Annotated in this window: 54 protein-coding genes (2 of these 54 cut by a window edge); 31 read left to right on the top strand and 23 right to left on the bottom strand. The window is 69.7% G+C overall.

Features of this window, described 5'->3' with window-relative positions; translation table 11 throughout:
* The 16 genes from QTI51_RS08420 to QTI51_RS08495 form a co-directional block, all read left to right on the top strand.
* A protein-coding gene (locus tag QTI51_RS08420) for a serine aminopeptidase domain-containing protein (protein WP_116907731.1) crosses the window boundary here: on the top strand, positions 1–639 show its 3' portion. It extends 189 nt beyond the left edge of the window; only the last 639 of its 828 coding nucleotides appear in the window; its start codon lies off the left edge, out of view; the stop codon is at positions 637–639.
* The gene (locus tag QTI51_RS08425) at positions 632–1,606 is read left to right on the top strand and encodes an alpha/beta hydrolase family protein (RefSeq protein WP_116907730.1); all 975 of its coding nucleotides are present in this window, start codon (positions 632–634) and stop codon (positions 1,604–1,606) included. The genes QTI51_RS08420 and QTI51_RS08425 overlap by 8 nt, the downstream gene beginning before the upstream one ends.
* Positions 1,607–1,722: 116 nt before the next feature.
* Positions 1,723–2,922, top strand: coding sequence for a polysaccharide biosynthesis/export family protein (locus tag QTI51_RS08430; protein WP_503011487.1), 1,200 nt, complete (start codon positions 1,723–1,725; stop codon positions 2,920–2,922).
* A 43-nt stretch (positions 2,923–2,965) separates the two neighbouring features.
* Complete coding sequence (locus tag QTI51_RS08435) at positions 2,966–5,293, top strand: polysaccharide biosynthesis tyrosine autokinase (RefSeq protein ID WP_286515962.1); 2,328 nt, start codon at positions 2,966–2,968, stop codon at positions 5,291–5,293.
* Positions 5,290–6,027 carry a sugar transferase gene (locus QTI51_RS08440; RefSeq protein WP_116907728.1) on the top strand — a complete coding sequence of 246 codons (738 nt, stop codon included), beginning with the start codon at positions 5,290–5,292 and terminating at the stop codon, positions 6,025–6,027. Before QTI51_RS08435 ends, QTI51_RS08440 begins: the two co-directional genes overlap by 4 nt.
* A gap of 46 nt (positions 6,028–6,073) precedes the next feature.
* On the top strand, positions 6,074–7,099 hold the full coding sequence (locus QTI51_RS08445; RefSeq protein WP_116907727.1) for a GDP-L-fucose synthase family protein: 1,026 nt from the start codon (positions 6,074–6,076) through the stop codon (positions 7,097–7,099).
* A complete protein-coding gene (gene gmd / locus QTI51_RS08450) occupies positions 7,092–8,216 on the top strand; it encodes a GDP-mannose 4,6-dehydratase (protein ID WP_116907726.1) in 1,125 nt (374 codons plus the stop codon). Before QTI51_RS08445 ends, gmd begins: the two co-directional genes overlap by 8 nt.
* A gap of 44 nt (positions 8,217–8,260) precedes the next feature.
* Positions 8,261–9,595 (top strand): hypothetical protein, encoded by a 1,335-nt coding sequence (locus QTI51_RS08455; protein ID WP_116907725.1) that lies wholly within the window; start codon positions 8,261–8,263, stop codon positions 9,593–9,595.
* 10 nt (positions 9,596–9,605) lie between these two features.
* Positions 9,606–10,703: a glycosyltransferase gene (locus QTI51_RS08460; protein ID WP_116907724.1), complete on the top strand. Its 1,098-nt coding sequence runs from the start codon at positions 9,606–9,608 to the stop codon at positions 10,701–10,703.
* The gene (locus QTI51_RS08465) at positions 10,700–11,719 is read left to right on the top strand and encodes a hypothetical protein (protein ID WP_116907723.1); all 1,020 of its coding nucleotides are present in this window, start codon (positions 10,700–10,702) and stop codon (positions 11,717–11,719) included. The genes QTI51_RS08460 and QTI51_RS08465 overlap by 4 nt, the downstream gene beginning before the upstream one ends.
* Before the next feature lie 65 nt (positions 11,720–11,784).
* Positions 11,785–12,717: a hypothetical protein gene (locus tag QTI51_RS08470; RefSeq protein ID WP_116907722.1), complete on the top strand. Its 933-nt coding sequence runs from the start codon at positions 11,785–11,787 to the stop codon at positions 12,715–12,717.
* A gap of 16 nt (positions 12,718–12,733) precedes the next feature.
* A complete protein-coding gene (locus QTI51_RS08475; protein ID WP_116907721.1) occupies positions 12,734–13,993 on the top strand; it encodes a lipopolysaccharide biosynthesis protein in 1,260 nt (419 codons plus the stop codon).
* Positions 13,990–15,225: a glycosyltransferase WbuB gene (locus QTI51_RS08480; protein ID WP_116907720.1), complete on the top strand. Its 1,236-nt coding sequence runs from the start codon at positions 13,990–13,992 to the stop codon at positions 15,223–15,225. Before QTI51_RS08475 ends, QTI51_RS08480 begins: the two co-directional genes overlap by 4 nt.
* Positions 15,226–15,262: 37 nt before the next feature.
* A complete protein-coding gene (gene galE / locus QTI51_RS08485) occupies positions 15,263–16,435 on the top strand; it encodes a UDP-glucose 4-epimerase GalE (RefSeq protein WP_116907719.1) in 1,173 nt (390 codons plus the stop codon).
* Positions 16,428–17,204: a LuxR C-terminal-related transcriptional regulator gene (locus tag QTI51_RS08490; RefSeq protein ID WP_116907718.1), complete on the top strand. Its 777-nt coding sequence runs from the start codon at positions 16,428–16,430 to the stop codon at positions 17,202–17,204. Before galE ends, QTI51_RS08490 begins: the two co-directional genes overlap by 8 nt.
* Positions 17,205–17,269: 65 nt before the next feature.
* On the top strand, positions 17,270–18,850 hold the full coding sequence (locus QTI51_RS08495; protein ID WP_286515961.1) for a mannose-1-phosphate guanylyltransferase/mannose-6-phosphate isomerase: 1,581 nt from the start codon (positions 17,270–17,272) through the stop codon (positions 18,848–18,850).
* Here the strand turns inward: QTI51_RS08495 and QTI51_RS08500 are convergent.
* The 7 genes from QTI51_RS08500 to QTI51_RS08530 form a co-directional block, all read right to left on the bottom strand.
* Complete coding sequence (locus QTI51_RS08500) at positions 18,844–19,398, bottom strand: GrpB family protein (RefSeq protein WP_116907716.1); 555 nt, start codon at positions 19,396–19,398, stop codon at positions 18,844–18,846. The two genes, QTI51_RS08495 and QTI51_RS08500, sit on opposite strands and share 7 nt — an antisense overlap.
* Before the next feature lie 70 nt (positions 19,399–19,468).
* Complete coding sequence (locus QTI51_RS08505; RefSeq protein WP_116907715.1) at positions 19,469–20,878, bottom strand: type II toxin-antitoxin system HipA family toxin; 1,410 nt, start codon at positions 20,876–20,878, stop codon at positions 19,469–19,471.
* Positions 20,875–21,324 carry a helix-turn-helix domain-containing protein gene (locus QTI51_RS08510; RefSeq protein WP_116907714.1) on the bottom strand — a complete coding sequence of 150 codons (450 nt, stop codon included), beginning with the start codon at positions 21,322–21,324 and terminating at the stop codon, positions 20,875–20,877. Before QTI51_RS08510 ends, QTI51_RS08505 begins: the two co-directional genes overlap by 4 nt.
* A gap of 224 nt (positions 21,325–21,548) precedes the next feature.
* A complete protein-coding gene (locus tag QTI51_RS08515) occupies positions 21,549–21,818 on the bottom strand; it encodes a hypothetical protein (RefSeq protein WP_116907713.1) in 270 nt (89 codons plus the stop codon).
* Positions 21,819–22,280: 462 nt separating this feature from the next.
* Positions 22,281–23,621, bottom strand: coding sequence for a metal-dependent hydrolase family protein (locus QTI51_RS08520; protein ID WP_116907712.1), 1,341 nt, complete (start codon positions 23,619–23,621; stop codon positions 22,281–22,283).
* A gap of 69 nt (positions 23,622–23,690) precedes the next feature.
* Positions 23,691–24,473, bottom strand: coding sequence for an alpha/beta fold hydrolase (locus QTI51_RS08525; RefSeq protein WP_116907711.1), 783 nt, complete (start codon positions 24,471–24,473; stop codon positions 23,691–23,693).
* An 8-nt stretch (positions 24,474–24,481) separates the two neighbouring features.
* On the bottom strand, positions 24,482–25,351 hold the full coding sequence (locus QTI51_RS08530) for a fumarylacetoacetate hydrolase family protein (RefSeq protein ID WP_116907710.1): 870 nt from the start codon (positions 25,349–25,351) through the stop codon (positions 24,482–24,484).
* Positions 25,352–25,570: 219 nt separating this feature from the next.
* Here QTI51_RS08530 and QTI51_RS08535 point away from each other — a divergent pair, with 219 nt between their 5' ends.
* The gene (locus QTI51_RS08535; protein WP_116907709.1) at positions 25,571–26,449 is read left to right on the top strand and encodes a helix-turn-helix domain-containing protein; all 879 of its coding nucleotides are present in this window, start codon (positions 25,571–25,573) and stop codon (positions 26,447–26,449) included.
* A gap of 24 nt (positions 26,450–26,473) precedes the next feature.
* Here QTI51_RS08535 and QTI51_RS08540 read toward each other — a convergent pair whose 3' ends face one another.
* Positions 26,474–27,625: a DSD1 family PLP-dependent enzyme gene (locus tag QTI51_RS08540; RefSeq protein WP_116907708.1), complete on the bottom strand. Its 1,152-nt coding sequence runs from the start codon at positions 27,623–27,625 to the stop codon at positions 26,474–26,476.
* Positions 27,626–27,636: 11 nt separating this feature from the next.
* Complete coding sequence (locus QTI51_RS08545; RefSeq protein ID WP_116907707.1) at positions 27,637–28,356, bottom strand: HAD family hydrolase; 720 nt, start codon at positions 28,354–28,356, stop codon at positions 27,637–27,639.
* A gap of 72 nt (positions 28,357–28,428) precedes the next feature.
* Between QTI51_RS08545 and QTI51_RS08550 the strand changes: the two genes are divergently transcribed.
* The 6 genes from QTI51_RS08550 (at position 28,429) to QTI51_RS08575 (ending at position 33,902) form a co-directional block, all read left to right on the top strand.
* Positions 28,429–29,394: a LysR family transcriptional regulator gene (locus QTI51_RS08550; protein ID WP_116907706.1), complete on the top strand. Its 966-nt coding sequence runs from the start codon at positions 28,429–28,431 to the stop codon at positions 29,392–29,394.
* A 95-nt stretch (positions 29,395–29,489) separates the two neighbouring features.
* Positions 29,490–30,506, top strand: coding sequence for an ABC transporter substrate-binding protein (locus tag QTI51_RS08555; RefSeq protein WP_116907705.1), 1,017 nt, complete (start codon positions 29,490–29,492; stop codon positions 30,504–30,506).
* Positions 30,503–31,603, top strand: coding sequence for an ABC transporter permease (locus QTI51_RS08560; RefSeq protein WP_116907704.1), 1,101 nt, complete (start codon positions 30,503–30,505; stop codon positions 31,601–31,603). Before QTI51_RS08555 ends, QTI51_RS08560 begins: the two co-directional genes overlap by 4 nt.
* Positions 31,597–32,448 (top strand): ABC transporter ATP-binding protein, encoded by an 852-nt coding sequence (locus QTI51_RS08565; RefSeq protein ID WP_503011488.1) that lies wholly within the window; start codon positions 31,597–31,599, stop codon positions 32,446–32,448. The genes QTI51_RS08560 and QTI51_RS08565 overlap by 7 nt, the downstream gene beginning before the upstream one ends.
* Position 32,449: 1 nt before the next feature.
* Complete coding sequence (locus QTI51_RS08570) at positions 32,450–33,631, top strand: c-type cytochrome (protein WP_286515960.1); 1,182 nt, start codon at positions 32,450–32,452, stop codon at positions 33,629–33,631.
* Positions 33,632–33,695: 64 nt separating this feature from the next.
* Positions 33,696–33,902 (top strand): dodecin, encoded by a 207-nt coding sequence (locus QTI51_RS08575; RefSeq protein WP_116907701.1) that lies wholly within the window; start codon positions 33,696–33,698, stop codon positions 33,900–33,902.
* Here QTI51_RS08575 and QTI51_RS08580 read toward each other — a convergent pair.
* On the bottom strand, positions 33,889–34,839 hold the full coding sequence (locus QTI51_RS08580) for a LysR family transcriptional regulator (protein WP_116907700.1): 951 nt from the start codon (positions 34,837–34,839) through the stop codon (positions 33,889–33,891). The two genes, QTI51_RS08575 and QTI51_RS08580, sit on opposite strands and share 14 nt — an antisense overlap.
* Before the next feature lie 67 nt (positions 34,840–34,906).
* Between QTI51_RS08580 and QTI51_RS08585 the strand changes: the two genes are divergently transcribed.
* Together QTI51_RS08585 and QTI51_RS08590 are read left to right on the top strand one after the other, a co-directional pair.
* Positions 34,907–35,383, top strand: a complete 477-nt coding sequence (locus tag QTI51_RS08585) for an ester cyclase (RefSeq protein WP_116907699.1) — start codon at positions 34,907–34,909, stop codon at positions 35,381–35,383.
* Complete coding sequence (locus QTI51_RS08590) at positions 35,380–36,015, top strand: flavodoxin family protein (RefSeq protein WP_286515959.1); 636 nt, start codon at positions 35,380–35,382, stop codon at positions 36,013–36,015. Before QTI51_RS08585 ends, QTI51_RS08590 begins: the two co-directional genes overlap by 4 nt.
* Positions 36,016–36,052: 37 nt before the next feature.
* On the opposite strand, the gene QTI51_RS08595 is transcribed toward QTI51_RS08590, so the two are convergent.
* From QTI51_RS08595 to QTI51_RS08650, 12 genes are all read right to left on the bottom strand, one after another.
* Positions 36,053–37,147: an ABC transporter substrate-binding protein gene (locus QTI51_RS08595; protein WP_286515958.1), complete on the bottom strand. Its 1,095-nt coding sequence runs from the start codon at positions 37,145–37,147 to the stop codon at positions 36,053–36,055.
* 63 nt (positions 37,148–37,210) lie between these two features.
* Positions 37,211–38,950, bottom strand: coding sequence for an ABC transporter permease subunit (locus QTI51_RS08600; RefSeq protein WP_207786619.1), 1,740 nt, complete (start codon positions 38,948–38,950; stop codon positions 37,211–37,213).
* 65 nt (positions 38,951–39,015) lie between these two features.
* Positions 39,016–40,173, bottom strand: coding sequence for an ABC transporter ATP-binding protein (locus QTI51_RS08605; protein ID WP_116907697.1), 1,158 nt, complete (start codon positions 40,171–40,173; stop codon positions 39,016–39,018).
* Positions 40,170–41,876 (bottom strand): amidohydrolase, encoded by a 1,707-nt coding sequence (locus QTI51_RS08610; RefSeq protein ID WP_207786618.1) that lies wholly within the window; start codon positions 41,874–41,876, stop codon positions 40,170–40,172. Before QTI51_RS08610 ends, QTI51_RS08605 begins: the two co-directional genes overlap by 4 nt.
* Positions 41,863–42,804 (bottom strand): ABC transporter permease, encoded by a 942-nt coding sequence (locus QTI51_RS08615; RefSeq protein ID WP_116907696.1) that lies wholly within the window; start codon positions 42,802–42,804, stop codon positions 41,863–41,865. The genes QTI51_RS08610 and QTI51_RS08615 overlap by 14 nt, the downstream gene beginning before the upstream one ends.
* Positions 42,801–43,592, bottom strand: coding sequence for an ABC transporter ATP-binding protein (locus tag QTI51_RS08620; protein ID WP_116907695.1), 792 nt, complete (start codon positions 43,590–43,592; stop codon positions 42,801–42,803). Before QTI51_RS08620 ends, QTI51_RS08615 begins: the two co-directional genes overlap by 4 nt.
* An 11-nt stretch (positions 43,593–43,603) precedes the next feature.
* On the bottom strand, positions 43,604–44,623 hold the full coding sequence (locus QTI51_RS08625) for an ABC transporter substrate-binding protein (protein WP_116907694.1): 1,020 nt from the start codon (positions 44,621–44,623) through the stop codon (positions 43,604–43,606).
* A gap of 69 nt (positions 44,624–44,692) precedes the next feature.
* Positions 44,693–45,883 carry an acyl-CoA dehydrogenase family protein gene (locus QTI51_RS08630; RefSeq protein ID WP_116907693.1) on the bottom strand — a complete coding sequence of 397 codons (1,191 nt, stop codon included), beginning with the start codon at positions 45,881–45,883 and terminating at the stop codon, positions 44,693–44,695.
* A 304-nt stretch (positions 45,884–46,187) separates the two neighbouring features.
* Positions 46,188–46,808, bottom strand: coding sequence for an alkylhydroperoxidase domain protein (locus tag QTI51_RS08635; protein ID WP_207786617.1), 621 nt, complete (start codon positions 46,806–46,808; stop codon positions 46,188–46,190).
* A 5-nt stretch (positions 46,809–46,813) separates the two neighbouring features.
* On the bottom strand, positions 46,814–47,449 hold the full coding sequence (locus QTI51_RS08640) for a CMD domain protein (RefSeq protein WP_116907692.1): 636 nt from the start codon (positions 47,447–47,449) through the stop codon (positions 46,814–46,816).
* Positions 47,446–48,534, bottom strand: a complete 1,089-nt coding sequence (locus QTI51_RS08645; RefSeq protein WP_207786616.1) for a putative FMN-dependent luciferase-like monooxygenase — start codon at positions 48,532–48,534, stop codon at positions 47,446–47,448. Before QTI51_RS08645 ends, QTI51_RS08640 begins: the two co-directional genes overlap by 4 nt.
* Positions 48,535–48,661: 127 nt before the next feature.
* The gene (locus QTI51_RS08650; protein WP_207786615.1) at positions 48,662–49,414 is read right to left on the bottom strand and encodes an SDR family oxidoreductase; all 753 of its coding nucleotides are present in this window, start codon (positions 49,412–49,414) and stop codon (positions 48,662–48,664) included.
* Between the two features lie 138 nt (positions 49,415–49,552).
* Here QTI51_RS08650 and QTI51_RS08655 point away from each other — a divergent pair, with 138 nt between their 5' ends.
* The 5 genes from QTI51_RS08655 to QTI51_RS08675 are packed head-to-tail and all read left to right on the top strand — an operon-like array spanning position 49,553 to position 54,493.
* Positions 49,553–50,527, top strand: a complete 975-nt coding sequence (locus QTI51_RS08655; protein ID WP_116907691.1) for a LysR family transcriptional regulator — start codon at positions 49,553–49,555, stop codon at positions 50,525–50,527.
* Positions 50,528–50,568: 41 nt separating this feature from the next.
* Positions 50,569–51,261 (top strand): SGNH/GDSL hydrolase family protein, encoded by a 693-nt coding sequence (locus QTI51_RS08660; RefSeq protein ID WP_165840267.1) that lies wholly within the window; start codon positions 50,569–50,571, stop codon positions 51,259–51,261.
* Positions 51,258–51,965, top strand: a complete 708-nt coding sequence (locus tag QTI51_RS08665) for a cell division protein FtsQ (protein WP_116907690.1) — start codon at positions 51,258–51,260, stop codon at positions 51,963–51,965. Before QTI51_RS08660 ends, QTI51_RS08665 begins: the two co-directional genes overlap by 4 nt.
* A 6-nt stretch (positions 51,966–51,971) precedes the next feature.
* Entirely contained in the window at positions 51,972–53,366 is a 1,395-nt protein-coding gene (locus QTI51_RS08670; RefSeq protein ID WP_116907689.1) for an MBOAT family O-acyltransferase, read from the top strand.
* Between the two features lie 41 nt (positions 53,367–53,407).
* Positions 53,408–54,493: an alginate O-acetyltransferase AlgX-related protein gene (locus QTI51_RS08675; protein ID WP_165840266.1), complete on the top strand. Its 1,086-nt coding sequence runs from the start codon at positions 53,408–53,410 to the stop codon at positions 54,491–54,493.
* A 19-nt stretch (positions 54,494–54,512) separates the two neighbouring features.
* On the opposite strand, the gene QTI51_RS08680 is transcribed toward QTI51_RS08675, so the two are convergent.
* Entirely contained in the window at positions 54,513–55,007 is a 495-nt protein-coding gene (locus QTI51_RS08680) for an arsenate-mycothiol transferase ArsC (protein WP_116907687.1), read from the bottom strand.
* 91 nt (positions 55,008–55,098) lie between these two features.
* On the opposite strand from QTI51_RS08680, the gene QTI51_RS08685 reads away from it, so the two are divergent.
* Positions 55,099–55,787, top strand: partial view of a bifunctional acetate--CoA ligase family protein/GNAT family N-acetyltransferase gene (locus tag QTI51_RS08685; protein ID WP_116907686.1) — the 5' end (the start) only. It continues 2,038 nt past the right edge of the window; only the first 689 of its 2,727 coding nucleotides appear in the window; its start codon is at positions 55,099–55,101; the stop codon falls past the right edge of the window.

Raw genomic sequence — 55,787 nt, forward strand, 5'->3', positions numbered from 1 at the left:
ATCGCCACGCTGCGCTTCGACTTCTACGGCTCGGGCGATTCGCCCGGCGACGAGAGCGAGGGCGAGCTCGACGGCTGGCGCCGCGACCTGTGCTCCGCGCACGAAGAGCTGCGCCGGCGCGCGCCGGGCGCCTCCATCGTGTGGATCGGCGCGCGCCTGGGCGCCACGCTGGCGGTGCTGGCCGCGCGCAGCGGGCGCTGCGACCCGGTGCGGCTGGTGCTGTGGGAGCCGGTGATCGACGGCAAGCGCTACGCCCGGTCGCTGCGCGAACAGCACGTGGCGGCCATCGACACCACCTTCTGCATTCCCGACCTGGCCTGGCGCCGCGGCCTGGCGCAACAGCCCGACGTGCTGCCCGAAGAGGCGCTGGGCACCACGCTGTCGGCCGCGCTGCGCGGCCAGCTCGCGGCGCTGGTGCCCGAGTCGCTGCCGCTCACGGCGCTGCACGACACCCTGGTGCTGGCCGGCCCCGACGACGAACACACCGCGCAGTGGGCCGCCGACCAGCAGTCGCGCCACATGCCGGTGCGCCTCGCGTACTTCAGCCACCAGCTCGACTGGACGTCCGACCCGTACCCCAACAGCGCCATGGTTCCGGCCGATGCGCTCAACCGCCTGCAGGGAGCTCTTCATGAATGACTCGAAACAGACCCCCGTGCGCTTCGGCCCCGGCGATGCGCTGATGGGCATGCTCACGGCACCCGCTGCTCGCCAGACACCCGGCGGCGTCGCCGTGCTGATGTTCAACATGGGCGCCAACCACCGCGTGGGCCCGCGCCGCATCAACGTGAAGCTGGCCCATGCGCTGGCCGCGCGCGGCATTCCCAGCATGCGCTTCGACCTGGGCGGCATCGGCGACAGCGACGCGCTGAACACCGCGCCCGACGTGCAGACCCGCGCCATGCACGCGCTGGAAGCCGCCATGGACATGGCCGAGCGCCAGCTGGGTGCGCGGCAGTTCGTGATCGTGGCGATGTGCTCCGGCGTGGAGCAGGCCATGGGCGTGGCCGCCGACGACGCGCGCGTGGTGGCGGTGTCGCTGTTCGACGGCTTCGCCTTTCCCGAGCGCCGCTCGCGCTGGGAACGCACCGTGCGCCGCGCGCTCGCCGCCCCCGCGCACCCGGCGTTTCCGGGCAAGGCCAAGCGCTGGCTGCAGCGCCACCTGCTCAAGAGCCATTCGACCAAGCCGCTGCCCGGCTTCTTCACCGAGAGCAAGCCGGCGGAAACCAACGCCGCCTGGTTCGGCGCCACGCTCAAGCGGCTGGTCGAACGCAAGGTGGCGGTGCAGCTGCTGTATTCGGGCTCGCTGCATGTGCGCGACCGCGGCCGCGACCAGCTCGGCCCCTTCGCCCGCGAACCCTATGCGCAGGCGCTGCACTACGAGTTCATGCGCGAGGTCGACCACACGGTGTGCACCGAGCGCGGCCAGCAGCTGTTCCTGCAGTGCGTGGGCGACTGGGTGACCGACCGCTGCTTCGGCGCCTCCACGGCGGCTGTCGAGGCGGTGGAACCAAGCGAAGCCGCCGAAACGGCCGAGCGGCGCACCCCCGCGCGCGCCACCACGAGCCCGGACCGCGGCATGCCCACCACCTGGGCGGCGCCATGAACCGCGCCCCGGCCCTGCCCTTCGTGCCCTCTTCCCGCAACCCGCCCCCCCACCGTCAACCGGCCGTCAAGGAGACCACCATGGAACGCCTCGATCGAGCGACGCAGTCACGAGACATGCGCCCCCTCTCCGCCAGCGCACAGGCCCAGGCGCGCATGCAGATGCGTGCCCGGGTGGAAGACAAGTTGCGATGGATGGGGCTGTCCCTGCTGCTGGCGCTGGGCCTGCTCGGGCTGTCGGGCTGCGCGCCGGGCTTCGGCACGCCGGGCGCGCTGGGCTTCACCCCCACCACGGGCGACAGCACGGCCTCGGCCGAGAGCGGCAAGATCATTCCGATCACGCCCGACCTGGTGCGCGCGCAGATGGCGCAGAAGCCCAAGGAAGTGTCCGCGGCCGTCAAGCGGCTGTTCACCGTGTCGCCGGTCTACACCATCGGGCCGGGCGACGTGGTCGGCATCATCGTCTACAACCGGCCCGAGCTGCTGCCCAACGCCGGCGCGGTGATCGCGCAGCAGTCGGACCCGACCGGCGTGAGCGTGGCGCCCGGCTTCATCGTCGGCGCCAACGGCGAGATCAGCTTTCCGTACATCGGCCGCGTCAGGCTGCAGGGGCTCACCGAAAGCGGCGCCTCGGAGCTGATCGAGCGGGCCATCAAGGAGTACGTGAAAGACCCGCAGGTCACGGTGCGCATCCAGTCGTTCCGCAGCCAGCGCGCCTACGTGCAGGGCGAAGTGCGCACGCCGGGGCTGCAGATCTTCACCGACATCCCGATGACGCTGTCGGAAGCCATCAGCCGCGCGGGCAGCTTCACCACCGCGGGCGACCGCTCGCGTGTGTCGCTCACCCGCGGCGGCGTGACCACGGTGGTCGACCTGCCGCTGCTGGAGTCGCAGGGCTTCGACGGCAACGGCATCGCGCTGCGCAACGGCGACATCATCAACGTCGGCTCCCGGGAAGACAGCCGCGTGTACGTGATGGGCGAGATCAGGGCGCCTTCGGCCCTGCAGATGCGCCTGAACGGCCGCCTGAGCCTGAACGAGGCGCTGGGCGATGCCGGCGGGCCCGACCTGCTGTCGTCCGACCCCGGCCAGATCTACGTGGTGCGCAACGCGCCGGGCAACCCCGACGTGCAGCAGATCTTCAACCTGAACGCGAAGAACCCGGTGGCGCTCGCGCTGGCCGACCGCTTCGAGCTGCTGCCGCGCGACGTGGTGTACGTCGACCACGTGCCGCTGGTGACGTGGAACCGCGTCATCAGCCTCATCCTGCCGGCCGCCCAGGTCGCCAACCTCAGCCGCGACACCGCCCGCCGGTGAAGCACCTTCCTGCTCATTTCAGCAACACGAAAAGGTGAACCCCATGAATGCGCGCTGGCAAGCTTCGCTCCCCGCACCCGCGTCCGCGTCCGCACCTGTTGCGGCCATCGAGGCCGGGTGGGTACGGGAATCCCGCTTCCAGGAGTACCTGGACATCCTCATCGACAGCCGCTGGCTCATTGCCTCCATCACGGCGCTGGCGCTGCTGCTGGGCGTGGGCTACGCGCTGTTCGGCCCGCGGGTGTACGAGGCCAACATCCTGATCCAGGTGGAAGACCCCGACCGCTCGGGCGGCAACTTTCCGGGTGATTCCACCGCGGCCGCGGGCATCGGCAACAAGACGCCGGTGTCCGGCGAGACCGAGATCCTGAAGTCGCGCATGGTGCTGGGCCAGGCGATGGAAGACACGCGCATGTTCATCAGCGCCAAGCCCAACTACATCCCGCTGGTGGGCGAGTTCCTGGCGCGCCATTCGAGCCAGCTCTCCACGCCCGGCATCCTGGGCGTGGGCAACTACGTGTCGGGCACCGAGCGCATCGCCGTCGCGCAGATGGACGTGCCGGCGGCCTTCGAGGGCAAGAAGTTCACCCTGGTGGCGGGCGACGGCGGCACCTACACGCTGACCAACCCCGGCCTCGAGGCACCGCTGAAAGGCACCGTGGGAGTGCCTCTGGACGCCGCCGTGCCCGGCGGCACCCTGCACCTGCTGGTGGGCTCGTTCGACGCGCAGCCCGGCGGCGCCTTCGAGCTGGTGCGCCAGTCGAAGCAGCTCACGCTGCTGGGACTGCAGAAAGACCTGCGCGTGGTCGAGAAGGGCAAGCAGTCGGGCGTGATGGACATCAGCCTGCAGGCCGAGAACCGCAACCAGCTGGCCGACGTGCTCAACGAGATCTCGCGCCTGTACGTGCGCCAGAACATCGACCAGAAGACCGTGCAGGCCGAGCGCGCCCTCGCCTTCCTGGGCACCGAGCTGCCCAAGTTCAAGTCGCAGCTGGAGCAGTCGGAAGACAGCTACAACCAGTACCGCAACCAGAACGGCACCATCAGCCTGGACGACGAGGCGCGCAACGCGCTGGCCCAGAGCGTCGACCTGCAGGCCAAGCTGCTGGACGCCAAGCAGAAGCGGCTCGACCTGATGGGCAACTTCACGGCCAAGCACCCGGCCGTGGTCACGCTGGACACGCAGATTTCCTCGCTGAAGAAAGAGCTCGGCGGCGTGGAAGGCCGCATCCGCCGCATGCCCATGATGCAGCAGAACTCGCTGCGCATGCAGCGCGACATCAAGGTCAACACCGACCTGTACGCCACCCTGCTGAACAGCTCGCTGCAGATGCGCCTGGCCAAGGAAGGCAAGGTCGCCAACGTGCGCGTGCTCGACCAGGCGCTGGTCGCGGAGAAGCCCGTGCGGCCCAAGCCGCTGATCGTGGTGGCGCTGTCGCTGGCGGCCGGCCTCTTTTTCGGCGGTGCCGCGGCCATGGCGCGCAAGAACCTGCGCCGCGCCATCGTCAGCCCCGAGCAGATCGAGGCCACCACCGGCCTGAACGTGTACAGCACCATCGCGCTGAGCACCCAGCAGCGCGTGCTCGACCGCGCCGTGCGCGCCGGCAAGCCCGGCGTGAAGGTGCTGGCCGCGCTGCACGTGGAAGACCCGGCGCTGGACGGCCTGCGCCGGCTGCGCACCGCGCTGAAGTACGTGATGCACACGGCGCCCAACAACCGCATCCTCATCGCCAGCGCCACGGCCGGCGCGGGCAAGACCTTCGTGTCGTCGAACTTCGCCACGCTGCTCGCGGCCTCGGGCAAGCGCGTGCTGCTGATCGACGCCGACATGCACCGCGGCAGCCTGAGCCAGGAGTTCGGCCTGCTGCGCAAGGACGGGCTGTCTGACGTGATCGCCGACGGCGTGCCGCTGGAGCAGGCCATTCACCACCACGTGCTGCCGCACCTGGATGTGATGAGTTCGGGCAAGCCGCATGCCGACCCGGCCGGGCTGATTGCCAGCGAGGTGTTCACGCACGCGCTGCAGACGCTGTCGGCCCGCTACGACGTGGTGATCGTCGATGCGCCGCCCACGCTGGTGGCCGCCGAGACCGCCGAGATGGCGCCCATCATGGGCACCCTGCTGCTGGTGGCGCGCGCCGACGCAAGCGAAATGGGCGAGCTGGTGGAAAGCGCCAAGCGGCTGGCCCATGTGGGCGCGGCCTTCCACGGCGTGGTGTTCAACGCCGTGGACACCACGCAGCGCCACTACCGCGGCTACAGCTACGGCTACAGCTATGCGCCCTCCCCCGCGCGCCGCGAGCCTTCCTACGCCATCGACACCGCCGACACCGTGATGCCCAAGCGCATCGAGCCGGAGCACGTGGCATGAACACGCTGCGATCGGACACCACCACGGCGCCGAGCACCGGCACCGGCACGGGCACCGGCAGCGGCGCTGCGCCGGGCGGCGCCGCCAACACGCCCGTGTACGGCCCCATCGGCGGCGCGCCCTGGCTGCGCCACGCCAAGCGCGCCATGGACATCGCCATGGCCGGGTCGTTCTTTTTGTTCTTCGGCTGGGCCTATGCGCTCATCTGGCTGGGCGTGCTGCTGACCTCGGGCGGCCCGGCCATCTACATGCAGCCGCGCTACGGCAAGGACGGCAAGGTCTTCAAGTTCTACAAGTTCCGCTCGATGGTGGCCGAGTCGGACGCCGTGCTCGCGCGCCACCTGCGCGAGAACGAGGCCGCGCGGCGCGAATGGGCCGTGTACCAGAAGCTGCAGAACGACCCGCGCATCACCCGCTTCGGCGCCATCCTGCGCAAGTACAGCATCGACGAGTTCCCGCAGTTCTGGAACGTGCTGAAGGGCGACATGAGCATGGTCGGCCCGCGCCCCTGCATGTTCACGCAGAAGGACCTGTACGGCGACTACTGGGGCCACTACTGCGCCGTGCGCCCGGGCATCACCGGCCTGTGGCAGATCAGCGGACGCAACGAGATCAGCTACCGCCGCCGCGCCGCCATGGACGCGGAGTACGTGGCAAGGCTGTCGCTGTGGGGCGACCTGGCGATCCTGCTGAAGACCTTCGGCGTGGTGACGGGTGCGCGCGGGTCGCGCTAGGCACGCCCCCACACCAGACCACTTCCACTCCTCATCGAAAGAACCTATGCGTATCTTTGTTGCGGGTCACCACGGCATGGTCGGCCAGGCGCTCACCCGGCGCCTGGGCGAGATGGGCCACGACGTGCTCACCCGGCGCCGCGCGGAACTCGACCTGCTCGACCAAGCCGCCGTGGCGCGCTTCTTCGCGAGCGAGGCGGTCGACCAGGTCTACCTGGCCGCGGCGCGCGTCGGCGGCATCCACGCCAACGCGACCTACCCGGCCCAGTTCATCTACGAGAACCTGATGATCGCGGCCAACGTGACGCACCAGGCCTTCCTGGCCGGCGTGAAGCGCATGCTGTTCCTGGGCTCCAGCTGCATCTACCCGCGGCTGGCCGCGCAACCCATGCGCGAAGAGGCCTTGCTCGGCGGCGAACTGGAGCCCACCAACGAGCCCTACGCCATCGCCAAGATCGCCGGGCTCAAGCTGTGCGAAAGCTACAACCGGCAGTACGGCGAGAGCCACGGCATCGACTACCGCAGCGTCATGCCGACCAACCTGTACGGCCCCGGCGACAACTACCACCCCGAAAACAGCCATGTGGTGCCGGCGCTGATCCAGCGCTTTCACCTGGCCCGCCTTGCCGGCGCGTCCAGCGTGTCCATCTGGGGCAGCGGGCAGGCGCGCCGCGAGTTCCTCTATGTCGACGACATGGCCGAAGGCTGCATCGACGTGATGAACCTGCCGCGCGCCGACTACCTGCAGCAGACGCAACCCATGCGCGGGCACATCAACCTGGGCACCGGCGAAGACGTGTCCATCGCCGAGCTGGCGGCGCTGGTGCGCGAGGTGGTCGGCTACGCCGGCGACATCGACTACGACCGTGCCAGGCCCGACGGCGCGCCGCGCAAGTTGCTGGACGTGTCGCGCGCCAACGCCCTCGGATGGCAGGCCCGCGTGTCGCTGGCCGAAGGACTTCGCCGCACCTACGCGGCCTTTCAGGCAACCCATGCCACCCCCGCCGCCGAACAGGCCAATGCGGTCACACCCCACACCACCCCCCATACCCAAGAGGTCGAACATGTCTAAGCGCGCACTCATCACCGGCATCACCGGCCAGGACGGCTCCTACCTGGCCGAACTGCTGATCGAGAAGGGCTACGAGGTGCACGGCATCAAGCGCCGCAGCTCGCAGTTCAACACCGGGCGCATCGACCACCTGTACTCCGACGTGCACTCCAAGGCCGAGCGCCACCTGCACCTGCACCACGGCGACCTGGCCGACGGCAGCGCGCTCACGCGGATCATGCAGGAGGTGCAGCCCGACGAGGTCTACAACCTGGGCGCGCAAAGCCACGTGGCGGTGAGCTTCGACAGCCCCGAGTACACCGCCGACATCAACGCGCTCGGCACGCTGCGCCTGCTCGAGGCCATCCGCCTGCTGGGCCTGCAGACGAAGACGCGCTTCTACCAGGCCAGCACCAGCGAGCTCTACGGGCTGGTGCAGGAGCCGCGCCAGAGCGAGACCACGCCCTTCTACCCGCGCAGCCCCTACGGCGTGGCCAAGCTCTACGCGTACTGGATCACCAAGAACTACCGCGAGGCCTACGGCTTCTACGCGTGCAACGGCATCCTGTTCAACCACGAGAGCCCGCGCCGCGGCGAGACCTTCGTCACGCGCAAGGTCACGCGCGGCCTCGCCAACGTGGCGCAGGGCCTGGAGCAGTGCCTGTTCCTGGGCAACATGAACGCGCTGCGCGACTGGGGCCACGCCCGCGACTACGTGCGCATGCAGTGGCTGATGCTGCAGCAACCTACCGCGGTCGACTACGTGATCGCCACCGGCGTGCAATACAGCATTCGCGATTTCGTCACGCGCGCCGCCGCGCGGCTCGGCATCTCGCTGGTGTTCGAGGGCAGCGGCGTGGACGAGGTGGCGGTGGTGACCGACGTGGTGGGCGACGACGCGCCGGCCGTGTGCCGCGGCGACGTGCTGGTGCGGGTGGACCCGCGCTACTTCCGCCCGTCGGAAGTGGAAACCCTGTGCGGCAACCCGACCAAGGCCTCCGACGACCTGGGCTGGGTGCCCGAGATCTCGCTCGACCAGATGGTTGCAGAGATGGTCGCCGGCGACCTCGAGCTCGCCAAGCGCCGCGCCCTGCTGCAGCGCCACGGCTACCTCACGCCGCAAAGCATCGAAGCCTGAACACGGCTTTGCACCGCACGCAACCCCACCCCTCCAGGCACACCATGAGAACCCTCTCCTTCTGGTCCGGCATCGTTTGCGCGCTGCTGTGCGGCCTGGTCGATCCGGTGTGGGGCTACGCGGCGGTGTTCGCGCTGTCGCTGGTCCAGCTGTCGATGCTCGGCGGCTCGGGCGGCAGCGTGTTCCTGCTGGTGCACTACGCCACGATCCTCACCTACTTCTCGCTGGCCCCGGCGATGCAGATCGCCTACGACGTGAGCTTCTGGGAGGCCGGCGTGCTCACCACGGCCTCGCACACGCAGGCGCTGGTGCTGCTGCTGCTGTACATGGCCGGCGTGGAGGCCGCGCGGCTGGGCGTGGCCGACGGGCCGGTGCACCTGCCCGGGCGCCACGACACCCACCTGGTGGGCGTGGCCCACCCGCTGCTGCTGTTGCTCAGCTGCTCGCTGGCGGCGTTCGCCACGCTGTTCATCCGGCCCGACCTGAACTTCGTGGCGCGCGGCATCGTGAGCGACGAGGAAGGCGTGCCGATCGACTTCATCTTCTATTCCACGCTGCCCAAGATGGTGGTGCTGCTGTGCTTCGTGGCGCTGGCCATCCACGCGGTGCGCAGCAAGACGCTGTGGGCCTGGTGCGCGGCGGGGCTGGCCGGCGTGCTGGCGGCCATCGCGGCCAACCCGGTGAACACGGCCCGCCAGATCCTGCTGATCGGGCTGCTGCCGCTGCTCATCCACGCCTTCGGGCGCGGCCGGCGCTGGGTGCTGGGCGCGGTGATCTTCGGCGCCATCGCCGGGCTGGGCCCGGTGCTGAACCTGATTTCCCGCGGCAGCTTCTGGGGCGAAGAGCTCACGACCTTTCCGTTCAGCCAGGACTTCGACGCGCAGTACGTGGTGGCCGGCATCCTCGAGCGCGCGCCCATTCCCGACCTGGGCTGGGGCCGCTACCTGCTGTCGGCGGTGTCGTTCTTCCTGCCGCGCGACCTGAAGATGTTTCCGGACTTCGACCCGCTGGGCTGGTCGGCCATCCTGGGCAACTTCTCGCAGAGCAACCTGTCGCTGCCGCCCTTCACCACGGCCTACTTCGACTTCGGCCTGGCCGGCCCGGCGCTGCTGGGGCTGGTGCTGTCGGCGGCCTTCCGGTGGGTGGACCGCGCCATCGACCCGAACCGCGCGCTGTCGGGCGGCTACCTGGCGGCGCTGGTGATGCTGGCCGCGTACGTGCCGTTCATGCGCGGGCCCATCCTGGGCTGGGGGCCGTTCGCCACGTCGGGGCTGATCGCCGCGCTGGTGGCCGGGGCGCTGTGCTCGCGCGCCCGCCGTGTCCGCCGCATTCACCTTGCGCAGCTGCAAGTCGTCCCTCGCGACCTGCCCCACGCCTGAGGCACACACCATGGCCACCTACCTGTACTACGACACCATCCGCCTGAACAAGGCCGCCGGCGGCGTGCTGAACGTGTCCGAGGTGCTGCTGCGCAACATGCGGCTGTCGCGCGACGACCGCATCGAGGCCGTCAGCGAGCGCCATCCGCGCGTGTATGCGCTGACGCAGCGCCTGCGCATGAGCCGCTTCGTGCTCGACACGCTGCTCTACAACTTCCATTTGCTGCGCACGCTGTTCACCGGGGAGCGCGTGCTGTCGATGTTCCCGAACTACTTCCTGCCGTTCGCGCTGTTCGGGCGTCACCGCGACTCGATCGTCATCGTGCACGACCTGCAGTACAAGGCCTACCCGCAGTACTTCAGCCGCCCCAAGCGCATGTTCCTGGACTGGAGCCTGTGGCGCGCGGCGCGCAGCGCGGCCGACGTGGTGTTCATCAGCAAGAGCAGCCAGAACGACTTCGAGCGCCACTTCGGCCGCTGCGCGCACGCGGCGGTGATCTTCAATCCGGTGGACGCGCCGCGTGCGGCGGCACCGGCCGAGGCATCGCTTTCCCCCCAAGGCGCACCGCCGCGCGAGCGCTACCTGATCGCCGCCTACCACTACTACCCGCACAAGAACTTCGGCGGCATCCTCGCGCTGTTCGAGCGCATGAAGCGCGCGGGGCTGGTCGATTTCCTGGACATCACCGGCAACGGCGCCGCCGACGTGGAGCGCATGGTGGCCGCGCTGGCCCCCGAGGTGCGCGGCTTCGTGCGGCACCGCGGGCTGGTGTCGCGCGAGGAGCTCATCCGCCTGTACATGGGCGCGACCGCGTTCATCTCGCTGTCGACCTTCGAGGGCTTCAACCTCTCGGCCGCCGAGGCCGCCACGCTGGGCGTGCCGCTGCTGCTGTCGGACATTCCGGTGCACCGCGAGCTGTTCGCGGGCTACGGCTTCTTCGTGGGCAGCGCGTCCAGCGACCCTTACCGCCTGGCCAAATACCTGGCGCGCCACGAGCGCACGCAACCGGCGTGGACGCTGGCCGCCACCTGCGCGCCGGCGGCCGTGGCCGGGCGCTACCTCACGCTGAAGCGCGGCGCGGTGTCGTTCACCAGGGCCCTGCCATGAAAACCGTGGTCGCCGTCGGCGTGCGCGTGGTGGCCGCGGTGCTCTTCGGGGCGGCGCTGGTGGCGGTGATCGCGCAGCCCAAGCCACAGGCCGCAGTACAGGCTGCAACGCAGAAGCCGGCGCAGCAAGCCCAGCAACCGCAGCAAATCCAGGCCGGCGAAAACGCCATGCCCGGCTTCGGCGTGATGGTGCATTACCTGCCCGACAAGCAGAGCATCCGCGAGATCAAGCGCTTCGACGTCGAGGCCTTCGCCAACCAGCTCGCGGACATGCGCGCGTCGCACCTCGTGCTCACGCTGGGGCAGAACAACGGGCAGTACATCGCGCCCAATTCCGCGCTCGAGGTGCTGTGCCCCGAAAGCGCCAAAAACCGCTCGCCGCGCGACCTGCCGCTGGAAATCGGCCAGGCCCTGCGCAGCCGCGGCATCGCGATGATCCTGTACCTGCCGTTTCGCGCGCCGCAGTCCGACCGCTACCTCATGGGCTGCCTGGGCGACGTGAACGAGCAGCAGCCGCCGCCGCAGAAGTTCGTCGCGGCCTGGGCCAGCGTGATCCGCGACTGGTCGGAGCACTACGGCCCGCTGGCCGCCGGCTGGTGGTTCGACGGCACCTACAACACCAAGGGCATCACCAGCGCCGGCTGGGACCAGCTGTGCGACGCCTCGCGCAGCGGCGCCGCCAACCGGCTGCTGGCCTTCAACGCCGGCGAGGGCCCGGAGCGCTTCGCCCTCAAGTCGGCGCCCTGCCAGAACCTGATGGCCGGCGAGTACATGGAGCCGCCAGAACGCCCGGTGGCCGCGCCGTCGGAGCTGATGTTCCACGTGCTCACGCCGCTCACCGCCACCTGGGGCCACGACGGGCCGCCGCGCTTCACGCCCGCGCAGCTGCGCAACTGGATGTCCGAGGCGGCCACCGCGCGCGGCCTGTTCACGCTGGAAATGCCCATCGACGCCACCGGCCGCTTCCTGCCGTCGCAGGTCGCGCTGGTGCGCGGCGTGACGGCGCGCAAGCCCTGAGCACCGAACGCCCACCGAACTCGACTTCCGCTGTCACACCCTTTCATCACTCCTCACCCAACGCCATGAAATCCTCCCTGCCCTTCATCGTCGTGGAAGACCGCCAGAACAAGACGCTCGCGCTGTGCCGCGAATCGGCCGTGCTCGCAGGGGAGCAACTGTTCGTGCTCGCCCAGACCGATGCCGGCGCGAGCTACGAGCGCTTCTGCAAGTCGTACGTGCACCTGTCGAGCAACTCGCCCGAGTTCGAGAAGATCTGCTTTCGCCGCTACTTTCTTCTTGCGCAGTTTCTGGAATCCAACCCCGAAGTGCGCGAGTTCGTGCTCATCGACAGCGACGTGCTGCTGTTCCAGGGCGCCGCGGCGCACATCGCCCACCTGGTCGGTCGGGCCGACTTCTCGGGCTCGGCGACGCAGGCCGGCGACGGCTGGAACCCCTGCCAGATTTCCCCGCACGTGAGCTACTGGAGCGCCAGCGGCCTGCGCCGCTTCGTGGCCTACGTGCTCGACAGCTACGCCACGCCCTCGGGCCGGCGCAAGCTGCGCGAAATCGCGGCGCGCTTCGCCGCGCGCGGCGTGCGCGGCGGCGTGTCTGACATGACGCTGCTGTACCTCTGGGCGCGCACCACGGGCAACGACGCGCCCATCAACCGCCAGCTCGACGCCACCGTCATCGACCACAACATCAACGGCGGCCAGAACCTGGTGCCGCGCGAGTTCAAGGTTCGCGGCGGCGCCAAGCGCGTGGCCTACCGCGACGGCAAGGCCTGGCTCACCACCGAAGGCGGCGAGGCCACGCGCGTGGTGGCGCTGCACTTCCAGGGCAGCGCCAAGATGGCCATGCCCTATGCGCTGCGCGGCCACATGCACACCGTGGCGGCCGTGACCTACGCGCTGCAGATGGCGCGCAGCGCGAAGAACAAGGCCTTCAGGGCCGCCACCTTCGCGCGCCGGCTGCTCGACACGCGCAGCGTGGCGCACGCCCCGTCCGGCAAGTGATGCCTGGAGCCGCGCGATGAAGCCCTTCAGCCCGTCACTCGCCCTGCCAGGCGCACGCATGGCCTGGATCTCCGGCCTGGGTGCGCTGGCCTCGCGGCTGTACGTGTACCTGTCGGGCTTCCTGGCCGTGTTCCTGATGGCGGCGACCATTTCGCCGGCGCGCTTCGGCGAGTACTCCATCTACCAGTCGGTCATCGAGGTGGCGCTGGTGCTGGGCACGCTGGGCAGCTCGCTGCTGTTCTCGCGCAACGCGGCCAGCGTGCCGCCGGGCGTGACGCGCGGCGACGTGGTGCGCACGCTGTGCATCGGGCTGCCGCTGGCCACGGTGCTGGTCACCATCGTGCTCACGGTGCAGCGCCTGCCGGTGGGCGACGCGCCCTTCCTGCTGGTGGTGGCCACGCTGGCGGTGTTCGCCTTCAACAGCCTGCGGCTGTCGTTCAGCCGCGGGCTGGGGCATGCGGGGCTGCTCAACCTGGAGGCGGGCATTCGCTCGACCATCCTGGTGGCGGGCGTGGGCCTGTGCGCAGCGCTGAAGTTCGACCTGGGCGTGGCGCACCTGCTTCTCATCAACCTGTTCGCGCTGGTGGTGGTGTGCGCGGCCATCGGCCTGCCGGGCAACGGCGCGGCGCCGCCGGCCGGCAGGCACGCCATCGGCCTGCTGCAGCAAGGCACGGCCACGCTGTATTCGCTGCTGATGTTCCTGCTGCGCAAGTCCGACCTGCTGGTGGTGGCGTACTTCATGCCGCTGAGCTACGTGGGCGCGTTCAAGCTGGCGTTTCTGCTGGCGGAGGCGCCTTCGCAGTTCGTGCAGGCCTTCCTGTTCACCAAGACCCGCGCGATGCTGGAGGCCGACCCGAAGCATTTCGGCACCGCGCAGCTGGGGCTGGCGCGCCATTCGTTCCTGCTGGGGTGCGCCCTGTTCGTGGGGCTGGGCTGCGTCATGGCGGTGGCCGCGCCGCTGCTGAAGCTGGGCGAAGAGGCCCGCAGCATCTTCCTGTGCATTGCGCCGTACTTCCTGCTGCGCACCTACACGATCCACCACGAAATGGTGCTGTCGCTGAAGACCTCGATGGGCTCGCTCGGGCGCTGGGCGCTGCTGGAGGTGGCTCTGCGCTTTCTTTCCTACGGCGTGGTCATCGTGCTGTTTCCGGGCAAGCCGCACTACGTGTTCCTGCTGGCCTGCGTGTCGGACTTCGTGCTCTACGAGACGCGCATGCGCCTGGTGTTCGGTTTCTTCCCCATTTACCGCCTGCTTCGCATGAGGTCGACACCGTGAAAATCCTTCTCTACTCGATGAATTTCACGCCCGAGCTGGCCGGCATCGGCAAGTACTCGGGGGAAATGGCGCAATGGCTGCACGCGCGCGGCCACGACGTGCGCGTGATTGCCGCGCCGCCCTTCTTTCCGCAGTGGTCGGTGTTCGACGGCTACTCGGCCTGGCGCTACCGCAAGACGGTGTGGAATGGCATCACCGTGTGGCGCGCGCCCACCTGGGTACCGAAGAAGCCGCGCACGCTGGCGCGCATGGCGCACCTGTTCTCCTTCATGCTGTCGAGCATTCCGCTGCTGGTGGCGCAGATGCGCTGGAAGCCCGACGTGGTGTTCGTGGTGGAGCCGCCGCTGTTCTGCGCGCCCTCGGTGCTGTTCTTCTCGAAGCTGGTGGGCATCAAGTCGTGGCTGCACATCCAGGACTACGAGGTGGACGCCGCCTTCGGCCTGGGCCTGCTGAGCGGCCAGCGCGTGCAGCGCTTCGCGCGCTCGGCCGAGCACTGGCTGCTGAGCAAGTTCAGCCGCGTGTCCACCATTTCCAGCGCCATGGTCGACAAGGCCAGGGGCAAGGGCGTGGCCGAAGGCCGCGTGGTGCTGTTCCCCAACTGGGTGGACGTGAAGTCGATCCACCCCGCGCCGCGCAACACCTCGCCCGACGGCTACCGCGCGATGCTGGGCATTCCCGAAGACGCGGTGGTCGTCCTGTATTCGGGCAGCCTGGGCAGCAAGCAGGGCATCGAGCTGCTGGCCGAGGCGGCGGCGCTGCTGGCGTGCTCGCACGACATCCACTTCGTGTTCTGCGGCAACGGCCCGAGCCGCGAGTCGCTGAAAGACGCGTGCGTGCGGCTGGCCAACGTGCACTTTCTGGACCTGCAGCCGTTCGAGCGCCTGAACGAGCTGCTGGGCATGGCCGACATCCACGTGCTGCCGCAGCGCGCCGACGCCGCCGACCTCGTCATGCCCTCGAAGCTGGGCGGCATGCTGGCCAGCGGGCGCGCCGTGATCGTCACTGCGCATGCCGGCACCGAGCTGAGCAACGTGGTCTCCGGCCGCGGCGTGGTGGTGGCGCCCGGCGACGCGGCGGCGCTGGCCGACGCCATCGAGCAGCTCGCCATGTCGCGCCAGACGCGCGAGGAAATGGGCGCGGCCGGCCGGCGTTTCGCCGAGTCCGCGCTCGACCAGGACGCCATCCTGCAGCGGCTGGAGCACGAGCTGCAGCGCTGCGTGGCCGTCGGCTGACCCCGTCACCCCTTCACGTACCCACGGAGCACTGACCATGAGCCTGCCGAACAAGATCCTCGTGACCGGCGGCGCCGGCTTCATCGGCAGCCACACCTGCGTGGCGCTGATCGAGGCCGGCTACCAGCCGGTGGTGCTCGACACCCTGGTCAACAGCGACGCGCGCTCGCTGCACCGGGTGGGCTGCATCACGGGCGTGACGCCGCTGCTGGTTCGCGCCGACGTGCGCGACCCCGCCGCGCTGGACCGCGTGCTGGCCGACCCCGCCATTCGCGCGGTGGTGCACCTGGCGGGCCTGAAGGCCGTCGGCGAATCGGTGGCCGACCCGGTGAGCTACTACGACGTGAACCTGGCCGGCACGCTGGCGCTGGTGCAGGCCATGGCGCGCGCCAGCGTGCGCACCCTGGTGTTCTCCTCTTCGGCCACGGTGTACGGCGACGCGCAGCATTCCCCTATTCCAGAGAGTGCGCCTTGCGCTGCCGTGAACCCCTACGGCCGCACCAAGGCCATGGTGGAAAGCGTGCTGGCCGACCTGGCGCACGCCGACCCGCGCTGGGGCATTGCCTGCCTGCGCTACTTCAACCCCGTGGGCGCGCACGAAAGCGGCCTGCTCGGCGAGCGCCCGCACGGCCCGCCCAACAACCTCATGCCCTACATCTCGCAGGTGGCCGTGGGCGAACGCGAGCACCTGGTGGTGCATGGCACCGACTACGACACCGTCGACGGCACCGGCGTGCGCGACTACGTGCACGTGATGGACGTGGCCGAAGGCCATGTGGCCGCGCTGCGCCATGCCACGCACACGCCCGGCATCCTCATGAGCAACCTGGGCACCGGCCGCGGTGCCTCGGTGCTGGAGGTGGTGGCCGCCTTCGAGCGCGCGAGCGGACGGCGCATTGCCACCCACCTGGGCCCGCGCCGCCCCGGCGACGCGCCGGCCTACTGGGCCGACGCACGCGGCGCGCGCGACGTGCTCGGCTGGCACGCGCAGCGCGACCTCGACCAGATGTGCGCCGACAGCTGGCGCTGGCAGGCGTCGAACCCGCACGGTTTCGACGACCCGGTGCCGACGCACATGCAGCCGCATCTGCAGCCCCATACACAGCCCCACGCGCATCCCGAGTGGGCTCCCGATGCCGGGCTCGTCCCCGTCTTCGCCGCGGACATGCCGCGCTTCCACACCTCCAACCTGGGGCACTCCAATGTCTGACAACGCATCTCCCTCCTTCGGTGAACAGAACGACGGCCGCTCGGGGTATCCGCCGGGCATTCTTCCGCCGGCCGCGCCGCTGTGGCCCGGCTTTCTGACCGGGCAGCAGGACGCCCCCGTGCGCGTGCTGCTGGTCGACGACGACGAGTTCATGCGCCGCGTGATCGCGCAGGAGCTGCTGTCGGACCTGCGCATCCAGCTCGAAGGCCAGGCCGGCAGCCTGCGCGACGGCCGCCGGCTCATTGCCACGCACGCCTTCGACGTGCTCATGGTCGACCTGCGCCTGGGCGACGGCACCGGCTTCGACCTGATCCGTGAGGCCAGCAAGCTCAACAGCGCGGCCGAGATCATCGTCATCACCGCGCTGGAGGACGAGGCCCACGTGCTGCAGGCCTTCGAGCTCGGCGCCACCGGCTACCTGCTGAAAGATGCGTGGCTGCAGAGCTTTGCGCAGGCCGTGCTGCAGGTGGTGAACGGCGGCGCCGCCATCACGCCGCGGCTGGCGCGACGCCTGCTGGCGCGCCTGAGCCACCGGCCCGCCGGCGCGCCGCCCGCGGTGGAGGCGCCGCAGCGCGAGGCCACGCTCACCGCGCGCGAGTGCGAGGTGCTGCGCTTCGTGGCGCGCGGCCATGTCACCGAAGAAATCGGCACCAAGCTGGGCATCTCGGGGCAGACCGTCAACGCCCACATCAAGAACATCTACAAGAAATTGCACGTGCATTCGCGTGCGCAGGCCGTGAGCTACGCGGCGTATTCGGGGCTCATCTGAAGCGCCCGATGCCCTTTTCGTTTCCTTTCACCTGTCACACCCCCCCCCCCTTTTTCCTGGCGATCATGAACAGCACACTCATTCATCCCGTGGTTCTTTGCGGCGGCAGCGGCACCCGCCTGTGGCCCCTTTCGCGCAAGGCGCTGCCCAAGCAGTTCGCGCCGCTGGTGGGCGGCAAGAGCCTGCTGCAGATGACGCTGGAGCGCCTGCGCGTGCTGAACCCCGACATCACCTGCATCGCGTCCGAAGACCACCGCTTCATGGTGAAGGAAACCGTGGAGGCCGCGCAGACCACCGGCCGGCAGATCCTGGAGCCGATGGCGCGCAACACCGCCGCCGCCATGGCCTCGGCCGCGCTGCTGGCCGCGCCCGACGACCTGCTGCTGTTCGCGCCGTCGGACCACCACATTCCCGATGCCGAGCTGTTCGCGCGCACCGTGCGCGCCGGCATCGACGCCGCGCTGGCCGGAAAAATCGTCACCTTCGGCGTGGTGCCCAGCTTTCCGAGCACGGCCTACGGCTACATCGAGGCCGGCCAGCCTTCGGGCGACGGCCACAGCCAGGCCGTGGTGCGCTTTGTTGAAAAGCCCACCGCCGCCGTCGCCGAAACGCTGCTGCTGCACGGCGGCTACAGCTGGAACGCCGGCATCTTCCTGGTGCAGGCGCGCACCCTCGTGGCGGCGCTGCGCGGGCATGCGCCCGACATCCTGCTGGCCTGCGAGCGTGCGACCGACGCCGCGACCACCGACGGCAGCTTTCTGCGGCTGGACCAGGCGGCCTTCCAGGCGTGCCGCAGCGACAGCATCGACTACGCCGTGCTCGAGAAGCACAAGGACATTGCCGTCGTGAAGTTCGAGGGCCTGTGGAGCGACGTGGGCAGCTGGAACGCCGTGGCCACGCTGCACCCGGCCGACGAGACCGGCAACCGCCTGAGCGGCAAGGCCAGCGCGCTGAATTCGCGCAACACCTTCATCCACGCGCCGCACCGCCAGGTGGTGGCGCTGGGCACCGACGGGCTCATCATCGTGGACACCCCCGACGCCGTGCTGGTGGCCGGCGCGGGCTGCGCCGAACAGGTGGCCGAGGTGGTGCGCAAGCTGTCGCTGGACGGCTGCGTCGAGGCCACCGAACACCGCCGCGTGGTGCGGCCCTGGGGCGCTTATGACAGCGTGGACAACGGCGAGCGCTTCCAGGTCAAGCGCCTGACCGTGAAGCCCGGCGCCAAGCTGTCGCTGCAGATGCACCACCACCGCGCCGAGCACTGGATCGTGGTGCAGGGCACGGCCAAGGCCACCTGCGACGGCGTGGTGACGCTGGTGCGCGAGAACGAATCCATCTACCTGCCCTCGGGCGCCATCCACCGGCTGGAGAACCCGGGCAAAACGATGCTGGAGGTGATCGAGGTGCAGACCGGCGGCTACTTGGGCGAAGACGACATCGTGCGTTTCGACGACACGTATGGGCGGTGCGGGCCGGGGCATACGCTGGCGGATGCGGTGAAGGTGCCGGTGCGTGTGCCGGTGCATGTGCCGGGGGTGGCGGCCGCTTCAGTTGAAGCGGCGGCTTCGGAGGTGGAGTCGATGTCGGTGGGGACTTCGGCCGGGTCGGGGGCGAGTGCGGCGCTGCATGCGCCGGTGGCTCACTGAGATGCGGCGCGAATCTGTGCCTGTATTTGTGCCTGAATCTCTTTGATCACACCCTCCTTCGCCCGGTTGTAGACCTCCGGGTTCACCGGGTCGATCTCATGCGCGTGGTCCTTCGCGGCCTCGTACTTCGCGCGCAGGTCTGCGCGCTCGTTCAGGATCTTCATGAACGCCAGCGAGTCCACGTGCACCGGATCGCCTCGGTGGCACACGTGGATGTTGATGTTGAACCTGCGCCCTTCGTGCACGACGCTTGCGCACACATAGGGCTTCTCGTCGGTGTCCACCCACACGGGTCGGCGGTGGAAGCCGAGCCGCTCGAACTCGCGTTGCACGGCACGCAGGTCTTGCGCGCCGGCGATGGCCGCGGCATCGACCATGGGCTTGCCCCTCAAGCCCGCGATGGCGGTGCTGCCGATGTGCACGAGTTCGATGCGCTCGAGCCGGTTTTCCACATGGCGCTGCACGCGTGCGAACACCTCGGCATACGCGGGGCTGTACGGCACGATGTTGCGTTGCTGCAGGCTCTCGTCGAAGGCATCGATCTTCATGGCGTCTCCTTGCGGTGGTGTGGTTGCCGCAGTGCGTTCCGCTGGTTCCGCTGGTTTCGCTGGGCGGGCGTCAGGCCTTGCCCTGCCCCATCGACCGCACGGCCTCGTCCCATTCCTCGAGCAGCTCGGGCCGGCGCAGCCGCCGTGCCGCCTGCCGCAGATGCGGATGGCCCGCCAGGCGCGTGAGCAGCTGCAGCTTCTGCCGGGGCGTGACACCGCTGGCCACGATGGGCGCCAGCCAATGCCGCGCGGCTTCGGCCGCGGTGTCGCGCACCACCTTGGCCGCGCCCGCGACCTGCAGGCCCAGTTCGTTGCAGAAGGCCTGCAGCCGCGTGGGGCTGAGGATGGCGTCGGTGTGCTGCTTGTCGCCGCCCGGCATCAGCCGCAGGGCATGCCCCCTGGCGCCGTTGTAGAGCAAGGTCGCGGTGATGTCGTAGGCCGGCGCCAGCTGCGCATGGTGGCGGTCACGGTAGAGCAGCCCGAGGTTCTTCAGGTGCATGTCGGCATTGCCCAGCAGCTCGTTGACCTCGATGCGCCGCAGCAGCTCGTGCACCGCCGGCTCGCCGCATTCGGGCAGGCCCAGCAGCACGGCGGCAATGGCGAGGTATGACTCGGCGTACTTCTGCTCGGGCGGCACGCCGAAGACCTGCGCGAAGTCTTCGAAGTGCACCTTGCCGCCCTTGAGGTGATTGAGGTGAGCCTCTCGGTCGAAGCGGGTCACGGCGAGGAACTGGCCGTCCACCTCGTCGCCCAGGTCGTAGCGGTGCGGCGCGGCCAGGGCCGACATGGGCGCCAGCTCGAACCGGCACACGGCCACGCCTGCGAGCCCGGCCAGCGTCATGCTGAGGCTTTCGAGCTGCGGCATGCGCGCGTACTCGGACGACGGCAGCTTGGCGATGATGGCCGCGTCGCCCTTCGACGTGCGGCCCACGAAGCGGCCCTCGGCGTTCTTGTTGACGCCGATCTTGGGCTGCACGCCCGAGATCGACAGCGCGTCCTGAAAGGGCTCGGACCACACCGAGGCCTCGAGCGCGTCCTGGTTCTGGGTGACCAGGCGCTGCAGCGTGGCGCGCGAGATGTCTTCCCACTCGGCGGTGACCGCGCCCGGCATGTTCTTGCCGCAGGCGGCGATCATGCCCATGTGGTCCAGCGGATCGATGCGGGCCTCTTCGGCCACGAAGCGGCGGAACACGCCTTCGGGCAACAGGTTCTGGAAGAACGGGGGCAGCTGGTAGTCGCCCTTGCCGCCGAGCACGGTGTTGAATTCGGGCCGGGTGACGTCGAGCCAGAACGATTGCTGCTGTGCCGGGTCGGCCGCGCGCATGGACTCCGAGAGCACATCGGCCTCGTCCCACGGCAGCCGCGCGTAGCTCTCGTCGGCGACGAAGCGCATCACGGGCGGCGACGCGGGTTGCTCGTACTTGAACAGGCAGCCGATGCGCCGGCCGTACAGCTTGATGACGAGAACGGGCACGTTCATTTGCGGCGCTTTCTGGTGGCAGGGGCGGCGGGAGCGGTGGGGGCCGCCGTGGCCAATGCAGGTGCGGCGATGGGTGCCACGGTGTTTTTCTTGAGGCCTGCCAGCCGGCGCTGCACGGCGGACAGCACGTGAGACGAAGCCGCGGGCGGGCTGACCGCGTTGGTGGTGGTGTTGGCCTTGACCTTGGCCCGGGCCGCCGCTGGCGCTGCATCGCGCAGGTCGAGTTCGGGCAGCGCGCGCTTGAGCGCCCGGGGCACGGTGGCGAGGTCGAGTTGCAGCACCTCCATGACGGCCAGCAGCGTCGACACCTGCACGTCGTTGCCCTTGAACAACCGGTACACGGCCTGGCGGCTCACGCCCGCCTGCTCGGTCAGCTGTTGCCGCGTCAGGCCGCTGGCGAGCCGGGCGGCTTCCAGGCGTTGGGCCAGTTCCAGCGAAGTGCTCATGGTGTTGCGTATTCGATGATATTTCTCGCAACTTACCGTATTCGCAACCTTCTTGCAAGTTGCGTATTCGATACGTTTTGGATAATTTATCGTATTCGATACGAAATTCAGGCGTTTGGAGCGCGCTGTGGCTCTTCGTGCGCTGAAAGACCTGGGAGCGGGCACGCCGTGCCCGCCCCTCCCTTCACGCCCCTGCGAACGGGGCGCTACTCAACAGGCTTGGTTCAAGCCTTCTTGTTCAGCTCGCTCGCGCATTGCTGGAACAGCGTTTGCGCCTTCTGCGCGAGCTCCCATGCGAGCCACAAGACATTGTCGAGGTGCTCCTTGCTTTCGCGCTCGCGCCAACGGGTGCCGTCGCCATGGCAGGCCCAGAGGAAAGAGGTCAGTTGCGCGAGCGTGTTCTCGAGCAGGTCCGAGGGGCCCGGGCCGTCGGGCATGGCGGGTGCGTTGGAGGGTGCCGGCCCGTAGGGCGGGGCTATAGTGCGATCAGCCATTTGTGGTGCGTTTTCTTTCAACGGTTTTGCACTTCATGTGGTCAGACGGTCGGAGCGGTTGTGCGCTCCGGCCGTCGCCTTTTGTGCCTAGTGTTTCTTTGGTGTCTTTGGTGCCTCGCGATTGCTGCCGATGCCCCATGCATCGGCGCATGCGCTGCGAGACCAAGCGGTAGGGTTCAGAGGGGTGCTTGCGTGTGATGCCTTCCTTGCCCACGGGTGGGACGTGAATGTCAGGGGCATTCACTTTAGGGAAGAGAGGGACGCGCGGGGGGAACGGATGCGCTAGAAAGTCTCAGTTCGCGCGACTAAGTCGTGTGGCTGAACATTGACAACAATTCGGGCGCTTTGTAAACCGATGAAGCCCCTGGAGAACATGCGCGTTGTTCTCGAAGGGCCGTCGCTTCACCAGTCACTTTGCCGTGCGCGGCCCGGCCTGTGGGCGCGGGCCAGCGCGCTGCGCGCTCAATGCATTTCCGCCAGCGCTTCGCGCACGCCCTGCTCCTGCAACGGTGTGTCGGCGCCTTCCAGGTGCAAGGCCGCGTGCGCCGGCACGGGCGTGGCGCAGTCCTTGTGGATCACGCCGTCTTTCATGACCAGCTGCACCTTGGCCGGGTCCGTCAGCAGCGCCAGGTTCTGCAGCGGATCGCCATCGACCAGCACGATGTCCGCCAGGAAGCCGGCCTTCAGCTGCCCCAGTTCGTCGGGCCGCTGCATGATCTGCCCGCCGAGCCGGGTCGCGGCCATCAGCGCCTCTTTCGGGGTCATGCCGATGTAGTCGACAAAGTACTGCAGGTCGTTGGCGTTGGTGCCGTGCGGCATCCACGCAAAGCCGTAGTCTCCGCCGGGCAGGATGCGAATGCCGCGCTTGTGCATCTCGCGCAACGAGGCCGACGCAATCTCCAGCTCGCGCTTGTAGCCCATCTGCGTGGCCACGGCTTCGGTGATGCCGTACTCGGCCGCGTTGAAGGTGGTGCGAATCAGCCAGCCGATGCCCGGCGCCACGAAGTGCTTGTCCTTCGCGGCTTCGAGCATGTCGAGCGCTTCGGCATCCGCAAAGCTCGCGTGGTAGACCATTTCGATGCCGTGGCGCACGCACTGCTTCACCGATTCGCTGGAGCGCGCATGCGCGGCCATGCGCTTGCCGTAGCGCTTGGCCTCCTGCGCGAGCATGGCCACTTCTTCTTCGGCGAAAGGCGACATCTCCGCCGGCAGCCCGGCGATGTATTCGCCCGACAGGTTGATCTTCAGATGGTCGACGCCGTACTTGATGAAGGTGCGCGCGGAGCGGCGGATTTCTTCCGGCCCGCTGCACACGCTGCCGAAGCTCAGCTCCTCGAACTTCATGTGCGGCAGGGTGTTGTCGCCCAGCGCGCCGATGGTGGTGATTTCCTGGCTGCCCGCGAGGTAGCGCGGGCCGGGAAATTCGCCCGCCTCGATGGCGTTGCGCAGCACCACGTCGAGCCGCGGCTTGGCCGCCGCCGCGCCGATGGCCGATGTCCAGCCCATGTCGAGGTAGCGCTTGGCCACGCGCACGCACCACAGCATGTGCTCCTCGGGCGGCATGAACTGGATGGCGGCCAGCGAAGGCTGGTCGTTCCACGAGAAATGCGTGTGCGCCTCGGTCATGCCGGGCATCAGGAAGCGCCCTTTGCCGTCGATGACGCGCGCGTCGTCGGTGCTCACGCGCCGCGGGCCGCGCGCCACGTCGACGATGCGCTTGCCCTCGACCAGCACGTCGCCGGTGTAGGTGTCTTCGCCCGAGCCGTCGAAGATGCGGACGTTGGTGAATGCAATGCGGGTCATGGCTTGTCTCCTCCGGCCGGTGGCGCCGGACATGGGTTGATGAATACGTGATCGCCTGAAGAAAGAAATTCAGCGCAGCGCGGCGTGGAACTGCTGCAGCTCCTGCATGCAGCGCTGCGGCTTCTCGAAGGTCGTCCAGTGGCCGCAGCCTTCGACAACCACCTGCCTGGCGCCCGCGATGCGCGCGGCCATGGCGGCCACGTTGGCGGGCGGCGCCACGCCGTCTTCGTCGCCGGTCACCAGCAGCACGGGCACGCCGATGCGCTCGATGTCGGCCGACTGCGCGCTGGCCAGCGCCTCGCAGCTCTGCGCATAGCCTTCGGGCGACTGGCGCATCACGCTCTCGCGCACCAGCGCCAGCACGGCCGGCTGTTGCGCCTTGGTGTCCTGGCTGATGGCGCCCTTGACGATGGCGTCGGCAATGTCCTGCAGGGCCGCCGCGCCGCCACGCGCGGCGGTGGCGCGCGCGCGGATGTTCGGGCGGCCCGCTTCGGGCGGCGCGACCAGCGGCCCGAAGAGCGCCAGCGACTTCACCTTGCCCGGGTTGCGCACCGCGAAATGCTGCGCCACGATGGTCCCGAGCGAATGCGCGGCGATGCGCAGCGACTCGACGCCGAGGCTCTCGAGCAGCGCCTCGAGCGCCGAAACGTAGCCTTCGATGGACAGGGCCTCTTGCGGCAGCGCGGAACGGGCGCTGCCCGGCAGGTCGGGCCGAATCGCCTGAAAGCCGGTCATCGCCGCGAGCACCGGCGTCCATGTGTTCGACGAGCCGCCCAGCCCGTGGATGCACAGCAGCGCCTCGCCGTTGCCGTCGATTTCCACGGCCATGCCTTGAATGATTTGCGTGGTCATGGCGCTGCTCAGACGAACTTGTTCTCGATGGCGCCGAGCCGGTCGATCTCGACCCGCACCACGTCGCCCGCCTTCAGGTAGCGCGGCGGCGCCATGCCCATGCCGACGCCGGCCGGCGTGCCGGTGGCGATCACGTCGCCGGGGTACAGCGTGATGCCGCGCGAGATGGTCTCGATGAGCGTCGGAATGTCGAAGATCATGTTTTCCGTCGGGCCGTCTTGCCGCAGCTCGCCGTTCACCCAGCAGCGCACGCGCGTCTTCGTGCCGTCGAACTCGTCCGCCGTCACGATCCACGGACCCATCGGGCAGAAGGTGTCGAAGGACTTGCCCATGTCCCATTGCCCGTGGCGAATCTGCACGTCGCGCGCGGTCACGTCGTTGACCACCGTGTAGCCGAACACGTGCGCCATCGCGTCGCCGCGCGCGATGTTCTTGCCGCCCTTGCCGATGACCACGGCCAGCTCGGCCTCGTAGTCGATCTGCGTGGACACGGCGCCGGGCAGCAGCACCTCGTCGTGCGGGCCGACCACGCATTCGGGCACCTTGGTGAACACGATGGGCCATTCGTCGGTCTTGGCGCTGTTGTCCTTGAAGACCGAGGCCGACAGTTCCTTGGCGTGCGCGTGGTAGTTGCGGCCCACGCACCAGAGGTTGCGGCGCGGCTTGGGCAGCGGTGCGTCGAGCGTCACGTCGGCCACCTTGACGGCGGCGCCGCTGGCCGCGGGCAGCGTGCCGCCTTCGGCCAGCGACTCGATGAGGTGCAGGGCCCCGGCGGCGGCCTGGGCCGGCGTGAGGGCCAGGGTGTTGATCGTCTGGCCGTCTTCGGACACGAGTCCCACGTGTCGGGTGCCGTCGGAAATGTAGGTGGCGATGCGCATGGCTGCTGGCTCCTGTGAGGTGTTGTTGCGAAGGGTTGTCGCGGGGATGGCGCAACTTTAGAAACGGGCGACCGCGGCCGCTTATCGGTGCATCCGGCGGCGTATCAAGGAGTCAGGTGAAGTGCTAGGGACTTACCCGATGGGGCCATTTCGCGGGCCGCGCGCGGGCGAACAATCGCGCCGTAGACCCCACGAACGACGAACCAAGGACACGGAGACATGGCGGAGGCATACGCACTGCATGAAGGCGCGTTCGGCACGGCGATCGTCCTGGAGTCGCGCGCCAACCTGGTGGCGCACGCGCATTCGGAATCGCAGCTGGCCTTCTGGCTCGGCGGCACGCATGCGGTCGCCCATGTGGGCAACGAGGTGGTGCCCTACGGCGAGAACGTGGCGCTGGGCGTCAACGCCTTCGAGGCGCACGACATGGTCATGGAGAGCACCGGCGGCTGCCTCTTCCTGGTGTTCATGATCTCGCGCCAGTGGCTGGACGACCTGGGCAATGCCACCGGGCGCAGCTTCAGGTTTCCGTCGCCGCGCGTGCCCATCAACGCCGCGCTGCGCCGCTCGTGCTGGCGCGTGCTGGACCTGATCATTTCCGCGAGAGGCGCGCGCCCGGCCATCGACGACGAGGTGGAGCGGCTGCTGGAAACGGCGATAGCCACATCGACCGCTGGCGGCGTGGAGCCGCCAGTGAATGGAATCGCAGGGGTCGGCGGCGTCGGGGTCATGCTCGACCAGCGCCTGCGCAGTGCCATCGCCTACATGCGCGAGCACGTGTCCGAGATCACGACCATCGACGAGATCGCGGCCAAGGTGGGCTTGTCGCGCGGCCACTTCTTCGCGCTGTTTCGCGACCAGCTCAACACCACGCCCCAGGTGTTCTGGAGCGGCGTGCGCGTGGAAGAAGCCATGCGGCGCGTGGCCGAAGGCAGCGCGCTGACCGACGTGGCGCTCGACCTGGGGTTTTCCGCGCCGGGCAATTTCTCGCGCTTCTTCAAGGAGCACACCGGCGTGTCGCCGTCGATCTTCAAGCGCGCGACGCGCGACCCTTCGCCGGTGACGGTCACGGGGATACCGAGGGAGCCGAGCGTCTAGTGTGCGTTGGGGCGGGCCTCGTGCTTACCAGCCGTGGAAGCGGTCCCACGTCTGCAACGCGCCGTCTTCCCCCAGCGCGTGGTATTCCGGAAACTGCGCCCCCGTCGCGCACGCATGGTTCGGCAACACGCGCAGCCGCGTGCCGATGGGAAAGCGCGCGGCAATGTCCGTGTCGGCCGTGCCTTCGCGCGACAAAATTCCGTGCTCCTGGTTCGCGCCGCTCAGCACATAGCCCTCGAGCACGGTGCCATCCACCGCGCACACCTGCCCATAGCCGAAGTCGCGCTTCTGCTTCTGCGTGCCCCGGTCGCGGCTCATGGCCATCCAGCCGGCATCGACGATGGCCCAGCCTTTCTCGACCTGGTGGCCGATGACGGTGGTGAGCACGCTGAGCGCGATGTCGCTCTCGCTGCACACACCCACGTTGCGCATCACCAGGTCGAAGAACACGTACACGCCCGCCCGCACCTCGATCACGCCTTCGAGCGACTGCGCCATCAACGCCGTGGGAGTGGAGCCGACGCTGACCACGGGGCACGGCAGGCCCGCATCGCGAACCCGCTGCGCGGCGTGCACGCAGCCCGCGCGCTCCTGCTCGGCCATGGCGCGCAGGGCCTCGGGCGTGTCGAGCTCGTAGCTGGAGCCGGCGTGCGTCATCACGCCGCCCAGGCGCATGCCGCCTTCGTGCAGCGTGCGCGCCACGTGCAGCAGCGCGTCTTCCTCGGGGCGGATGCCGGAGCGGTGGCCGTCGGTGTCGACCTCGATCAGCACGTCGAACACCTCGCCGTTCGCGCGGCCGAACTCGGCGATGGCGCGTGCCGACTCGGCGCCGTCCGTGATGATGACCAGCGCGCAGCCGCGCCGGCGCAGTTCCATCGCATGTTGCAGCCGGTGCGGCGCCATGCCGACGGCGTACAGGATGTCGGTGAAGCCGTGCGCGAAGAACTGCTCGGCCTCTTTCAGCGTGGACACGGTGATGCCCTGCGCGCCCGCATCGCGCTGGGCCCTGGCCACGTCAATGCACTTGGTGGTCTTCACGTGCGGGCGAAAGCGCACGCCGAGCGCGTTCATGCGCTGCTGCATGCGCTCGATGTTGCGCTGCATGCGCGTGCGTTCGATGAGGGCTGCGGGCGTGTCCAGGGTGTCCAGGGTGTCGAGCGTGGCGAGTGTGTTCATGGGGTTTCTCTTCAGGTGTTCAGGTCCGCGGCCCGTGGGCCGAACGATTGCAGCCACGGCAACGCCGGCGCGAGCGTGTCGCCCTGCAGCTCGGGCGGCGGCGCGCCCTGCGGCAGCGACAGGCCCACGCGGTTGTGCCAGAAGGTGCGCAGCCCGACCGACGAGGTGCCGAACATGTCGTAGCCCGAGCCGGCGACAAAGGCCGCATCCACCGCCTTCACGCCGAGCCGGTCGAGCGCCAATCGGTAGGGGCGCGGGTCGGGCTTGTAGAAGCCGGCCTCCTCCGACGTGACGACCACGTCCCACTCGATGCCCAGCCGCGTCGCCGCCAGGTGGCCGAGCCGCTTCGAGCAGTTGGTGACCACGGCCAGCTTGCAATGCGGCTTCAGCGCCAGCAGCAGCTCGCGGGCGCCGTCCCACACGGGCAGCGTGTGCCACTGGGCTTCGAGCGCATCGGGGGCCGAGGCGGCCATGCCGGTGTTGCGCGCGGCGTCTTTCACGAGCTGTTCGTAGGGCACGTAGGCGCCGCAGCCGTAGGTCAGGCGCAGGTACTCGGCGCGCCAGGCGCGGCCCTTGTCCTCGGCGCCGGCGGCGGTGTTCCACACGGTCCAGGAATCGATCAGCGCGGTGAGCAGGTCGAACAGCACGGCGCGCGGGTAGCGCGCGGAATCTTGCGGCGCTTCTTGCGGGCGGTCTTGTGGGCTGTCTTGCGGGGAAGTGGGTGTGTGCATGGCCACGAACTCTACGTGCCAAGACCCCGCCTGTGCTTCAATTCCCGCTCATCAATCGTTAAGCACACGTTAATGATCCAGATCGAAGACATGCAACTCGCCGCCGCCCTGCTGCGCGAGCCTTCGCTGAGCGCCGCGGCCCGCGCGCTCGACGTGACGCCGCCGGCCCTGTCGATGCGCCTGCGCAAGCTGGAGGCCACGCTGGGCCTGTCGCTGGCCACGCGCACATCGCGCCGGCTGGCCCTCACGCCCGAGGGCGAACGCTTCGCGCGCGAAGCCGCCGCGCTGCTCGGGCAGATCGAGGGGCTGCGCGAATCGATGCAGCGCGACGACCAACGGCTCACGGGCACCTTGCGCATCGCCGCGCCCTTCGGCTACGGTCGCCAGTACATCGCGCCGATGCTGGTGCGCTTCGCCCGCCTGCACCCCGGCCTGCACATGCAGCTGGACCTGCGCGAAACGCCCTGGCCCGACCGGCACGACGCCGACGCGGTGATCCACATCGGCGCGGTGCGCGACTCGTCGTGGGTGGCGCGGACGCTGAGCGACAACGAGCGCTGGCTGTGCGCCAGCCCCGACTACCTGCGCCTGCGCGGCACGCCCCGCCTGCCGCGCGACGTGATGGCACACGACTGCATCTGCATTCGGGAGAACGACGAAGACGTGACGCTGTGGCACCTGCGGCCCGCGAAGACGGGTGCATCACTTCGAACTCGTCCGGCGAAGACGGGCGCGGCACTTCGAACCCGGCCGATGAAGGCCACCACCCGCGAAACCCTGCGCATCAGCCCCGCCTACGTGACCAACGACGGCGCCGTGGCCCGCCAGTGGGCCGAGCAAGGCATGGGCCTGGTGCTGCGCTCGCAATGGGACGCGGCCGAGGCCGTGGCGCGCGGCACGCTGGTGCGCGTGCTGCCCGACTGGCAGTTCGACAGCGCCCCGGTCACGCTGCTGGTGCCCAGCCGCAAGGGCCGCACGGCGCGCGTGCAGGCCATCGTCGCCTTCCTGGTCGAGAGCTTCGGCGCCGCGGGAAAGTAGCTGCGCGCATATCCATAGCCGCATTCATTCGTTGTTGGCGCCGGGGGCGCGCGCCAACACTCCGGGCTTCCAAACATTCCGGTGGAGAAGCTCCGATGAACGTTCCTCTCGATCACTTGCCGCCCTCGCGCCGCAGCGTGCTGCAGGCCGGCGCCGCCGCCGCCGTGGTCGGCTCCGCGGCCCTGCTGGGTGCCTCGGCCTGGTCACAGCCGCGCAAGCTCACCTTCGCCTGGAGCCAGGCCGGCTTCTGCCTGGCGCCGGTGCCGGTGGCGCTGGAGCGCGGCTTCTTCGAGAAGAACGGGCTCGACGTCGACCTGCTGAACTGGGCCGGCTCGTCGGACCAGATGCTCGAGGCGCTGGCCACAGGCAAGGCCGACGTGGGCGTGGGCCTGATCCACCGCTGGGTGAAGCCGCTGGAAGCGGGCTTCGACGTGAAGGTGGTGGGCAGCGTGCACGGCGGCTGCCTGCGGCTCATCGGCGCCAAGGCGGCGGGCGTCACGTCGAACGTGGCGAGCCTGAAGGGCAAGACCATCGGCGTGTCCGACCAGAACAGCCCGGCGCGCCAGTTCTACGCCATTCACCTGGCCAAGAAGGGCATCGACATCGACAAGGACGTCGACTGGCGCGTGTACCCCGCCGACCTGCTCGACGTGGCCGTGAAAAAGGGCGAGGTGCAGGTGATTGCCGACGGCGACCCGAACGTGTTCCTCATCGAGAAGCGCAACCCGGGCGTGTTCGTCGAGCTCGCCAACAGCGCGAAGGGCGAATACGCCGAGCGGCTGTGCTGCATCGTGGGCGCGCGCGGCGAGTTCGCGCGCAACGACAAGCCGCGCGCCGCCGCCGTGGTGCGCGCGCTGGCGCAGGCGTCTGACTACGTGTCGGAAAACCCGAACGAGGCCGCCAGGATCTATTCCAAGTACGCACCCAAGGTGCCGCTCGAAGACCTGCAGAAGCTGCTCGCCGAGCTCACCTACAAGCACCACCCGGCGGGCAAGGCGCTGCGCAACGAAGTGGAAGCCTTTGCCACCGACTTCCGCAACGCCGGCATCCTGAAGAAGAGCACCGACGTGACCCGCTTCGCGAACCAGGTTTCGCTGGACGTGCTCGCATGACGACCGCCGAACAACTCCTGGACGCGCCGCTGGGCCGGCACGGCGATGCGCCTGCTGCACAGCGTGCGCAACGCGCGCCCGTTGCGGCAACGAAAGCTGCAGACACCGTCCTGCTGCGCCCCGCCGCCCCCGTCGCTCCCACGGGCCTCTGGGCCACCGGCCTGCTGGCCGCCGCCGCCTGGTTCGCGCTCGGCCTGCTCACGTTGCTGTGGCCGAACAAGTCGGTGGGCTTCAGCGACTGGGCCTTCACCGACGAGTTCGGCATTGCCACGCTGGTGGTGGCCGCCGTGCTGTTGGCCATCGGCCTGCTCGGCTCGCGCGCGGGCAAGCTCACGCAAACGCTGCGCCCGGCCGGCCAATGGCTGGTGGCGCTGGCCGTGGTGTTCGCCGTGTGGGAGGCCGCCACGGCCAAGCTCGGCGTGCTGCCCTCCCCCTTCTTCGCGCCGCCGCAAAGCCTGATCGACGTGGTGAACGAAGACTGGCAGCGCCTGGGCCTGTCGACCGCGTACTCGCTGCGCCTGCTGGCCAACGGCTTCGTGCTGGGGGCGCTGGTGGGTTTCGTCACGGGCGTGCTGATCGGCTGGTCGCGCATCGCGGGGTACTGGGTGCATCCACTGCTGCGCTTCCTGGGGCCGGTGCCCGCGTCGGCGCTGCTGCCGCTGGCCTTCTTCTTCGCGCCTTCGAGCTACGTGGCGGCGGTGTTCCTGGTGGCGCTGGCCACCTTCTTCCCGGTGGCGGTGCTCACCTGGTCGGGCGTGGCCTCGGTCAACAAGAGCTACTACGACGTGGCGCGCACGCTGGGCGCGTCGGAGCGCTTCCTGGTGCTGCGCGTGGCCATTCCGGCCGCGCTGCCGCAGGTGTTCGTGGGCCTGTTCATGGGCCTGGGCGCGTCGTTCTCGGTGCTGATCACGGCCGAGATGATGGGCGTGAAGGCCGGGCTGGGCTGGTACCTGCAGTGGGCGCAGGGCTGGGCCGCCTACGCCAACATGTACGCGGCGCTGTTCGTCATGGCCGCGCTGTGCTCGGGCCTGATCACGTTGCTGTTCAAGGTGCGCGACCGCGTGCTGTCGTGGCAGAAAGGAACCGTCAAATGGTGAACGCCGTGCTTCCCCTAGCGCCTGCGCCGACCGACGCTGCAGCCACCGCAGCCACCGCAGCCACCGTGACAGCTGCGGCAACGAAGACCAAGGGCGCGCACATCGATATCCGTGGCGTCAGCCACTGGTTCGAGGTGTCCGGCGGCGTGCTGCAGGTGCTCGACGGCATCGACCTGCAGGTGCAGCCCGGCGAGTTCGTGGCGCTGCTGGGGCCCAGCGGCTGCGGCAAGTCGACGCTGCTGCGGCTGGTGGCCGGGCTGGAGCCCGCCACCACCGGCACCATCACGCAAGACGGCCAGGCCATCACCCGGCCCGACCCGTCGCGCATCGTCGTGTTCCAGGACCCGACGCTCTACCCCTGGCGCAGCGTGTGGGACAACGTGGCGCTGGGCCTGCAGGCGCGCGGCGTGCTGAAGGAGCAGCGCGGCCGTGTCGACGAGGCGCTCAAGCTCGTGGGCCTGACCGATTTTGCGAAAGCCTTTCCGCACCACCTCTCGGGCGGCATGGCGCAGCGCGTGGCGCTGGCGCGCGCGCTCGTCAACGACCCGCAGCTGCTGGTGCTCGACGAGCCGCTGGGCAAGCTCGATTCGCTCACGCGCATCGCCATGCAGAGCGAGCTCGTCAACCTGTGGCAGCGCGCGGGCTTCTCCGCCCTGCTGGTCACGCACGACGTGGAAGAGGCGCTGTTCCTGGCCAACCGCGTGATCGTGCTGAGCGACCGGCCGGCGCGCATCGCGGCGGAAATCGTGGTCGACCTGCCCTACCCGCGCCACCGCGGCGACGCCCGACTGGCCGAGCTGCGGCACGAGGCGCTGAAGCACCTCGGGCTCGACGCCACCTGGTGACATGGGCAGCGTTCCCGAGGCCGATTGGCTCAACCTGCTGATCGGCCTGCTGCAGGGGGCGCAACTGCAACTGCTGCGCGTGCTCGATGCGCTGGGGCTGGTGGTGCAGGCGCACGGCCAGCCGGCGTGGCCGTGGGACCACCGGCTGTCGGGCGAGAACCTGCTGATCGACCTGGGCCAGGCGAGGCGCCTCGGGCTGACGGTGGTGGTGCTTGCCGTCGCATTCGTCGTGCTGCTGCTGGCCCTGCTGTGGCGCCGCCGCCGGCCGTGGCTGGTGGCGCTGACCACGCTGCTGGCGGTGCTCGCGCCCTGGCCCGAGGCCAACGTGGTGCTGGTGCCGGCTTACCCGACCAGCTTCCAGCAATCGCCCACGGGCTTCACCGCCGCCAGCATCGACCGCGGGCGCGTGCTGTATGCCGCCCAGTGCGTGGCCTGCCACGGCACCGACGGCAAGGGCCAGGGCCCGCTGGCCGCCGCGCAGCCCGTGTGGCCGCCCAACCTTGCCGGCCCGCTGCTGTGGCGGCGCGCCGATGGCGACGTGCTGTGGCACGTGCTGAACGGCGTGCGCGACCGGCGCGGCGCCGTCACCATGCCCGGCTTCGGCGCCGCGCTGCGCGACGAAGACGCCTGGGCGCTCATCGATTTCATGAAGGCCCAGGGCGCGGGAGAAAGCCTGCGCGCGGCCGGCCTGTGGACCCAGCCCATCGCGCCGCCCGACATGGCCGTGCAATGCAAGGGCAAGCCGCGGCGCATGCTGAGCAGCTGGCGCGGGCAGCGCCTGCGCATCGTGGCGGCCGGTGGCGGGCAACCCCTGCTGGAAGACCCGCGCATGGTCACGGTGTTTCTGAAGCCGAACGCGCAGGCTGGCGATGCCCAGCCCGGCAATGCTCAAACCGGTGATTGCGTGGCCGACGCGCTCACCGCATGGTCGGCCTTCTCGCTCATCGCCGCGACCGACCAGCTCGCGGGCACACAGCTCATCGTCGACCGCGACGGCTGGCTGCGCGCGCGCGGCGAGCCCGGCAAGAACGAATGGAGCGACGACGACCTGCTGTGCCGCACCGACTCGCCCGCGCGCGCCGGTTCAAAACCCCTGCCCCTGCCGCCCGATGGACTCGGCGCCCTCATCGCCCGCATGGACGCCGAGCCGGTGCGCTTCGTCAAGGGCGGCTTCGTGCACTAGCGCAACAGGACTACGATGTTTTTGCCTGCCGCCTTTTTTCAACCACCCTGAAGGAGACGCTCCCATGTCCAACCACGTCTACAAGACCCTCGAGCTCACCGGCTCGTCGCCCATCGGCATCGAAGACGCCGTGCAGACCGCCATCGCCAAGGCGCACGAAACGGTGCGCAACATCCAGTGGTTCACCGTGACCGAAACGCGCGGCCATGTGGTCGAGGGCAAGGTGGCGCACTGGCAGGTGTCGCTGAAGATCGGGTTCACGCTGGAGTGAGTGGAACGGGCGGGGCAAGGTGCCCCAGGCCCAGCCCCGGCAAGCCGGCCACGCTGTCGCGCAACCAGCGCTGCGCCGGGTGCGCGTCGTTGCGCCGGTGCCAGGCCATCACGAAGGGCACCGGGGCCAGCGCCAGCGGCGGCGGCTGCACGCAAAGCTCGCCTACGTAGCCCGATGCCAGCACCACGCCGTGCATCAGCGTCGCGACCATGTCGGAGTGCGCGACCAGCATGGGCGCCGCGTACATGTGCGGCAGCGTAAGCCCGAGCCGGCGCTGAAGCCCCTGCTGCGCAAGTTGCGCATCGACCAGCCCGAAGCGCTCGTTCTCGGGCGACACCAGCAGGTGCGTGAGCTCGACGAAGGCATCGAGCGTCAGCGGCACCTTGGCGGCCGGATGGCCCTTGCGCATCACGCACACGAAGCTTTCCTCGAACAGCGGCTGCGTCAGGATGCGCCCCGACGGCGACGTGGGCGGCACGCCGACCGCCAGGTCGACCTCCCCCGCATCGAGCAGCGCCACCGCGTCGTCGCGCGCGGTGAAGCTGCGCACGCGCAGGTCCACCTGCGGCGCGGCCTCGGCCAGGAAGGCGATGAGCCGCGGCAGCAGCACGAAGGCCGGATGCTCAGACAGCGCGATGCTGAAGGTGGCCGGCGACGAGCCCGGATCGAAGGCTTGGGTGAACTGCAGGATGCGCTGGATCTCGGCCAGCGCCTGGCTCAGCGGCTCGCCGATGTCGAGCGCGCGCGGCGTGGGCTGCAGGCCGTTGGGGCCGCGCACGAAGAGCTCGTCTTTCAGCAGCAGGCGCAGCCTGGCCAGCGCGGCGCTCACCGCCGGTTGCGAACGGTAGATGCGGGCGCCCGCGCGGGTCACGCTGCGCTCGGCGAGCAACGCGTCGAAGGCGACGAGCAGGTTGAGGTCGATGCCATGTAAATCCATGGAACGAATGCTCTCACATACCGTCAATCGATTTTACTTATGAACGCCGAATTCTTACGCTGGCGGCATGAACTCACACACCACTGAAACCAACGCCGCGCCGGCGCTCGTCGCCGGCCTTTCCGCCGCAGAACGGCACGCCATCGAAACCCTGTACCGCGCCTTCAGCGAGGGCGACACCGACCTGCTCGACGAGGTGCTCGCCGAAGACTGGGACGACGTGCCGCTCGCGCCCGGCCAGGGCCCCGGCCGCGACGGCATCAAGCCGATGGTGGTGGCCTTCCGGGCCGCCTTCTCGGACCTGCGCATCACCGTGCACGAAATGATCGGCGTGCCGGGCCGTGCGGCGGTGCGCGCCGCCATCACCGGCGTGCACACCGGCGAATGGTTCGGGGTGGCGCCCAGCGGCAAGCCGTTCGAAATCGCCATCCACGAATTCCACCGCATCGCCGACGGACGCCTCACGCACACCTGGCACCTGGAAGACTGGTTCGGCTGGTTCAACCAGGTGGGCGCCGGCCCGGCCGGCGGAGCCGCAGCATGAGCCGCGCCACTGCCGCATCCACCGTGTCGACGCTCTCGGTCGTCTTCTTTTCGGGCACCGGCACCACCGACCTGCTGGCACAGGCCATCGGCGAAGGCGCGGCCTCGGTCGACGGCGTGCAGATGAAGCTGCTGCGCATCACCGGCGAGCAGATCGACAAGGGCCGCTGGCAAGACGACGCGGTGCTCGAGGCATTGAGCGCGTCCGACGCCATCGTGTTCGGCTCGCCCACCTTCATGGGCGGCGCAGCCGCACCGTTCAAGGCCTTTGCCGATGCCACGGCGGGCATCTGGTACGGCCGCGGCTGGGTCGGCAAGTTCGCGGGCGGGTTCACCATCAGCGGCAGCCCGAGCGGCGACAAGCTGCACACGCTCGCCTACTTCAACCTGCTGGCGGCGCAGCACGGCATGACCTGGCTCAACTGGAACGAGCTGCCGCACCAGCCCGACGGCACCAACCGCCTGGCCTCCTTCATGGGCCTGATGGCGCAGAACGGCGGCGCACCGGGCAGCCCGCCGGCGCTGGACCCGGCCGATGCGCTGTCGGCCGGCAAGTACGGGCGCTACCTGGCGCAGCAGGTGCGCCGGTACGCGGCAGTCAGCCAGCCGGAAGCCGTGGCGGTGGCCGCCTGATCTGCCGGCTTGCCCGCGGGAAACGCGCTGAGCGCGCTCAGCGCGCCAGCAGCTGGTTGAGCTTCTGCTGCGCGTATTCCTCGTTCGTGGTGCCGTCCGGTGCCTTCGCGCCCCAGAAATCGGCGTTCCACTTGATCGCCTTCTTCTCCACCTCGGGGCTGTTGGTCCAGTAGTCGCGCAGCTTGGGGTCGGCCGCGGCGTACACGCGCGGCGACGGCAGCGCCACGCTGGTGGCCTCGGCCACGCGGGCGGCGCGCTCGGCGTCCAGGCGGTACGACAGCAGCTTGAGCGCGGCGTCGTAGTGCGGCGCGTCCTTCGGAATGGAGAAGAAGTCGTAGTAGGTAAAGGCCTGGTCCCAGGTCAGCTCCAGCGGGGCGCTGGCGTCTTCCTTCTTCAGGCGCGCCACCGGTCCGGTGTAAGACAGGCAGGCCGAGGCTTCGCCGTCGAGCAGCAACTGCGGCGCCTGCGAATTGGTCAGCCACCACTTGACCACGTGCGGCTTGATCTCGGCAATCTTGCGCAGCGCGCGGTCGAAGTCGACCGGGTAGATCTTGTCGGCCGGCACGCCGTCGGCCAGCAGCGCCGACTCGAACACGAAGCGCGACCACTGCGGCAGGCAGCGCTTGCCCGGAAAGTCCTTCACGTTCCAGAAGTCGGCCCAGGCCTTGGGGTACTTCTTCGACGGGAAGGCTTCCTTGTTGTAGACCAGCGCCACGCCGATCACCTGCAGCGCCACGCCCTTGGGCCGCACGGCCTCCTTGGGCAGCGAAGCGACGGTCTTCTGCGCCTCGGGCGTGAGCTTCTTGTAGTCGATCTCGGCCAGGTAGGGGTCGAGCTGGCGCACCTCCTGGTCGAAGATGAAGCTCAGGTCCCACTCGGTTCGCTTGGCTTCCACCTGCGCCTTGACGCGCGGGCCGCCGCGGGCTTCCTGCACGGTGAGCACCTTGATGCCGGTGTCCTTGGTGAAGGGGTCGTACACCAGGCGGCGCAGGTTCTCGCCGTAGGTGCCGCCCGGGTCTTGCGTGACCACTTCCTTGGCCTGGCTCCAGGCCGGGCCGACGCCGCAGGCGCTGCCCAGCGCGATCGCCAGGGCGAGCAGGGTCTGCAGCGGACGGGGACTCGATTGCTTCATGCGGATGCTTTCTTTCTTCAAATGACAAACGGAAACGGGAAGGCGCTGTGGCTCTTCGATTGCTCAGCGCCGCTGGCGCGCGGCCCAGGCCGAGCGCGCGAAGAACAGGCCGGCCACGATCAGCGCCACCTCGAAGGTGGCCACCACCGCCGGCACGGGGTCGAGCTTGTAGTTGACGTTGCCCCACAGCCGCAGCGGCAGCGTGGTCATGCGCGCGCCGCTGAGAAACATCGACAGCACGAGGTCGTCGAAGGAATGCAGGAACGCGAAGAACGACGCCGCCAGCACGCCCGGGCGAATGGCCGGCAGCGTGACGAACCAGAACACCCGCAGCGGCGATGCGCCATGCACGGCCGCGGCCTGCTCCTGGCGCATGTCCACCGCCTGCAGGCTGGCCGCGACGATCACCAGCACCAGCGGAATGCCGCCGATGGCATGGGCCGCGGCCAGGCCCGGCACGCTGCCCGCCAGCCCGGCGCGCAGGAACAGGCTGTACAGCGACAGGCCGAGTACCACGCCGGGCACGATGAGCGGGCTGACCAGAAAAGTCATCCACGCCGTCTTGCCGCGCAACGACGAACGCACCAGGCCGAACGCCGCCGCGGTGCCGAGCACCACCGAGATAGCGGTGGCCAGCAGCCCCACCGCCACCGAGGTGCCGAGCGAAGACATCCACACCGGGTCCGACAGGAACTTTTCGTACCAGCGCAGCGAGTACGCGGGCGGCGGAAAGCGCATGTAGGCCGAGTCGCTGAACGAGATGAGCGCTGCGATGGCGATGGGCAGCAGCAGGGTCAGGAAGGCCACGGCCGCCAGCGCGCCCGACACCAGCCGCCCCAGCCACGCCGGCACCGCGCCGAGCGCGCGCAGCAGCGGCCAGCCGAACGCATCGGCCATGCGGTCGAGCACACGCCCGAACACGGCATGCCGCCATGAAGCCGAGCCGCTGTGGGCCACATCACGCACCGGCTTGCCCGCCCTTTGCCCGCCCCAGATGAACTCCAGCCCCAGGAAGCGCGCCGCCACCGCGACCACCAGCAATGTGACGGCCAGCAGCACCGCCGCCAGCGACTGCAGGAAGCCGCCGCTGGCCAGAAAGTCCGCCTGCTGGGTGATGTGCATCGCGAACATCTGGTCGGCCGGGCCGCCCAGCAGCGAGGGCGTGATGAAGAAGCCCAGCGCCGAGATGAACACCAGCAGCACGCCCGCCAGCAGCCCCGGCAGCGTCTGCGGAAACAGCACGCGCCAGAACACCGCCAGCGGCCCTGCCCCGCTGGCCGTGGCCGCGCGCTGCACCAGCGGATCGATGCGCGCCAGGCTGCCGCCCACGGTGAGCACCATCAACGGCAGCAGCACCGCGCTGATCGAGATGAGCACCGACGCCCGGTTGAAGATGAGCGGCAGCGGCGCGTCGACCACGCCGATGGCCAGCAGCAGCTTGTTGATGGGCCCGTTGCGCCCAAGCAGCACCATCCACGAATAGGTGCGGATCAGCACCGAGATGAAATACGGCAGCACCACCGCCGCCGTCAGCACCAGCTTCCAGGTGCCCCGCGCGCGATGGATGAGCAACGCCGTCGGGTAGCCGAACAGCGCGCACAGCGCCGCCACCGCCGCCGCGATGCCGAAGGTGCGCACCAGCGACTCCCAGTACAGCGGCACCTCGAACACACGGGCGTAGAAAGACAACCCGGCGTCGCCCGCCACGCTCAGCTGCAGCAGGTCGAGCAACGGCAGCACGTAGAAGAAGGCGAAGAACAGCAGCGCCGGCGCGAGCAGCCACGCGGGGTTGCGCAGGTTCACGCGGGCCCGCCGGCGCGGCCCTGTGGCAGCGGCCGTTGCACTCAGACCAGCAGTCTCGAGAGCACTCACGCCAGCACCCACGCGTCGCCGGCCTGCCAGGCCAGGTGCACGGTGTCGCCGATGGCCGGCACGTGGCCGTCGCGCGGGTCCAGGCCGCGCACCTGCAGCCTGCCGCCACCGGGCAGCAGCGCATCGACACGCAGTATCTCGCCGAGGAACACGGTCGATTCCACTGTCGCGGCCAACGCGCCCGCGGTGCCCGCGGCTACCAGCGCCACCCGCTCAGGCCGCACCAGCACCTTCACCTCCTGGCCGGGCGACAGCGGCGTGCCGGCATGCCGCGCCTCGAAGGCCTGGCCGTGGTCGATGTGCAGCACCGCCGCCTCGCCGTGCACGCGCAGCACGCGCGCGTCGAGCACGTTCGACTCGCCCACGAAGCGCGCCACGAACTCGTTGCCCGGCTGGCGGTACAGCGCGCCCGGCGTGCCGACCTGCACGATGCGGCCCTTGTCGAGCACCGCGATGCGGTCGCTCAAGGCCAGCGCCTCGCCCTGGTCGTGCGTGACGAAGACGATGGTGGTGCCCAGCGTGCGGTGCAGCGCGCGAATCTCGATCTGGATGGCCTCGCGCAGCCGGCGGTCGAGCGCGCTCAGCGGCTCGTCCATCAGCACCACGGGCGGGCGCCGCACGATGGCGCGCGCAATGGCCACGCGCTGCTGCTGGCCGCCGCTGAGCTGCGCGGGCAGCCGCTCGGCGTACTCGCCCAGGTGCAGCAGCGCCAGCGTCTCGCCGATGCGGCGCGTGCTCTCGGCGCGGCCCAGGCCGGCCATGCGCAGCGGAAAGCCCACGTTCTGCGCCACCGTCATGTGCGGAAACAGCGCGTAGTGCTGAAACACCATGCCGAAGCCGCGCTGGTGCGGCGGCACGCCGCGCACCGAGCGGCCGTCCACCAGGATGTCGCCCTCGTCCACCGCCGCGAAGCCCGCGATGGCGCCCAGCAGCGTGGTCTTGCCGCTGCCGCTGGGGCCCAGCAAGGTGACGAATTCGCCGGGCTCGATCTGCAGGTCGACGTTGTCCACCGCGGTGAAGCGGCCGAAGCGGCGGCTCAGCCCGCGAATGGCGATGCGGCTGCCGATGGAAGCCGACGGCGCCGCGCTGCGCACGCCGACCGGCGCGCGCGAGGTGTGTGCGCCCAGGGGCGCGTCGGTCGCGATGGAACTCATGAAGGAACAGCTTCTGCAAAGGGTTGGCCGTGCACCACGCGCCCGCCGACCAGCGTCAGCTCCGCGTGGATGTGGGCGAGTTGGTCCACCGGCACGGCCAGCGGGTCGGCGTTCAGCACGGCGATGTCGGCCCAGTGGCCCGGCGCCAGCGTGCCCTTGCGGTCTTCCTCGAAGCTCAGGAAGGCGCCGTTGCGCGTGACGGTCTGCAGTGCCTGCAGCCGGCCCAGCGCCTGCGCGGGCGCGATGGCGCGGCCCGTGGTGCGCTCCTGCCGCGCCACGGAAGCCCACACGGCCGTGAACAGGCTCACCGGAATGTTGTCGCTGCCGGCGGCCAGCGGCAGGCCGGCCTCGAGCAGGTCGCGCTGCGGCAGGAAGGTGTGTTGCCTCGCCTGGCCGGCCTCGTCGTGTTCGTCCACCAGCCGCGGCGCGCCGTTCTTCCACAGCATGTAGAACGGAATGCTGGTCACCATCAGGCCCAGGCGCTTCACGCGCGCGATGTCCTGCGCCGTCACGTAGCCCACATGCTCCACCACCCAGCGCCGGCCCGCGAGCGGGAAGCGCGCGTCGATGGCCTCGAACACGTCGAGCACCTCGGTGAGCCGGTCGACCACCACGCTGTGCACGCGCAGGTCGTGCTCGGCCGCGAGCCAGGCATAGTCGCGAAAGTCTTCCACCCGGTTGGCCCATTCGACGAAGCCCATCCAGCCGGTGTTGGGCAGCGCGCGGCGCACCGCGTTGGCGGCCGCCTTGTCGCCGCCCAGGCCGATGTAGATGCCGCTCACGGCCAGCATCGGGTCGCCGGTGCCTCGGCCGCGCGCGTACGAGAGCCAGTCGCGCATCGCAAGGCGGGCCTCCTGCACGTTCGACCAGGTCGGGCTCACGCACAGGCGGGTGCGCATGGTGAGGCCGCCCTCTTCCCACAGCCGGCGGTACACGGCGATGGTCTCGGGCGAGGAGCCGTGCCCCTCGTAGATGCTGGTGGTGCCGCAGGCGTGGTACAGCGGCAGCGAGCGGCGCAGCCCCTCGAGCCGGTCGTCGAAGCCGAAGGCCGGCACCTGCGTGAGCACCGAGAACTCCACCAGCGGGCGCTTGTTGGTCTCGACGATCACGCCGTTGGGCTGGCCGTCGGCGCCGAGCTCGATCTGCAGGCCGCTGCAGTCCGGGCAGGTGGCGTCGTCGATGCGGTGCAGCGCCAGCGCGCGGCTGTTGAGCGCGCTGTGCCCCGGCGGCACGCCCCAGTTGCCGAACAGCCCCGGTATGTAGACGAGGTGGTCGGGCGCGACCGCGTCGAGCTCGTGGCGGTCGGGCATGCGCCCTTCGGCCAGGTTCGACGGGCCACCGAAATAGAACGGCGGCTGCCCCACCGGCATGGTGACGATCCACGCGCCGCGCGGCAGGCGCGCCGCCTCGGCCGCGACGACGGCCAGCACGTCGGCGATGTTCTTCGCGTGCGCCAGGCTGGGGCGCAGCGTCTTCAGGCCTTCGCGCTCCATGTGCGCATGCGCGTCGATGAGGCCAGGCACCAGCGTGCGGCCCGCCAGGTCGACGACCCGCGTGCGCGCGCCGCGTGTCGCCGCGACCTGCGCGTTGCTGCCCGTGGCCAGCACGCGCCCTTGCGCCACGGCCACGGCCTGCACCGGCGCCGCGCCGGGCACCATGGTGAGCACCTGGCCGTTCTCGAAGATGAGTTCAGCGTCTTGCATCGGCGCCGTACCAGGGGAAGAAGCGATGCAGCAGCCACGCGAAGAGCTGGTCGGCCACGAAGCCGATGGCGCCCAGGAACAGCAGGCCGACGAACATGATGTCCACGCGAAACACCAGGTGCGCGAACGAAATCAGAAAGCCCAGGCCCTGCTCCGCGCCCACCAGCTCGGCGGCCACCAGCACCACGAAAGACACGGCCGTGGCCTGGCGCAAGCCGGCGAACACGAAGGGCAAGGCCGCGGGCAGCGCGACCTGCACCATGGTCGCGAACGGGCTGGCGCCCAGCGCGGCGGCCGAGCGCAGGTACACCATCGGAATGTCGCGCACCCCGATGAAGGTGTTGACCCAGACCGGAAAGAACGCGCCCCAGGCGATCAGCATCACCTTCGACAGGTCGCCCAGCCCGAACCACACGATGGCCAGCGGCACGATGGCAATGGCCGGAATGGCGCGCAGCCCGTGCAGCACCGGGTCGCTCAGGTGGCGCAGCGTGGCGTTGCGCCCGGTGAGCACGCCGGCCACCACGCCCAGCGACGCGCCCAGCAGGAAGCCCCACAGCGCGCGCAGCAGGCTCGCGCCCACGTGCGGCCAGATCTCGCCGGTGCGAAAGGTCATGTCGATGAACACGCCCACCACATGCGAGGGCGGCGGGAACATCTTCAGGTTGATGCCGGGCACCACGCGCGGCGCGATCTCCCAGGCCAGCAGGAAGGCGATGACACCCACCACGCCCAGCAGCAGCTGGCGGCGCCGGCCGCTGCGGCGCCGCGCGAGCTGCTCGCGCCGAAAGTCCTGCTCGATGGCCAGGCGGCGGGCGGCTTCGGCGTCGGTGCGCGAGGGCACCGGGGCACTCTCTTGCTGCTGCTCTCGCGCCGTGCCGTCTTCAGCCGCGCCCAGGCCACGAAGGTCGTTCAACGCCGCGCTCATGCCGACGCCTCTTCGGGCTGCGCAAAGGCGGCGCCGATGCGCGCATACAGCTCGCCGAAGGCCGGGTCGGCGCGGTCGCGCGGGTATGGCAGATCGATGTCGACGATCTCGCGGATGCGGCCCGGGTGCGCGCTCATCACCACCACGCGCTGCGCGAGGAACACCGCTTCTTCGATGTTGTGCGTGATGAAGAACACAGAGAGCTTCAGCTCCTGCCAGATGCGCAGCAGCTCGCGCTGCAGGCTGGTGCGGGTGAGCGCGTCGATGGCGGCGAAGGGCTCGTCCATCAGCAGCACCTGCGGCTGCGTGGCCAGCGCGCGCGCCACGGCAATGCGCTGGCGCATGCCGCCCGACAGCTCGAACGGAAAGCGCGTGGCCGCGTGCGACAGGCCCGTGAGCGCCAGCAGTTCGTCGGCGCGCCGGCGGCGGGTGGCTGCGTCCAGCCCCTGCATCTTCAAGCCGAACTCGATGTTCTTGCGCGCGGTGAGCCACGGGAACAGCGCGTATTCCTGGAACACCACGCCCCGGTCGGCGCCCGGGCCGCTCACGCGCTGGCCGCCCGCCGTCACGGTGCCCGTGGTCGGCTGGATGAAGCCCGCGATCATGTTCAGCAACGTGGTCTTGCCGCAGCCGCTGGGGCCGATGGCGCAGACGAATTCGCCCTGGCCGATGTCCAGGTCCACACCGGTCATGGCCCAGTTGAGCTCGCCGCCCGAGGAGGCATAGAGCTTGGAGGCGTCGCGCATGCTGACGCTGGGCGGCGCGGCGTCTTTCACGGAGGCGGTCATGCGCGCTGTGCTCAGGACAGCGTCACGCGGTCGGGCGCGGCGGCCTTCAGCGCGTCGGTGTAGATCAGCTTGCGGTACAGCGCGCGCAGGTCGTCCTTGGTGGGCGTGGCCAGGCCGGCCTCGACCGCCCATTGCGCGTTCAGCACCAGGTCGTCGAGCAGGCGGTTGTCCAGCCGCACGCCGACGGACACGGTGTCCAGCCCGGCCTTGGTGGTGTCCACCGTGGCCTTGGTGCGCTCGGCCACCAGCGCGATGGCGTCGGCGGTTTGCGCGCGGTAGAACTTCTCGGCGTCCAGCAGGCTGCGCACGGCGGCCTCGACCAACTTGGGCTTGCTCTGCACCAGCGACTCGTTGGCGGTGAGCACGTAGTGGCTCAGGAAGACCTTTTCCAGCCCGGTGTCGTCGAGCACCTTCACCTTGCCGCCGCTGTCGGCAATGGCCTTCTGGCCCGCGTCCCAGCCCCAGGCGAAGGCGTCGATGTCGCCTTTGGTCACGGCGGTGACGGCGTCGGGGCCGCGCAGGTTGACCAGCGTGATGTCTTTCAGCGTGAGGCCGTGCAGCGACAGGAAGCGGCTCAGGAAGTAATGGCCGCTGGTGCCGATGGTGGTGGCCACGCGCTTGCCCTTGAGCTGCGCGCCGCCCTGGATGCCGCGGTCGGTGCGCGCGGCCACGACCATGCCGCTGGACAGCCGCGAGAACTCCGCCACGATCACCGCCGGCACGCCGTTGGCGCCCGCCAGCCCGACCACGCTGTCGGTGGAGGTGGCGAACTGCGCCTTGCCGGCCACGGCCGCGTCGAAGGCCAGCCGGCCCGAGGTGAACTGCAGCGTGGTCGCCTCGATGCCGTGGTTCTTCCAGTAGTTCTTGCTGGTGGCCAGGTACGGAATGGCCCAGCTGAAGCCCTGGCTTTCGGCGACGACGATTTTTTCAGCGGCTTGCTGGGCCCACGACGGGGTGTGAAGGGCCAGGCCGGCGAGGCTGGCAAGGCCGAGGCCGAACTGGCGGCGGTCGAGGGAGGTCGAGATGGTCATGCGGGTATCCGGGGAACGAGGGAAAGGCGAAGGGGAAGGCGAAGAAAGAAGCGACGTGAAAAGCGGGTATCAGCCGTACCCGTAAGGGTTGGGCACATCACCCGCCAGCAGCCAGGCGCCGATGCTCTGGTGCCGGTAGTCCAGCGGGTCGTGCAGCGTGTGCACGCGCACGTTGCGCCAGTAGCGGTCGAAGCCGTGGCGCGCCGCGGTGGCGCGCGCGCCAATGAGCTCGAAGATCTGCGAGGTCACGTGCAGCGCGGTGCGTGCCGCCTGCGCGCGGGCGGAGGCCACGTCGATGGCGAGCGCGGCGCGCTCTTCGGCCGTCAGCGCGGCGCCGCGCTCCCAGGCCTGCTGGAAGCGCGCATTGGTGTGGTTCGACAACGCAATGGCCGCCTGCAGGCCGGACCACATCTCGCCCGCGCGCAATTGCAGCAGCCGGTCGTCCTGCGAGCGCTCCACGCCGGCCATCGGCCAGGGCTGGGTCTGCGTACGCAGGTAGTCGATGGCCGCGCGCAAGGCGCCCAGCGCGTTGCCCAGGTAGATCTCGGTGAGCACGACCTGGCCGATGAGGTTGCGCAGCGTGGCGCGCGGGCTGGAGGCCACGCCGGGCGGGCCGAGCAGCTCGTCGTGCGCGATGCGCACATGGTCGAAAGACACGCTGCCGCTGTCGGTCTGGCGCTGGCCCATGTTGTCCCAGTCGTCGTTCACGCGAATGCCCGCGCGCGACGTGGGCACCACCGCGAACACGCGATCGGTCGGCAGCGGGCCGAGGACGGCCGACACGTTGAGCACGTCGGAGTCGGTGGCGCCGGAGCAGAAGGCCTTCACACCGTCGAGCTCGATGCCCTCGGGCGTGCGCACGGCGTTCAGGCGCGTGTCGCGCGCGTTCACCGCGTTGCCCCAGAACCAGCGGTGCTCCACGGCCTGGCCGAGAAAGCGCGCCTGCTGCGCGTCGGAGCCGAACAGCAGCACGCTCGCCACCTGCAGGTGCTGAAAGCCGAACAGGTGCGCCAGCGAGCTGTCGGCCTGCGCAAGCCGGCGCAGGATGCGGAAGATGAGCGGCCACGCGGCCTGCTGCCCGCCGTGCGCGCGAGGAATGGCCAGCGTGAGCAGTCCGCTCTGGCGCAGCAGCTGGCGCTCGGCCAGTGCGGTGCCGCCGGCGCGGTCGCGTTCAGCGGCGGTGGCGGCCAACGAATCGGCCAGCGCATTCACCGCGGATGTGAACTCGCCGAAGTCTTCGGTGAACGGGTCCGAAAACACGGACGAAGCGGACGACGCCGACGAAGCAGAAGACGCTGAGCGCGCGGAAGGCGCGAGGGAGGAAGGCTGTGAAGACAAGGCGATTCCGGCAGGCCGCCGAGGCAGCAGTGGTGCGAGACAGCGAGAAGGCCGCCCGGCAATGGAGCCAGAAGTCTAGAAACGGAAGTGCTCACTCGGAACGAAGAAAAGCGCATGAACAAATGCGAACTTCGTTTCGGCCGGACGCGCACGCGCGGCCGGCCTGTGCTGTTGCAAGGGTGGTGCGCCGGCAGTCCCGCCGTTGTCGCCAACGTTGCCGCAGCGCTCAGGAAGCCGGCGCGTTCTCTTGCGGCTCGCCCAGCGACAGCATCAACCGGTTGGCCCAGTTGAAGAAGGCTGCGCCGTGCACCACGTCGGCAATGGCCAGGTCGTCCAGCCCCTGCGCGCGCAGGTTGTCGATGTGCGTGCCGTCGAAGGTCGAGGGTGTGGACGACAGCGCGACCGACGCTTCGACGATGGCGTTCCAGCGCTCGCCCAGCTCGGCCTTCACCCCCTCGTCGAGCAGGCGTTGCACATCGTCGGTGCGGTGCGAGAAGTGCGAGGCGAATCGCGCGTGCACCGACGCGCAGTAGATGCAGCCGTTGTAGCGCGAGGCCGCCGCGGCCGACAGCTCGCGCTCGGCGCGCGGCAGGCCGGCCTCGGGGTTGTAGAAGATGTCCTTGTCGGTGCGGGTGCGCGCGCCCAGGATGTCGGGGTCGCGCGCCAGCAGCCGAAAGTACGGCGACTTGGCGCGCGCCGCGTCCACCAGGCCCGCGAAGTGGCGCTCGGTCAGCTCGGCCTCGGGCAGCGGTGGCAGCCAGGGCAGCCATTCGAGTTGGGCCTGCGTGAAGGCCGTGGGGTGCATGTTGCCGGGGTGGCGCAAGGTCTGTTCGGTCTCGGTCGTCATGGGGTTCACTCGATGTGGGCTGCGGGACGCCGTGCCAGTGCCTTCAGGCCGATGACGACGCGGATCTGGAACGCGAGAAAAGACACGAGCTGCGACAGCGTCACGACCTCGGTGCTGGTCCAGCCCGCGTCGAGCAGGGCCTGCAACGCCGCCGGGCTCGCGTCGCGCGGATGAAAGACCAGCAGGTGCGCGTGCGCGAGGGCCGCGGCGAGCTTGCCGCCGAGCACGTCGCGGTACGCGTCGCTCACGATGTAAGACGGGCCTGCCGTGTCTTCCACGCTGAGCCGGCCCGCGGGGTAGCTGCCGTACGGGCCTTGCGCCTTGCCGCGCGCGACCTCGGCGGCGATGGCATCGGCCACGCCGGCGCGTGCGCCCTGCCCGGCCAGCTGCTGTGCATAGAAGCTCGCCACGTCGGCCTGGCCATGCAGCCCCGCCACGAAGGCCGCAACCGCGAACCGGTCGGCGATGCCGAACTGCCCGAACACCGGCGGCGTGGGCGCGAACAGCGACAGGTAGCTTTGCTGCGCGTTGATGCGCGCCTGCTCGCGCTGCACGCGAAGCTGGTCGATGGAATCGCCGGGCGCGATGCCGACCAGCTGGTCGATCACGTCGGGAACGGGAGTGGATGCAACGGCGTTCATGCGGCCTTGAGAAGTGAAGCGGAGGGAATATCTGGCGCCGTGGCAGCCTCCGCAGGCTCGCGAACCCAGCCCAGGGCCGGCGCGACCACGGTGGCGGTCAGCTCGATGGAGCGCAGGATGGCGGCGTGCGGCGGATCGACCGAGTGCACCTGGCACACCAGGTCGGTCACGCGCGAGAGCGTGCTGTCGGCGCGCAGCGAGGCGATGACGTCGTCGGGCGAGCCCATGTGCACGTCGTAGGCGGCAATGAGTTGCGCGAGCGTGGCGTCGGGGCCGGCGCGGTCCGCCAGGCCGGCCTGGCCCGATGCGGCGAAGCGCGCAGCCGAGCGCCGCAGGCCGATGTCGGCCAGCCGCAAGGCCTCTTGCCGGGTGTCGGCCACGAACACGCTGCGCGAGCCCACGATGCGCGGCGCGCGCCCCGCTGGCAGCGCCGCCAGGTAGGCATCGACGATGGGGTTCTGTATGTCGGCCAGCGAGGCGTCCTGCGCATCGAGGGGGCGCGGCTGCGTGCGCGACAGCATCAGCCCGTCGCCCGCCAGGCCGGCGCGCGTGCCGCCGCTCACCGAGAAGGTGGCTTGCCAGATGCGATCGAGCAGCTGCGAGCCCGCGGGGTACAGCGTGTCGCCGCCTGCGAGCGGCTGGCCGGCCCAGGCGGCGCGCACCGCGTCGAGCTGCCGCGCGAACAGCGCGGAGCGGTCGTTGCCGTCGAGCCCGAAGGCCGCGAAAGACTCGGGCGTGCCGCCCGTGCCCACGCCCACGTCGAGCCGGCCGCCCGAGAGCAGGTCGAGCACGATGGCGTCTTCGGCCACGCGCACCGCGTTTTCCAGCGGCAAGGTGACGATGCCCGTGCCCAGGCGAATGCGCCGCGTGCGCGACGCCACGTAAGACAGGAACACGAATGGCGACGGCAGCCCGCCCTCGTGCTCATGGAAGTGATGCTGCGCGACCCAGGCGGAATCGAAGCCGAAGGCCTCGGCATGGGCAATCTGCGCGGCCACGAGGCGGTAGCGCTCGGCCGCGGTAGCGTCGTCGAGCAGGCGGCTGAAGAAGCCGAGGCGCAAGGGAGGTCGTTGAATGGCTGGCAAGGTGCGGCGCGCCGAACTGTGAAGGCGCAGGGCAATGAAAGCGCAGATTGGGCCCCCAACGCCGCCCGCGCGGAACGCCGGATTTCGCGTTTGCTTATCCGTTTTTCGTCGATGCCGCCCGCAGGCTTCAGCGCAGCGCGTAGCCTCCGTCGACATAGATCGACGCGCCGTTCATGTTGCCGTTGTCCAGCAAGAAGAGCGCGGCGCCCGCGGCCTCCTGCACGGTGCCGAGGCGCCGGTTGAGCGTGAGCTTCTGCCAGGCCTGGCCGACGGCGTGGTAGACCTCGGGCGGCTTGTTGCGCCACAGCTCGCTGTCGATGGTGCCGGGCGACACGCAGTTCACGCGAATGGGCGCCAGCTCCAGCGCCAGGGCGCGCGCCAGCCCTTCGACCGCGGCGTTGCAGGCCGCGTACGCCGGCGCCCCGATGGGCCGCACCGAGGCCGCGCCCGACATCAGCACCACCGACGCATCGGCCGCCAGGTACGGCAAGGCGGCATGCACCGTCCAGTACTGGCCCCAGAACTTGGCCTGGAACACGGCCTCGGCCTGTTCCTGCGTGTCTTCGCGAAACGAGACCGAGTGGTTGACCGAGCCGGGCGTGAACAGGCCGGCGAGCGTGCCGCCGCCTTCCTGACCGTGGGAAGAGCCCTGGAAAAACCCCTGGAAGAAAGCAGCGATGGAGGCGCGGTCCCTCGCGTCGACGGTGCGCGCGGTGGCCAGCGCGCCCAGCTTGCGCACGGCCGCGTCGGCCTTGTCACGCGAGCGCCCGCCCAGCAGCACGCGGTCGCCGCGCGCCACCAGTTGTTCGGCCAGGGCGAAGCCCATGCCTGAAGTGCCGCCGACGATGGCGTAGGTCTTGCTGTTTCTTGCGGTGCTCACGGGGTGCCTTCGTTGGGTGCTGGTTGAAGGCTTCGATGCTAGGAAGCGGTCGGCCGCAGGTAAAACGATAAGATTTCCGGACACCCGCGCGCCGGGTTCCGCAATCGCCTCCCTTCCGGTTTTTCTCCTTCCTGCCGCATGTCCCACCTCGAGCCGAAGGGCCCCATCCGCGTCTTCCTGGCCGTGTGCGACGCGGGCAGCTTCGCGAAGGCCGCCGACGGACTGGCGCTGTCGGCCTCGGCAGTGGCCAAGACCGTGGCGCGGCTGGAGGCACGGCTGAAGGTGCGCCTGTTCGACCGCACCACGCGCCGCCTGTCGCTCACGCCCGAAGGCCGCACCTACCAGCAGGCCTGCGCCCGCGCGATGGGCGACATCGCCCGCGTCGAAGCCTCTTTGGCGCAGGCCGTGGCCACCCCCAGCGGCACCTTGCGCGTGAGCCTGCCGCCGCTGTTCGGCACCGAGGTGATCGCGCCCGCGCTGCATGCGCTGTGCGACCGCCATCCGGCGCTGAACGTCGACATCTCGCTGGACACCGAGCGCATCGACCTGATGGCCCGCGGCGTGGACCTGGCGGTGCGCATCGGCGAGCTGCCCGACGTGGCCGGCCTGACCGCGCGCCGGCTGGGCCTGCAGGAGGTGGTGCTGTGCGGCGCGGCGAGCTACCTGGAGCGCCACGGCGAACCGGCCACGCAAGCCGACCTGGCCGCGCACGCGCTGATCACGACCACGCACCGTGGCCAGCCGGTGCCGTGGCAGTTGCTGGGCGACGACGGGCGCGTCCGGCCGTGGTCGCCGGCCTCGCGCATCAGCACCGACAGCACCCTGCTCACGCTGGCGGCCGTGCGCGCGGGGCGCGGCCTAGGGCTGCTGCCGCGCTGGCTGGTGCAGGGCGACCTGGCCGCGGGGCGGCTGCGGGTGCTGATGACGGGGCCGGGGCCGGGGCCTGGGCCTGGGCTGGAACGCATCGCCGGGCACCTGCCGGTGCACGCGCTGTGGCTGAGCGCGCCGGTGATGCTGCCGAGGCTGCGGGTGGCCATCGACGCGGTGGTAGCTGCGGTGGCCGCCGTGCTTGCGGTGCCTGCCGTGGACACAATCGTTAGCAAAGCCCCTTGAGGCTGGTACATTTCTCGCGCAAAAGAAACAAAGGGGCACAGGTGTCACTCGCAGCGGCCTTGGCCGGTCTTTCCATCCTCATCATCGGGGACAGTCATCTCGCACAACCCACCTACCTGATCACGTCGTTGCACGACGACCTGCAGCGGCAAGGGGCGAAGGTGCATTCCATCGGCATGTGCGGCGCCATGCCCTATGACTGGATCGTGTCGAAGGCCGGCACCTGCGGCGGCGCGGAGCGCGTGGGCAACCGGCCCGTCGTTCGCAGCGAAACCGGCCGCACCGTGGCCATTGCCCAGCTGGTGAAGACCGAGCACCCCGACCTGGTGCTGGTCGTGATGGGCGACACCATGGCCGCCTACCACCAGCCCGACTTTCCGATGAACTGGGTGTGGCAGCAGGTGGGCGCGCTCACCGGCGCCATCGCCGCGACCGGCACGCGCTGCGCGTGGGTGGGCCCGGCATGGGGCCAGGAAGGCGGCAAGTACGGCAAAAACTATGCACGCGTCGAGCTGATGAGCCGCTTCTTGGCCACCAACGTAGAACCTTGCACTTACATCGACTCGCTGGAGATGTCCAGGCGCGGCCAGTGGACGACGGTCGACGGCCAGCATTTCAACGCCAGCGGCTACCAGGCCTGGGGCAACGGCATCGCCAGGCAGGTGATGCAACTGCAATCGGCAAAGACCGCCAGCCCGATCAACATCAACGCCACCGGCACCGTTCGCCAATGAGTCACCCATCTGCGAACCGCGCGCCGACAAACCGCGCACGCCTGCCGCTGCTCGCGGCCCTGTTCACCGTGTTCGCCCTGCTGCCCGCCGCGTCCTTCGCCGCCCCGCGGCTGTACGACACCGGCCCCGCGCAAGACCTGGCGCTGGTGCGCTTCGTCAACGCGGGCCCGCAACCGCTGACGGTGCACAGCGGCGCCAAGACCAGCCTCGAGGTGCCGCCGACCGCCCCCGTTACCGACTACCTGCCCGCGCGCTCCGACGCGCCCGTCACCGGCCAGTGGCGGGCGGGCGGCAAGAAGCTGCCGATCTCGCTGCGCGTGAAGGCCGGCGGCCAGGCCTCTTCGGTGGCCTGGCCCGATGCCGACGGCAACCTGGCCGGCGCCAGCTTTGCTGAAGAACCCGCGCAGTTCGACCCGCTGCGCGCCTCGCTCGCCTTCTACAACGCCGACGCCCGCTGCACCGCGGGCCTGCAGGCCGCCAGCCAGGGCAACCCGGCCATCTTCGAGAACCAGGCCGCGCTGGCCAATGCCCGCCGCGCCGTCAACCCGGTGAAGCTGGTGGTGCAGGCCACGTGCAACGGCCGCGCCGTGGAAGGCACGCTGGACCTGGGTTCGCTGCAGGCCGGCCAGCGCTACAGCGTGTTTCTTGTTCCCGCGGGCAAGGGCGCCCGGCTGATCGGCCTGCAAGACCGCATCGCGCGCTGAGCGGCCGTGGTCTTCGCGTCGCTCGAGTTCCTCTCGGTCTTCCTGCCTGCCTTTCTGCTGCTGTACGCGGTGACGCCGGCGCGGGCCAAGAACGCGCTGCTGCTGGCGTCGAGCTGGCTGTTCTACGGCTGGTGGAGCCCGCTGTTCCTGCTGCTGTTCATCGCGCTCACGGCGCTGGCCTGGGCAGGCGGCCTGCTGGTGGAACACGCGGGGCGGCATCGCAAGGCCGCGATGATGGTGCTCATTGCGCTCAACCTGGGCGTGCTCGCGTGGTTCAAGTACGCCAACATCGTGGTCGAGACCTTCAGCGCGGGCCTGGTGCACATGGGCGCGATGCCCATCGCGTGGCAGCGCATCGCCCTGCCCATCGGGCTGTCGTTCACGGTGCTGCAGGCCATTTCGTACTTCGTGGACATCTACCGCGGCAAGTTTCCGGCGGAGCGCCGGCCGGTCGATTTCGCGACCTACCTCGCCATGTTCGGCCACCTGGTGGCGGGCCCGATCATTCGCTACGACTGGATCCGCCAGCGGCTCGCGCACCGGTCGATGCGCTGGGCCGGCTTTGCCAAGGGCGCGCGGCGTTTCATGATCGGCATGTCGATGAAGGTGCTGGTGGCCGACACGCTCTCGCCCGTGGTCGAGCAGGTGTTCGCCACGGCCGGCCCCAGCCTGGTGGACGCATGGCTGGGCTGCCTGGCCTACACGCTGCAGCTGTTCTTCGACTTCGCGGGCTACAGCGCGATGGCCATCGGCATCGGGGCGATGCTGGGCTTCCGGTTTCCGGAGAACTTCAACACGCCCTACCTCGCGCGCAACGTCGCCGACTTCTGGCGGCGCTGGCACATCTCGCTGTCGTCGTGGCTGCGCGACTACCTCTACGTGCCGCTGGGCGGCAGCCGCCGCGGCAACGGCCGCACGGTGGCCAACCTGATGCTCACCATGGGCATCGGCGGGCTCTGGCACGGCGCGGACAGCTGGAACTTTCTGTACTGGGGCCTGGCCCACGGCGCGGCGCTGAGCGTGGTGCACCTGTGGCGCGGGCGTGGTTTCACACTGCCAGCGCCGTTGGCGCACGCCGCCACGCTGGTGTTCGTGATGCTGGGCTGGACGCTGTTTCGCTCGCCCGACCTCGCGACCGCCGGCGCCATGCTGGGCGGGCAGTTCGGGCTGCACGGCGTGGGCCTGGGCGCGGCGCTGTCGAACATGCTGCGCCTGCCCGTGATGCTGGCCTACCTGCTGGGCATCGCGTGGGTGGTGGCACCCGCGCTGGTGAAGCGCCCGTGGCCGACCCACAGTGCACGCGCGGTGGCGGCCACGCTGCTGCCCATCGGCGGCTTCGTGCTGTCGCTGGCGCTGGTGGCAAGCCGCGGCACGGTGCCCTTCCTGTACTTCCAGTTCTGACGATGGCACGCCCTACACGACGTTTGCGACGTTTGCGAAGTTTGCGAGATGGCCTCCACTGGGCCGGCACGGCCGTGCTGCTGGCCGCCATCGGCACCGCCTTCGTCGCGACCTGGCCGAACCTGGGCGCGGTGCGCTCGCATGGGGACACGTCGCTGCTGCACGACGCCGCCGCGCGCCGCGCGCTGACCAAGGAACTGGTCACGACGCCGTTCACCGAAGCCCTGGCGCGCTGGCAGCGGCAGGCCAACTGGCTGCTGCTGCGCGACCTGGGGCCCGAGGTGAAGCGCGGCGAAGACAACTGGCTGTTCCTGGACGAGGAGCTGCAGCTTCACCGAGACCGCGCTGCCCACGCAACCGCGCGCGCAGAGGCCGTGTCGGCCATCGCCCGAGCGCTTGCCGACCGGCACATCGCGCTGCTCGTGGTCGTGGTGCCGGACAAGAGCCGCATCGAAGCCGCCCACCTCGGCACGCTGCGCCGTCCGCCGCAGCTCGACGCCCGCGTGCGCGACTGGACCGCGAAACTGGGCGCCGCGAACGTCGCCGCGCTCGACCTGTCTCCGGTGCTCGCGGGCGCGTCGCCCTCGCCGTTCCTGCACACCGACACGCACTGGAACGAGCGCGGCAGCTGGCTCGCGGCGCACGCCGTCGCGCAACGGTTGCAGGAGTTGCATGCGCTTCGGGGCGAGCCGGTGCCTTCGGTCGTCGTGTCGAAGCAAGTGCGCGAAGTGCATGGCGACCTGCTGCACCTGGCCGGCATCGACGGCCTGCCCGCTTCACTGCAACCCGCGCCCGACACCGACACGCAGTCGGTCGTGGAAACGCGCAACGAAAGCACCGACCTGTTCGGCACCGCCGCCGTGCCGTCGACCGTGCTCATCGGCACGTCGTTTTCGCGGCGCAGCAATTTCGTGCCGTTCCTGCAACTGGCCAGCCGCGCGCTGGTGGCCGACTTCGCGATGGACGGTGGCGATTTCTCGGGCGCCGCGCGCCGCTACCTCGCGGGCGAAGATTTCGTGAAGACGCCGCCGCGCACCATCGTCTGGGAAGTGCCCGAGCGCGCCATCGAGGCGCCCATCGGCGAAGCGGAGGCGCAGTGGCTGCGCCAGCCGCTGCCGCTGCGTTGATTCGTTGCGGCCCTCGCCGCTATCGCATGTAGCCCAGGTCCCGCACGTCGGAGCGCACCGCCGCGCGGTCGCCGCCGTGCAGCGGCAAGCTCACGAGCAGCTCCAGCCTGCGGCGCAGCGAAAACAGCAGCTGTATCGCGTCGTGCGCCACCTTCTCGGGGTTGTCGACGGCGGCCACGTCGGGGTAGTCCCACAGCGCCGCGTCGGGCTGGCCGGGCCATGAGGGCTGGCGCGACTCGGTGGCCGCGTCGAGCGTGATGACGAACTCGGCCACCGTGCCGTTGGAGCGCGCCAGCTCGTCCCAGCCGCGGGGCGCGTGCGTGGGAACCGGAATGCTCGCGCTGTGCAATGCGCCGACGGCGGCGGGATGAAGCTCGCGCCCCACATGGCCGGGCTGGCCGCAGGACATGGCCGAGAAGCGCTTCGGGTCGAGGTGCGCGAGGCACGCTTCGGCAAGGATGCTGCGCAATGAATTTCGCCGGGAGACGAAGATCACGCCTATTCGTTTTTGCATGGAGCTTTGACTATAGCCAAGCCCGGCGAATTCGTCATGACAGGCAAGGCCCGCGTGCACAGCGCCGGCCGAACGGTGCAGACTTGGGGGCATGGACAAGCATTTCCTGACCCCGCTTTTTGCCCCCTCTTCCGTCGTGGCCTTCGTCGGCCACGCCGACGATCCGGGCGGCCAGTCGGCCGCGGGCCGCACGCTGCGCGAGGCCTTCCGCGCCGACCGCTTCGACGGCACCCTTCGCTTCCTGGACGTGCGCACCAAGGGCACGCTCGAAGAACTTTCACAGACCCACGCCGACCTCGCGCTGATTGCGCTGGCCCCGCGCGACGTGGCCGCCGCGCTCGAAATCGCGGGGCGCATCGGCTGCACCGCGGCGGTCGTCATCTCCAGTGGCATCGGCGCCGACCAGGCCGCGCAGTGGCGCAAGATCGCCAGGCGCGAAGGCGTGCACCTGCTGGGGCCGAACTCGCTGGGTTTCCAGCGCCCTTCGCTGCACCTGAACGCCAGCGTGGCCGGCCCGCTGGCGCGCTCGGGGCCGCTGGCGCTGGTGTCGCAGTCGGGCTCGCTCACGGCCTCGATGCTCGACTGGGCGCGCCAGAACGGCGTGGGCTTCTCGAGCGTGGTGTCGCTGGGGCCGCACACCTCGGTCGACATGGCGCAGGTGCTCGACTTTCTGGCGAACGACCGCGACACGCACAGCATCATCGTGTACCTCGAGGGCATCGACGACGCGCGCCGCTTCATGAGCGCGCTGCGCTCGGCCTCGCATGCCAAGCCGGTGGT

It is taken from the genome of Variovorax sp. J22G73 (assembly GCF_030317035.1).
In the GTDB taxonomy this organism is placed as follows: domain Bacteria; phylum Pseudomonadota; class Gammaproteobacteria; order Burkholderiales; family Burkholderiaceae_C; genus Variovorax.

What these genes read in the sequence shown, in the direction of transcription:
- QTI51_RS08425 (WP_116907730.1), top strand. Translation starts at nt 632, where the DNA reads ATGAATGACTCGAAACAGACCCCCGTGCGCTTCGGCCCCGGCGATGCG.
- QTI51_RS08430 (WP_503011487.1), top strand. Translation starts at nt 1,723, where the DNA reads ATGCGCCCCCTCTCCGCCAGCGCACAGGCCCAGGCGCGCATGCAGATG.
- QTI51_RS08435 (WP_286515962.1), top strand. Translation starts at nt 2,966, where the DNA reads ATGAATGCGCGCTGGCAAGCTTCGCTCCCCGCACCCGCGTCCGCGTCC.
- QTI51_RS08440 (WP_116907728.1), top strand. Translation starts at nt 5,290, where the DNA reads ATGAACACGCTGCGATCGGACACCACCACGGCGCCGAGCACCGGCACC.
- QTI51_RS08445 (WP_116907727.1), top strand. Translation starts at nt 6,074, where the DNA reads ATGCGTATCTTTGTTGCGGGTCACCACGGCATGGTCGGCCAGGCGCTC.
- gmd (WP_116907726.1), top strand. Translation starts at nt 7,092, where the DNA reads ATGTCTAAGCGCGCACTCATCACCGGCATCACCGGCCAGGACGGCTCC.
- QTI51_RS08455 (WP_116907725.1), top strand. Translation starts at nt 8,261, where the DNA reads ATGAGAACCCTCTCCTTCTGGTCCGGCATCGTTTGCGCGCTGCTGTGC.
- QTI51_RS08460 (WP_116907724.1), top strand. Translation starts at nt 9,606, where the DNA reads ATGGCCACCTACCTGTACTACGACACCATCCGCCTGAACAAGGCCGCC.
- QTI51_RS08465 (WP_116907723.1), top strand. Translation starts at nt 10,700, where the DNA reads ATGAAAACCGTGGTCGCCGTCGGCGTGCGCGTGGTGGCCGCGGTGCTC.
- QTI51_RS08470 (WP_116907722.1), top strand. Translation starts at nt 11,785, where the DNA reads ATGAAATCCTCCCTGCCCTTCATCGTCGTGGAAGACCGCCAGAACAAG.
- QTI51_RS08475 (WP_116907721.1), top strand. Translation starts at nt 12,734, where the DNA reads ATGAAGCCCTTCAGCCCGTCACTCGCCCTGCCAGGCGCACGCATGGCC.
- galE (WP_116907719.1), top strand. Translation starts at nt 15,263, where the DNA reads ATGAGCCTGCCGAACAAGATCCTCGTGACCGGCGGCGCCGGCTTCATC.
- QTI51_RS08490 (WP_116907718.1), top strand. Translation starts at nt 16,428, where the DNA reads ATGTCTGACAACGCATCTCCCTCCTTCGGTGAACAGAACGACGGCCGC.
- QTI51_RS08495 (WP_286515961.1), top strand. Translation starts at nt 17,270, where the DNA reads ATGAACAGCACACTCATTCATCCCGTGGTTCTTTGCGGCGGCAGCGGC.
- QTI51_RS08500 (WP_116907716.1), bottom strand. Translation starts at nt 19,398, where the DNA reads ATGAAGATCGATGCCTTCGACGAGAGCCTGCAGCAACGCAACATCGTG.
- QTI51_RS08505 (WP_116907715.1), bottom strand. Translation starts at nt 20,878, where the DNA reads ATGAACGTGCCCGTTCTCGTCATCAAGCTGTACGGCCGGCGCATCGGC.
- QTI51_RS08510 (WP_116907714.1), bottom strand. Translation starts at nt 21,324, where the DNA reads ATGAGCACTTCGCTGGAACTGGCCCAACGCCTGGAAGCCGCCCGGCTC.
- QTI51_RS08515 (WP_116907713.1), bottom strand. Translation starts at nt 21,818, where the DNA reads ATGGCTGATCGCACTATAGCCCCGCCCTACGGGCCGGCACCCTCCAAC.
- QTI51_RS08520 (WP_116907712.1), bottom strand. Translation starts at nt 23,621, where the DNA reads ATGACCCGCATTGCATTCACCAACGTCCGCATCTTCGACGGCTCGGGC.
- QTI51_RS08525 (WP_116907711.1), bottom strand. Translation starts at nt 24,473, where the DNA reads ATGACCACGCAAATCATTCAAGGCATGGCCGTGGAAATCGACGGCAAC.
- QTI51_RS08530 (WP_116907710.1), bottom strand. Translation starts at nt 25,351, where the DNA reads ATGCGCATCGCCACCTACATTTCCGACGGCACCCGACACGTGGGACTC.
- QTI51_RS08535 (WP_116907709.1), top strand. Translation starts at nt 25,571, where the DNA reads ATGGCGGAGGCATACGCACTGCATGAAGGCGCGTTCGGCACGGCGATC.
- QTI51_RS08540 (WP_116907708.1), bottom strand. Translation starts at nt 27,625, where the DNA reads ATGAACACACTCGCCACGCTCGACACCCTGGACACCCTGGACACGCCC.
- QTI51_RS08545 (WP_116907707.1), bottom strand. Translation starts at nt 28,356, where the DNA reads ATGCACACACCCACTTCCCCGCAAGACAGCCCACAAGACCGCCCGCAA.
- QTI51_RS08550 (WP_116907706.1), top strand. Translation starts at nt 28,429, where the DNA reads ATGATCCAGATCGAAGACATGCAACTCGCCGCCGCCCTGCTGCGCGAG.
- QTI51_RS08555 (WP_116907705.1), top strand. Translation starts at nt 29,490, where the DNA reads ATGAACGTTCCTCTCGATCACTTGCCGCCCTCGCGCCGCAGCGTGCTG.
- QTI51_RS08560 (WP_116907704.1), top strand. Translation starts at nt 30,503, where the DNA reads ATGACGACCGCCGAACAACTCCTGGACGCGCCGCTGGGCCGGCACGGC.
- QTI51_RS08565 (WP_503011488.1), top strand. Translation starts at nt 31,597, where the DNA reads ATGGTGAACGCCGTGCTTCCCCTAGCGCCTGCGCCGACCGACGCTGCA.
- QTI51_RS08570 (WP_286515960.1), top strand. Translation starts at nt 32,450, where the DNA reads ATGGGCAGCGTTCCCGAGGCCGATTGGCTCAACCTGCTGATCGGCCTG.
- QTI51_RS08575 (WP_116907701.1), top strand. Translation starts at nt 33,696, where the DNA reads ATGTCCAACCACGTCTACAAGACCCTCGAGCTCACCGGCTCGTCGCCC.
- QTI51_RS08580 (WP_116907700.1), bottom strand. Translation starts at nt 34,839, where the DNA reads ATGGATTTACATGGCATCGACCTCAACCTGCTCGTCGCCTTCGACGCG.
- QTI51_RS08585 (WP_116907699.1), top strand. Translation starts at nt 34,907, where the DNA reads ATGAACTCACACACCACTGAAACCAACGCCGCGCCGGCGCTCGTCGCC.
- QTI51_RS08590 (WP_286515959.1), top strand. Translation starts at nt 35,380, where the DNA reads ATGAGCCGCGCCACTGCCGCATCCACCGTGTCGACGCTCTCGGTCGTC.
- QTI51_RS08595 (WP_286515958.1), bottom strand. Translation starts at nt 37,147, where the DNA reads ATGAAGCAATCGAGTCCCCGTCCGCTGCAGACCCTGCTCGCCCTGGCG.
- QTI51_RS08605 (WP_116907697.1), bottom strand. Translation starts at nt 40,173, where the DNA reads ATGAGTTCCATCGCGACCGACGCGCCCCTGGGCGCACACACCTCGCGC.
- QTI51_RS08610 (WP_207786618.1), bottom strand. Translation starts at nt 41,876, where the DNA reads ATGCAAGACGCTGAACTCATCTTCGAGAACGGCCAGGTGCTCACCATG.
- QTI51_RS08615 (WP_116907696.1), bottom strand. Translation starts at nt 42,804, where the DNA reads ATGAGCGCGGCGTTGAACGACCTTCGTGGCCTGGGCGCGGCTGAAGAC.
- QTI51_RS08620 (WP_116907695.1), bottom strand. Translation starts at nt 43,592, where the DNA reads ATGACCGCCTCCGTGAAAGACGCCGCGCCGCCCAGCGTCAGCATGCGC.
- QTI51_RS08625 (WP_116907694.1), bottom strand. Translation starts at nt 44,623, where the DNA reads ATGACCATCTCGACCTCCCTCGACCGCCGCCAGTTCGGCCTCGGCCTT.
- QTI51_RS08635 (WP_207786617.1), bottom strand. Translation starts at nt 46,808, where the DNA reads ATGACGACCGAGACCGAACAGACCTTGCGCCACCCCGGCAACATGCAC.
- QTI51_RS08640 (WP_116907692.1), bottom strand. Translation starts at nt 47,449, where the DNA reads ATGAACGCCGTTGCATCCACTCCCGTTCCCGACGTGATCGACCAGCTG.
- QTI51_RS08655 (WP_116907691.1), top strand. Translation starts at nt 49,553, where the DNA reads ATGTCCCACCTCGAGCCGAAGGGCCCCATCCGCGTCTTCCTGGCCGTG.
- QTI51_RS08665 (WP_116907690.1), top strand. Translation starts at nt 51,258, where the DNA reads ATGAGTCACCCATCTGCGAACCGCGCGCCGACAAACCGCGCACGCCTG.
- QTI51_RS08680 (WP_116907687.1), bottom strand. Translation starts at nt 55,007, where the DNA reads ATGCAAAAACGAATAGGCGTGATCTTCGTCTCCCGGCGAAATTCATTG.